The organism is Streptomyces sp. NPDC048248 (assembly GCF_043201875.1).
GTDB lineage: Bacteria > Actinomycetota > Actinomycetes > Streptomycetales > Streptomycetaceae > Streptomyces.
The window spans coordinates 248973-305711 of the sequence record NZ_JBICZL010000009.1 but is presented as its reverse complement, the minus strand read 5'-3'; the positions used below and the strand labels follow the sequence as shown (position 1 = coordinate 305711).

Annotated in this window: 48 protein-coding genes (2 of these 48 running past the window's edge); 23 read left to right on the top strand and 25 right to left on the bottom strand. The window is 72.9% G+C overall.

Annotated elements, in window-relative coordinates; genetic code table 11:
* A protein-coding gene (groL, locus tag ACGFZW_RS21535) for a chaperonin GroEL (RefSeq protein WP_393894770.1) crosses the window boundary here: on the top strand, nt 1–965 show its 3' portion. The gene continues 661 nt to the left of window position 1, outside the view; the window shows 965 of its 1626 coding nt (coding positions 662–1626); the start codon falls outside the window, past its left edge; its stop codon occupies nt 963–965.
* Nucleotides 966–1442: 477 nt separating this feature from the next.
* On the opposite strand, the gene ACGFZW_RS21530 is transcribed toward groL, so the two are convergent.
* The 3 genes from ACGFZW_RS21530 to ACGFZW_RS21520 all read right to left on the bottom strand — a co-directional run bounded on the left by ACGFZW_RS21530 (nt 1443) and on the right by ACGFZW_RS21520 (nt 5129).
* Nucleotides 1443–3077 (bottom strand): PTS transporter subunit EIIC, encoded by a 1635-nt coding sequence (locus ACGFZW_RS21530; RefSeq protein ID WP_393894769.1) that lies wholly within the window; start codon nt 3075–3077, stop codon nt 1443–1445.
* A 37-nt stretch (nt 3078–3114) separates the two neighbouring features.
* A complete protein-coding gene (gene murQ / locus ACGFZW_RS21525) occupies nt 3115–4053 on the bottom strand; it encodes an N-acetylmuramic acid 6-phosphate etherase (RefSeq protein ID WP_393894768.1) in 939 nt (312 codons plus the stop codon).
* Nucleotides 4054–4184: 131 nt separating this feature from the next.
* Nucleotides 4185–5129, bottom strand: a complete 945-nt coding sequence (locus ACGFZW_RS21520; RefSeq protein WP_393894767.1) for a MurR/RpiR family transcriptional regulator — start codon at nt 5127–5129, stop codon at nt 4185–4187.
* Nucleotides 5130–5258: 129 nt separating this feature from the next.
* On the opposite strand from ACGFZW_RS21520, the gene ACGFZW_RS21515 reads away from it, so the two are divergent.
* Genes ACGFZW_RS21515 through ACGFZW_RS21505 form a run of 3 tightly spaced genes read left to right on the top strand, consistent with a single transcriptional unit; the run spans nt 5259 to nt 6566 of the window.
* A complete protein-coding gene (locus tag ACGFZW_RS21515) occupies nt 5259–5621 on the top strand; it encodes a hypothetical protein (RefSeq protein WP_393894766.1) in 363 nt (120 codons plus the stop codon).
* A gap of 26 nt (nt 5622–5647) precedes the next feature.
* Entirely contained in the window at nt 5648–5986 is a 339-nt protein-coding gene (locus tag ACGFZW_RS21510; protein WP_393894765.1) for a DUF4031 domain-containing protein, read from the top strand.
* A gap of 49 nt (nt 5987–6035) precedes the next feature.
* Nucleotides 6036–6566, top strand: coding sequence for a pyridoxamine 5'-phosphate oxidase family protein (locus ACGFZW_RS21505; RefSeq protein WP_393894764.1), 531 nt, complete (start codon nt 6036–6038; stop codon nt 6564–6566).
* 365 nt (nt 6567–6931) lie between these two features.
* On the opposite strand, the gene ACGFZW_RS21500 is transcribed toward ACGFZW_RS21505, so the two are convergent.
* Together ACGFZW_RS21500 and ACGFZW_RS21495 are read right to left on the bottom strand one after the other, a co-directional pair.
* A complete protein-coding gene (locus ACGFZW_RS21500) occupies nt 6932–8179 on the bottom strand; it encodes a Cmx/CmrA family chloramphenicol efflux MFS transporter (RefSeq protein ID WP_393894763.1) in 1248 nt (415 codons plus the stop codon).
* A 202-nt stretch (nt 8180–8381) separates the two neighbouring features.
* Entirely contained in the window at nt 8382–9062 is a 681-nt protein-coding gene (locus ACGFZW_RS21495) for a hypothetical protein (RefSeq protein ID WP_393894762.1), read from the bottom strand.
* Between the two features lie 355 nt (nt 9063–9417).
* Between ACGFZW_RS21495 and ACGFZW_RS21490 the strand changes: the two genes are divergently transcribed.
* A complete protein-coding gene (locus ACGFZW_RS21490) occupies nt 9418–10164 on the top strand; it encodes a copper homeostasis protein CutC (RefSeq protein WP_393894761.1) in 747 nt (248 codons plus the stop codon).
* Between the two features lie 93 nt (nt 10165–10257).
* Here the strand turns inward: ACGFZW_RS21490 and ACGFZW_RS21485 are convergent, their stop codons facing one another.
* A complete protein-coding gene (locus tag ACGFZW_RS21485) occupies nt 10258–12450 on the bottom strand; it encodes a HelD family protein (RefSeq protein ID WP_393894760.1) in 2193 nt (730 codons plus the stop codon).
* A 374-nt stretch (nt 12451–12824) separates the two neighbouring features.
* Here ACGFZW_RS21485 and ACGFZW_RS21480 point away from each other — a divergent pair, with 374 nt between their 5' ends.
* Nucleotides 12825–13007 carry a hypothetical protein gene (locus tag ACGFZW_RS21480; RefSeq protein ID WP_393894759.1) on the top strand — a complete coding sequence of 61 codons (183 nt, stop codon included), beginning with the start codon at nt 12825–12827 and terminating at the stop codon, nt 13005–13007.
* A 359-nt stretch (nt 13008–13366) separates the two neighbouring features.
* Complete coding sequence (locus ACGFZW_RS21475; protein WP_393894758.1) at nt 13367–14653, top strand: glycosyltransferase 87 family protein; 1287 nt, start codon at nt 13367–13369, stop codon at nt 14651–14653.
* A gap of 159 nt (nt 14654–14812) precedes the next feature.
* On the opposite strand, the gene ACGFZW_RS21470 is transcribed toward ACGFZW_RS21475, so the two are convergent.
* Nucleotides 14813–16465 carry a DNA repair helicase XPB gene (locus ACGFZW_RS21470; protein ID WP_393894757.1) on the bottom strand — a complete coding sequence of 551 codons (1653 nt, stop codon included), beginning with the start codon at nt 16463–16465 and terminating at the stop codon, nt 14813–14815.
* Nucleotides 16466–16705: 240 nt separating this feature from the next.
* On the bottom strand, nt 16706–19219 hold the full coding sequence (locus tag ACGFZW_RS21465) for a helicase-associated domain-containing protein (protein WP_393894756.1): 2514 nt from the start codon (nt 19217–19219) through the stop codon (nt 16706–16708).
* A 188-nt stretch (nt 19220–19407) separates the two neighbouring features.
* On the opposite strand from ACGFZW_RS21465, the gene ACGFZW_RS21460 reads away from it, so the two are divergent.
* Nucleotides 19408–20646 (top strand): hypothetical protein, encoded by a 1239-nt coding sequence (locus ACGFZW_RS21460; protein ID WP_393894755.1) that lies wholly within the window; start codon nt 19408–19410, stop codon nt 20644–20646.
* A gap of 170 nt (nt 20647–20816) precedes the next feature.
* Nucleotides 20817–21473: an HAD family hydrolase gene (locus ACGFZW_RS21455; protein ID WP_393894754.1), complete on the top strand. Its 657-nt coding sequence runs from the start codon at nt 20817–20819 to the stop codon at nt 21471–21473.
* On the opposite strand, the gene ACGFZW_RS21450 is transcribed toward ACGFZW_RS21455, so the two are convergent.
* Nucleotides 21437–21634 (bottom strand): hypothetical protein, encoded by a 198-nt coding sequence (locus ACGFZW_RS21450; protein WP_393894910.1) that lies wholly within the window; start codon nt 21632–21634, stop codon nt 21437–21439. The two genes, ACGFZW_RS21455 and ACGFZW_RS21450, sit on opposite strands and share 37 nt — an antisense overlap.
* 249 nt (nt 21635–21883) lie before the next feature.
* Between ACGFZW_RS21450 and ACGFZW_RS21445 the strand changes: the two genes are divergently transcribed.
* Entirely contained in the window at nt 21884–22267 is a 384-nt protein-coding gene (locus ACGFZW_RS21445; RefSeq protein ID WP_136740898.1) for a cold-shock protein, read from the top strand.
* Between the two features lie 76 nt (nt 22268–22343).
* On the opposite strand, the gene ACGFZW_RS21440 is transcribed toward ACGFZW_RS21445, so the two are convergent.
* Genes ACGFZW_RS21440 through ACGFZW_RS21425 form a run of 4 tightly spaced genes read right to left on the bottom strand, consistent with a single transcriptional unit; the run spans nt 22344 to nt 25956 of the window.
* Nucleotides 22344–23195, bottom strand: coding sequence for a 1,4-dihydroxy-6-naphthoate synthase (locus ACGFZW_RS21440; RefSeq protein ID WP_393894753.1), 852 nt, complete (start codon nt 23193–23195; stop codon nt 22344–22346).
* Nucleotides 23192–23965, bottom strand: coding sequence for a futalosine hydrolase (locus tag ACGFZW_RS21435; RefSeq protein WP_393894752.1), 774 nt, complete (start codon nt 23963–23965; stop codon nt 23192–23194). Before ACGFZW_RS21435 ends, ACGFZW_RS21440 begins: the two co-directional genes overlap by 4 nt.
* Before the next feature lie 43 nt (nt 23966–24008).
* On the bottom strand, nt 24009–24512 hold the full coding sequence (locus tag ACGFZW_RS21430) for a hypothetical protein (RefSeq protein WP_393894751.1): 504 nt from the start codon (nt 24510–24512) through the stop codon (nt 24009–24011).
* A 58-nt stretch (nt 24513–24570) separates the two neighbouring features.
* Nucleotides 24571–25956, bottom strand: coding sequence for an MFS transporter (locus ACGFZW_RS21425; RefSeq protein ID WP_393894750.1), 1386 nt, complete (start codon nt 25954–25956; stop codon nt 24571–24573).
* Between the two features lie 409 nt (nt 25957–26365).
* On the opposite strand from ACGFZW_RS21425, the gene ACGFZW_RS21420 reads away from it, so the two are divergent.
* Nucleotides 26366–27283, top strand: a complete 918-nt coding sequence (locus ACGFZW_RS21420) for a DUF3027 domain-containing protein (RefSeq protein WP_393894749.1) — start codon at nt 26366–26368, stop codon at nt 27281–27283.
* Nucleotides 27284–27688: 405 nt separating this feature from the next.
* Entirely contained in the window at nt 27689–30955 is a 3267-nt protein-coding gene (locus tag ACGFZW_RS21415; protein WP_393894909.1) for a sacsin N-terminal ATP-binding-like domain-containing protein, read from the top strand.
* A 113-nt stretch (nt 30956–31068) separates the two neighbouring features.
* On the opposite strand, the gene ACGFZW_RS21410 is transcribed toward ACGFZW_RS21415, so the two are convergent.
* The 3 genes from ACGFZW_RS21410 to ACGFZW_RS21400 form a co-directional block, all read right to left on the bottom strand.
* The gene (locus tag ACGFZW_RS21410; protein ID WP_393894748.1) at nt 31069–31254 is read right to left on the bottom strand and encodes a hypothetical protein; all 186 of its coding nucleotides are present in this window, start codon (nt 31252–31254) and stop codon (nt 31069–31071) included.
* A gap of 75 nt (nt 31255–31329) precedes the next feature.
* Nucleotides 31330–33783: an HAD-IC family P-type ATPase gene (locus ACGFZW_RS21405; protein WP_393894747.1), complete on the bottom strand. Its 2454-nt coding sequence runs from the start codon at nt 33781–33783 to the stop codon at nt 31330–31332.
* A gap of 95 nt (nt 33784–33878) precedes the next feature.
* Entirely contained in the window at nt 33879–34139 is a 261-nt protein-coding gene (locus ACGFZW_RS21400; RefSeq protein ID WP_393894746.1) for a DUF2530 domain-containing protein, read from the bottom strand.
* A 251-nt stretch (nt 34140–34390) separates the two neighbouring features.
* Between ACGFZW_RS21400 and ACGFZW_RS21395 the strand changes: the two genes are divergently transcribed.
* Nucleotides 34391–35860 (top strand): NCS2 family permease, encoded by a 1470-nt coding sequence (locus ACGFZW_RS21395; RefSeq protein WP_393894745.1) that lies wholly within the window; start codon nt 34391–34393, stop codon nt 35858–35860.
* Here ACGFZW_RS21395 and ACGFZW_RS21390 read toward each other — a convergent pair.
* Complete coding sequence (locus tag ACGFZW_RS21390) at nt 35853–36089, bottom strand: hypothetical protein (RefSeq protein WP_393894744.1); 237 nt, start codon at nt 36087–36089, stop codon at nt 35853–35855. The genes ACGFZW_RS21395 and ACGFZW_RS21390 overlap by 8 nt on opposite strands.
* 130 nt (nt 36090–36219) lie before the next feature.
* On the opposite strand from ACGFZW_RS21390, the gene ACGFZW_RS21385 reads away from it, so the two are divergent.
* The 4 genes from ACGFZW_RS21385 (at nt 36220) to thpR (ending at nt 39536) form a co-directional block, all read left to right on the top strand.
* A complete protein-coding gene (locus ACGFZW_RS21385) occupies nt 36220–36657 on the top strand; it encodes a MarR family winged helix-turn-helix transcriptional regulator (RefSeq protein WP_393894743.1) in 438 nt (145 codons plus the stop codon).
* A gap of 29 nt (nt 36658–36686) precedes the next feature.
* Nucleotides 36687–38111 carry an MFS transporter gene (locus tag ACGFZW_RS21380; protein ID WP_393894742.1) on the top strand — a complete coding sequence of 475 codons (1425 nt, stop codon included), beginning with the start codon at nt 36687–36689 and terminating at the stop codon, nt 38109–38111.
* A gap of 189 nt (nt 38112–38300) precedes the next feature.
* Nucleotides 38301–38867, top strand: coding sequence for a GNAT family N-acetyltransferase (locus ACGFZW_RS21375; protein WP_393894741.1), 567 nt, complete (start codon nt 38301–38303; stop codon nt 38865–38867).
* Between the two features lie 102 nt (nt 38868–38969).
* Nucleotides 38970–39536, top strand: coding sequence for an RNA 2',3'-cyclic phosphodiesterase (thpR, locus tag ACGFZW_RS21370; RefSeq protein WP_393894740.1), 567 nt, complete (start codon nt 38970–38972; stop codon nt 39534–39536).
* A 180-nt stretch (nt 39537–39716) separates the two neighbouring features.
* Here the strand turns inward: thpR and ACGFZW_RS21365 are convergent, their stop codons facing one another.
* Both ACGFZW_RS21365 and ACGFZW_RS21360 read right to left on the bottom strand, forming a co-directional pair.
* A complete protein-coding gene (locus ACGFZW_RS21365; protein WP_393894739.1) occupies nt 39717–40715 on the bottom strand; it encodes an aldo/keto reductase in 999 nt (332 codons plus the stop codon).
* A gap of 92 nt (nt 40716–40807) precedes the next feature.
* On the bottom strand, nt 40808–41533 hold the full coding sequence (locus ACGFZW_RS21360; RefSeq protein WP_393894738.1) for a GDSL-type esterase/lipase family protein: 726 nt from the start codon (nt 41531–41533) through the stop codon (nt 40808–40810).
* Between the two features lie 91 nt (nt 41534–41624).
* Here ACGFZW_RS21360 and ACGFZW_RS21355 point away from each other — a divergent pair, with 91 nt between their 5' ends.
* Complete coding sequence (locus ACGFZW_RS21355) at nt 41625–42623, top strand: hypothetical protein (protein ID WP_393894737.1); 999 nt, start codon at nt 41625–41627, stop codon at nt 42621–42623.
* Nucleotides 42624–42651: 28 nt separating this feature from the next.
* On the opposite strand, the gene ACGFZW_RS21350 is transcribed toward ACGFZW_RS21355, so the two are convergent.
* The 3 genes from ACGFZW_RS21350 to ACGFZW_RS21340 all read right to left on the bottom strand — a co-directional run bounded on the left by ACGFZW_RS21350 (nt 42652) and on the right by ACGFZW_RS21340 (nt 45509).
* Nucleotides 42652–43107, bottom strand: a complete 456-nt coding sequence (locus ACGFZW_RS21350; protein WP_393894736.1) for a PPOX class F420-dependent oxidoreductase — start codon at nt 43105–43107, stop codon at nt 42652–42654.
* Nucleotides 43108–43254: 147 nt separating this feature from the next.
* Nucleotides 43255–44373 (bottom strand): phosphoserine transaminase, encoded by a 1119-nt coding sequence (serC, locus tag ACGFZW_RS21345; protein ID WP_393894735.1) that lies wholly within the window; start codon nt 44371–44373, stop codon nt 43255–43257.
* Between the two features lie 86 nt (nt 44374–44459).
* Nucleotides 44460–45509 (bottom strand): helix-turn-helix transcriptional regulator, encoded by a 1050-nt coding sequence (locus ACGFZW_RS21340; protein ID WP_393894734.1) that lies wholly within the window; start codon nt 45507–45509, stop codon nt 44460–44462.
* A 268-nt stretch (nt 45510–45777) separates the two neighbouring features.
* On the opposite strand from ACGFZW_RS21340, the gene ACGFZW_RS21335 reads away from it, so the two are divergent.
* Nucleotides 45778–48699 carry an FAD-binding and (Fe-S)-binding domain-containing protein gene (locus tag ACGFZW_RS21335; protein ID WP_393894733.1) on the top strand — a complete coding sequence of 974 codons (2922 nt, stop codon included), beginning with the start codon at nt 45778–45780 and terminating at the stop codon, nt 48697–48699.
* A 35-nt stretch (nt 48700–48734) separates the two neighbouring features.
* On the opposite strand, the gene ACGFZW_RS21330 is transcribed toward ACGFZW_RS21335, so the two are convergent.
* Entirely contained in the window at nt 48735–49598 is an 864-nt protein-coding gene (locus ACGFZW_RS21330; protein WP_393894732.1) for a LysR substrate-binding domain-containing protein, read from the bottom strand.
* A gap of 273 nt (nt 49599–49871) precedes the next feature.
* On the opposite strand from ACGFZW_RS21330, the gene ACGFZW_RS21325 reads away from it, so the two are divergent.
* On the top strand, nt 49872–50762 hold the full coding sequence (locus tag ACGFZW_RS21325; RefSeq protein ID WP_393894908.1) for a DMT family transporter: 891 nt from the start codon (nt 49872–49874) through the stop codon (nt 50760–50762).
* Between the two features lie 50 nt (nt 50763–50812).
* On the opposite strand, the gene ACGFZW_RS21320 is transcribed toward ACGFZW_RS21325, so the two are convergent.
* Together ACGFZW_RS21320 and ACGFZW_RS21315 are read right to left on the bottom strand one after the other, a co-directional pair.
* Nucleotides 50813–52186: a cytochrome P450 gene (locus tag ACGFZW_RS21320; protein ID WP_393894731.1), complete on the bottom strand. Its 1374-nt coding sequence runs from the start codon at nt 52184–52186 to the stop codon at nt 50813–50815.
* Between the two features lie 206 nt (nt 52187–52392).
* On the bottom strand, nt 52393–52887 hold the full coding sequence (locus ACGFZW_RS21315; protein WP_393894730.1) for a hypothetical protein: 495 nt from the start codon (nt 52885–52887) through the stop codon (nt 52393–52395).
* Nucleotides 52888–53249: 362 nt separating this feature from the next.
* Between ACGFZW_RS21315 and ACGFZW_RS21310 the strand changes: the two genes are divergently transcribed.
* The 3 genes in view from ACGFZW_RS21310 to ACGFZW_RS21300 are tightly spaced (each overlapping or abutting the next) and all read left to right on the top strand, a layout consistent with a single transcriptional unit that may run on beyond the window.
* Nucleotides 53250–54071 carry a TIGR03084 family metal-binding protein gene (locus ACGFZW_RS21310; protein ID WP_393894729.1) on the top strand — a complete coding sequence of 274 codons (822 nt, stop codon included), beginning with the start codon at nt 53250–53252 and terminating at the stop codon, nt 54069–54071.
* The gene (locus tag ACGFZW_RS21305) at nt 54068–55834 is read left to right on the top strand and encodes an acyclic terpene utilization AtuA family protein (protein ID WP_393894728.1); all 1767 of its coding nucleotides are present in this window, start codon (nt 54068–54070) and stop codon (nt 55832–55834) included. Before ACGFZW_RS21310 ends, ACGFZW_RS21305 begins: the two co-directional genes overlap by 4 nt.
* Nucleotides 55831–56739 carry the 5' portion of an acyl-CoA carboxylase subunit beta gene (locus tag ACGFZW_RS21300; protein WP_393894727.1) on the top strand. The gene runs 696 nt beyond the window's last position, so only the first 909 of its 1605 coding nucleotides appear in the window; it begins with the start codon at nt 55831–55833; its stop codon lies beyond the right edge, outside the window. Before ACGFZW_RS21305 ends, ACGFZW_RS21300 begins: the two co-directional genes overlap by 4 nt.

Sequence of the window (56739 nt, the reverse complement as noted above, 5' to 3'; positions counted from 1 at the left end):
TCAACTCCAAGATCGGCAACGTCAAGGACCTGCTGCCGCTCCTGGAGAAGGTCATGCAGTCCGGCAAGCCGCTGCTGATCATCGCCGAGGACGTCGAGGGCGAGGCCCTGTCGACCCTGGTCGTCAACAAGATCCGTGGCACCTTCAAGTCCGTTGCCGTCAAGGCTCCGGGCTTCGGTGACCGCCGCAAGGCCATGCTCGGCGACATCGCCATCCTCACCGGTGGCACCGTCATCTCCGAGGAGGTCGGCCTCAAGCTGGAGAACGCCGGCGTCGACCTGCTGGGCCGCGCCCGCAAGGTCGTCATCACCAAGGACGAGACCACCATCGTCGACGGTGCCGGTGACAGCGAGCAGGTTCAGGGTCGTGTGAACCAGATCCGCGCCGAGATCGAGAACTCGGACTCGGACTACGACCGCGAGAAGCTCCAGGAGCGCCTGGCGAAGCTGGCCGGCGGCGTGGCCGTCATCAAGGCCGGTGCCGCCACCGAGGTCGAGCTCAAGGAGCGCAAGCACCGCATCGAGGACGCCGTTCGCAACGCGAAGGCGGCCGTCGAGGAGGGCATCGTCGCCGGCGGTGGCGTGGCCCTGCTCCAGGCCTCCGCGGTCTTCGAGAAGCTCGAGCTCGAGGGCGACGAGGCCACCGGTGCCAACGCGGTGAAGCTGGCCCTGGGGGCCCCGCTGAAGCAGATCTCCGTCAACGGCGGCCTCGAGGGTGGCGTCGTTGTGGAGAAGGTGCGCAACCTGGCCGTCGGCCACGGCCTGAACGCCGCGACCGGCGAGTACGTCGACATGATCGCCGAAGGCATCATCGACCCCGCCAAGGTCACGCGCTCCGCGCTGCAGAACGCCGCCTCCATCGCGGCGCTGTTCCTCACCACCGAGGCCGTCATCGCCGACAAGCCGGAGAAGGCGGGCGCTGCCCCGGCCGGCGGCGGCATGCCGGGCGGTGACATGGACTTCTGATCCTCCCGGATCAACTGTCCTCACGTTCGCAGGGGCGGCACCTTCCTTCCAGGAGGGTGCCGCCCCTGCGGCGTTTCCATGGGCCGCGGTGCTGTGGCTACAGCCGTCGCCGTCGGTCAGCGGGCGTGGTCCTTGAGCTTTTCCGTCTTCAGGGTGATACCGATGGGCCGGGGATTTCGATGAGGCTTCCGTAGGGGTGCGAGACCCGGATCGGATGCTTGCCGTTCCTCGGTTCGCTGTACACCGTGACGGTGCACGTGTCGCGGTCGATGAGGAGCTATACGGGGATGCCGGCGACAGCATGACCGTCGAGCTTCTCGTGACGGGGACGGCGGGCACGGCGGGCATGGCGGTCGGTTTCGGCGTGAGCCCCGAGGGCGCCGGACGTGTCCGTATGCCATGTCGGCTGTCCAGCGGGCATGGCATACGGACACGTCAAGCGCGGGCCCGTTTCGGGGGCACGGTGTGGCGCAGGGGTCAGACGTTCGCCGGTTGGGCGTCCGGGTCCTGGTGGTCGGGTGTCGGGGCGGGAGCGCGGCCGCTGTCCGGGACGGCGGTCGGGGTGGTGGGGGCGGCGCCGGTGTCGGCATCGGTGCGGGTGTCGGCGTTCAGGTCTGTGAGCATCTGCTTGCTGAAGCCGAAGAAGTAGGTGGCGAGGAAGCCGACGACGTAGCCGACGGCCAGGCCCATGGCGTAGACGGCGATCGTGGTGCCGACGCCTTGGTTGCCCTTGACCAGGGGGAAGAGGGCCCAGCCGGACGGGCCGATGGCGGTGGAGCCGACGGCGTCGCCGAGTTGGTTGAACAGACCGACGAAGCCGCCACCGAAGGCTCCACCGACGCAGGCGGTGATGAAGGGGCGGCCGAGCGGGAGTGACACGCCGTAGATCAGGGGCTCGCCGACGCCCAGGAAGCCTGCCGGGAGGGCGGACTTGATGGTCGTACGCAGGGAGCCGTTGCGCGGGAGGCGGAGGTAGACGGCGAGGGCGGCGCCGACCTGGCCCGCGCCCGCCATGGCGAGGATGGGCAGCAGAACGGTGTAGCCCTGCTGCTCGATGAGGGTGGTGTGGATGGGGATCAGGGCCTGGTGGAGGCCCAGCATGACCAGGGGGAGGAAGAGCCCGCCGAGGACGAAGCCGGCGAAGGCACCGCCGTGTGCGAGCAGCCAGTTGGCGAAGCTGCCGATGGCGGTGGAGACCTCCCCGGCGGCGTACATCAGGCCGAAGATGGTGACCAGGCCGGTGAGGAGGACCGTGAGGGTGGGGGTGACGAGGACGTCGAGCGCCTCGGGCACCCACTTGCGGCACCACTTCTCCACCTGGACGGCGAGCAGGGCAGCGGCCAGCGCGCCGAGGACGCCGCCCTGGCCGGGGGAGAGCTTCTGCCCGAAGGCGGTGATGTTCGCGACGCCCGGGAAGACGATGATCGCGGCTACCGCGCCGCCCAGGATGGGGGTGCCGCCGAACTCCTTGGCGGTGTTGTAGCCGACGAACACGGCGATCAGCGACATGAATCCGGAGGCCATGGCGGCCAGTGCCGGGACGGCCGAGGGCAGCCAGCCGAGGTTGGTCAGCAGGCCGTTGATGCCCGCGACGATGCCGCAGCCGATCAGGGCCGGAATCAGCGGGACGAAGATGTTGGCGATCCGGCGCAGGAAGAGCTTGACCGGGGTGGCGTTCTTCGCCTTCTGGCGGGCCTTGAGGGCTGCGCCCTGGGCGGCCAGTTCATCCGCGGTGGTGGAGTGCGACGCAGCGGGGTCGGACTCCGGTGCCGGGGCGGCGGTGGCGGGCTCGGGGGCTGAGGGTGTGGCGGTGGCCGGTTCGGGGGCGGTGGCCGGTTCGTGAGTGGTGGCGCGCGCCTCCTCGACCAGTCGCTCGAACTCGGGAGTGACCCGGGCGACCGTGCCGGGGCCCAGCACGATCTGGTAGGTGTCGTCCTCGACCACCCCCATCACGGCGGGCAGTGCCTGCAGTGCGTCGTCCTGGACCAGCGAGCGGTCCACGATGCCGAGGCGGAGCCTGGTCATGCAGTGGGCGATGGAGGAGAGGTTCCCGGCGCCGCCGACGAGGGGGAGGATCGCGGCGGCGGTGGCGCGGTTCTTGTCTTCGCTCATGTGCGGTGCCTTGCTGTGCGAGCAATCAGGGGTCGGGTCAGGTGTTCCGCGTGGCCTGCAGGGCTGCGCGGAGATGGCCTCGGGAGTCGTGGAGAAGGCGGGCGGCCGTCGGACCGTCGACCTCGCCGAGGAGGGTGAGGATGGCGTTCTTCACCTCGCCGTCCGTCGCGGCGAGCGCTGCCTCGATCTCCTGATCACCGGCGCCGGTGGCCAGCGCGACGATGCGCCGGGAGCGGGCCCGCAGCTTTTCGTTGGAGGCGCGGACGTCGACCATCAGGTTTCCGTAGGTCTTGCCCAGCCGGATCATGGTGATCGTCGAGAGCATGTTGAGCACCAGCTTCTGGGCCGTGCCCGCCTTCAGCCGGGTGGAGCCGGTCAGCAGTTCGGGGCCGACGACGACCTCGATGCCGTGCTCGGCGGACGCGGCCAGCTCCGAGCCGGCGTTGCAGGACAGGCCGATGGTCAGGGCGCCCAGCGAACGGGCGTGCTCGACGGCCCCGATGGCGTACGGCGTGCGGCCGGAGGCGGAGATGCCGACGACGGTGTCCAGGTCCGTCAGACCGATCGTGGACAGATCCTCGGCGGCGAACTTCTTGCTGTCCTCGGCGCCCTCGACGGCGGTGACCATCGCGGACGGGCCGCCCGCGATCAGACCGAGCACCTCGGAGGGATCGGTGTTGAACGTCGGCGGGCACTCGCTGGCGTCCAGCACCCCGAGCCGGCCGGCCGTGCCGGCCCCGGCGTAGATCAGCCGGCCGCCCTGGGCCATCCGCGCGGCGGTGGCGTCGATGGCGGCGGCGATCTGCGGGAGCTGCCCGGCGACGGCGGCGGGGACCTGAGCGTCCTCACCGTTCATCGTGCGGGCGATCTCCAGGGTGGAGCACCTGTCGATCTCGGCGAGCTCGGGCCGGAACGCCTCTGTGGTGAGGGTGTCCAGCTGGGCCCGCAGCTGTGCGTGTTCGGCGGGGGAAGTCATGGGTGTCGGCTCTTTCCGGGCTCGTACGGCTCAGTACGACGTGATGGGTGCGGGGCTCGGCGGCAGTGGGCAGGGGAGCGCAGCGCTGAGGGGCGGCGCTGACAACCGGCGCTGATGACCGTCGCTGAAGCTCAGCGAGGGGAGCGCGGGGAGTGGCGGTGCGCGAGAGCTTCGTAGGACGCGGAAAGGGCGGGCGCCGCGGTCTCGTAGGTGCGCTGCGCCACTCCTATGAACAGGCAGTCGACGACGAGGAGTTGGCTCGTCCTGGAGGACATCGCGGCCGGTCGCAGCTCGCTCTCGCGGGCGGTGGAGGTGGTCAGGATGTAGTCGGCGTACGAGGCGATCTCACTGTCCGGGCGGCCGGTGATCGCGATGGTTGTCGCGCCGTGGTCGAAGGCGACCCGCAGTGGCTCTATGACGTCGGTGGTGCGCCCGGAGTGGGTGATGGCGATGGCGACATCGCCGGTCCGCAGCTGCACGGCGTTCGTCACGGCGAGGTGCGGGTCGGAGTGCGCATGCGCGATCAGGCCGATGCGCAGCAGCTTCTGGGCGAGGTCCTGGCCGACGAGGTTGGACGCGCCGATGCCGTAGACGTCGATGCGGCGGGCCGCGGAGAGCACGCCGACGGCGGCTTCGAGCTGGGTGACGTCCAGACCGGCCGCGGTGTCGGCGAGGCACTGCTGCTCTTCCTGGGCGAGCTTGGCGACGACGTCGGTCAGGGAGTCGTCGACCGCTATGTCGGCCGTCACGGCCGGTGCGCCGCCGGCCGCCTGCTGCGCGGCGAGTGCGGCGAGCGCCAGACGCAGATCGCGGTAGCCGGGGTAGCCGAGCAGCCGCGAGGTCCGCACGACGGTGGCCTCGCTCGTGCCGGTGCGTTCCGCGAGGCCGGTGACGGTGAGGGCGGCACAGCCGGCCGGGTCACCCGCGACCGCTTCGGCGACTCGCTGCATGGAGCGGGTCATCGTCGGGACGAGGGTACGGACCTTGGCGGCCAGTGCCGCGGGGGCGGGTGGGGCCGGGGCCGGCCGGGTATCGGTGGCCACGTCCTTGAAAGTTTCCTTCAGGCTGCTGCTCACAGCTGAAAAGTAATTTCATAGACGTCGTGCGTCAATACCCTCCGTGAGACCTGTGGACAAGCGGCGTGGCGCGCATCGACCTGTGGATGACGGTGGGGTGCGGCGCGGGTCCGCGAGACAATGGACGGCATGGAGCTGGAACAGGCATTGCATGCCGCGCGAGCGCTGGTCCTCGCCGACCTGATGGCGGACGACGTCGCGGACGCCGACATCGTCTCGCTCGTCGAGGACGCGGTCGTCCACCGCCGATGGTGGGTCGAGCAGTGGCCTGAAGGTGTCGGATTCGTCGCGGGACTGATAGCGCAGGACGTCCAGGACGCGTTGCTGGAGAGGTACGGCCGCTGGCCGCTGTGCCCCGTATGCACCCAGTCCGGGGACCCTCACGCGCTGGATGTCGAGCCGGAGTTGGGGCCCGATCCGCACTGGGTCTGCCCCAAGACGGCGGTCGCGGTGGCCCGCGTCGGCAGGCTGCGCACCCCCACCGAGGGCTGACGCGATGACCGGGCCGGAGAGCTGACGTGGCGATCTATATCGATCCGCCGACGTGGCCGGGCCACGGACGGATGTGGTCGCACCTGGTCAGTGACACCTCCTTCGAGGAGCTGCACAGCTTCGCGGCCGCCATCGGCGCGCCCAGGCGGGCGTTCGAGCGCGATCACTACGACCTGCCCGAGGAGCGGTACACCGACGCGGTGCGCGCCGGGGCGGTGGAGATCGGCAGCAAGGAGCTCGTCCGCCTGCTGACGGCCGCGGGGCTGCGCAGGCCCAAACACCGCCCTGGGCCGGCGGCCACGGGGCGGGAGGGCGTGCCCGACGAGCCCACTGGCGGCGCGTCGCACCGCCGGGGCGGCGGGTAGCCCGCGCACGATGGGGCCAGTTTCGTGCGCCGCACCGAAAGGGACAGCCATGTCAGCCAGGGAACCGGCCACCACGCTCACCACCAGGTTCAGCAGCGAGGACGCCACCCCCACCGCGTGGTCCACGGCGGTGGGCGGCCTGACGGAGGCGGAGATCTTCTGGCTCAGCACCGTCCGGCCCGACGGCCGCCCGCACGTCACCCCGCTGCTCGCCGTCTGGGCGGACGACGCCCTCCACTTCTGCACGGGCCCGGACGAGCGCAAGGCCAAGAACCTCACGGCCAACGCCCGGTGCGTGCTGACCACCTCCACGGCCGGCGGCAACGACCTGCATGCCGGACTCGACGTGATCATCGAAGGGGAGGCGGTACAGGTCCAGGACGAGACCACGCTGCGCGGGCTGGCTGACCTGTACGCCGCCAAGTACGGCAGCGACTGGCACTTCGACGTGCGCGACGGCGCGTTCTACGGCGCCGGCGACCGTGCCGACGTCTTCCGGGTCGAGCCCGTGCGGGCCTTCGGCTTCGGCCGCGGGGAGACCTACAGCCAGACCCGCTGGAGCTTCGACGGGCAGAGGTGAGGGGGCGGGGCAGAGGAGCGCCGGGCCGGCAAGGGCTGGCGGAGCGGCCCCCTCGACGCAGGCGCAGAGGCAGCCGGCCGGCGTCACACGGGCAGGCGCTGCGCCGAAAGACACTGGCGCACGCAGCAGGCCCCAGAGACTGCCGACACAGCGACCAGGGGTGCGCGGGTGCGGCGCCGACCCGGTCCGTGCCCGCCCCAGCAGGGGAGGTCCTCCGGGTCACCGGGTAGCGCCGATCCTCGCGCGGTCGGTGCCTGGTGGACATCACCCCATGCGGTCGGTGTCAGGAGAAACTGACCGCACGGGTCGACCGGTGCCCGCCCGTGCCGGCCCTGCCGGTCAGTGCCGCCTTCCGCCCGCTTCGGTCAGTGCCGGTCGGCGTTCTCGGGCTTGGTGATGACGACCCCCGAGGAGGCGACGAGGCGCGAGGGGTGGGGCGAGCGGTGCAGCCGGTAGGCGATGGCGGTGGTGCCGACGGCGACCGCCGCCAGGGCCGCACCGGTCCAGGCGACGGACGGGTATCCCCAGCCCGCGCCGATGGTCAGGCCGCCGAGCCAGGGGCCGAGCGTATTGCCGATGTTGAACGCGGCGGTGGTGGTCGCGCCGGCCAGCGTGGGCGCGGCATTCGCGACGTTGAACATCCGGGCGTTGAGTGCCGGGGCCGTGGCGAACGCGGTGACACCGAGCAGCAGGGCGAGCAGGACCGCGGCGACCGGGCTGTGCGCGGTCAGCCCCAGGACGGCCAGGACGACCGTGGAGGCGGAGATGCCGGCGAACAGCGTCCCGAAGAGATGCGCGTCGGCGATCCGGCCCCCGGTGAACGTACCGATCAGCGCCCCGACGCCGAACAGCGCGAGCACCGTCGGGACCCAGCTCTCGGCGAGCCCCGCGGTGTCGGTGAGCAGCGGCGAGAGGTAGGAGAAGAGCGCGAAGACGGCAGCGCCGTTCATGGCCGTGGCGGTCAGGGCGAGCCAGACCTGCTTGTCCTTGTAGATGGTCAGTTCACGGCGCAGCTGCGGCCGGTCGTCGCCCGTGGGCACGGCCGTACGCGGCACCAGCGCGATCACGCCGATCAGGGCGATCGCTGCGAGTCCCGCGACCGCCCAGAACGCCGCCCGCCAGCCCGCGTGCTGCCCGAGGAGCGCGCCGGCCGGGACTCCGGCGATGTTCGCGATGCTCAGGCCGCCGACCATCACGGCCATCGCGCGGGCCCGCGCGGTCACCGGCACCAGCGAGACGGCGACCGCCGCGCCCACGGCCCAGAAACCGGCGCAGGCCAGTGCGCTCACCACCCGCGAGGCGAACAGCACGCCGTACGAGGGGGCGAGCGCACCCGCCACCTGACCGAGGCCGAACAACGCCAGCAGGGCGATCAGCGTCGTCCGGCGCGGCAGCCGCAGGGTGGCGGCGGCCAGCACGGGGGCGCCGACCACCATGCCGATCGCGAACGCCGAGACCAGCAGTCCGGCCTGCGGGATGGAGACCCCGAGGTCACGGGCGAGCGGCTGGAGGATCCCGGAGAGCATGAATTCGCTCGTGCCGAGCGCGAAGACGGACAGGCCGAGGATGTAGACGGCTATGGGCATGCGGGCGCGTTCGGAAGGAGCAGGCATGACAGCAACCAACAGCGGTGAAGCCGCTGACATTCCCCCTCGGAGCTGCCGGAGCGGGTGACCTTGCCCATGTCGCGCCCGTACTCATGGCCGCGCGGTGACGGCCGTCATGAGAGCGCCATGCGCAGGGACGTCACGGCCCGCGCCGGCGCCACTCCAGGAGACCCATGAAGATCGGCGCCGCACGCTCCCGCTCAGCTGCTCAGCCGCTCAGCAGGTCGAGTTCGGTGGCCAGGTTGCGGCGGGCGATGTGCTCCCACCAGTCGTACGCCAGCGGCGTCCTGAACAGGCGCGGCAGGGAGAGCAGTTGACGCAGCACCGCGGACCGGCCGACAACGAAGTCGGGATCCGGCACGAACGCGTACTCCTCGCGGACGGCGGCGGCATAGGCCGCGTACCCCTCGGGTGAACCGGCGAGCACGGCGAGATCGGCGTCGCACAGCACCGCGCCGTCGAGGTCTTCGGGCGCCGGATCGTGGGTGCTGGTCAGGCGCACCAGGCGGGCCACCTCGGCCGTCCGCGCCGCGTCGACGCCCAGCTCGGGCAGGGCGCGTTCGGCGAGGGCCGCGCTGCGCTCCTCGTTCTCGGAACGGTCCGGCCGGTAGACCGCGTCGTGGAACCAGGCCGCCAACTGGACGGTGGCCAAATCCAGGGCGCAGTCGGACAGTTCGTCGATGTGATGCAGGACGTCGGCCAGGTGATGGCTGGTGTGGTAGCGCCGCTGCGGCTCGTCCCACCGGGCCAGGAGGTTCTCCGCGTACGGGTCGGGGTCGGGGTCCTCGGCCCCCTTGGTGCCACGGGCCTCTGCCACGGTCATGGCCCAGCGCCTGCGCAGCTCCGGCGCGAGGTCGGTGGTGCGCGCCGTTCGGGACACGGGAGTCATGCCCGCAATTGTGCCTCGGGGGCGGGTGAGGGGCGCGAACTGTCCGGTCCATGGCACGCCGCCTCGCGCCGGTGCGCGTCGCCGACGGTGTCCCGGACGTCCGCCCCCGAGCTCGGGCAGTCCCGCCGAACCGGCCCGCGCGGGCCCGGAGGGACAGGCCCGTGCTTGGTACACACCGGTGGTTTCCGCCGCGTCCCCGGCCGATGTGGCACCGGCGGTCCGGGCCACCCCTTACGCTGGATATTGGACTAGACCTGTCGCCCACTCGGCCTCGTGGCGCCTCGCGTCCCGTCCGGTGTCTGTTCGTCTCGTTACGTCATGGCTTGTCACGTCGTCGTCGGAGGATTGGGGTCACATGAGCAAGCGCGCACTCCTGGAGGTGATCGCGCTCGGCCCGGAGGACGCGGTCGCCGCCCAGGCCGGTGGAGCCGACCGCCTCGAACTGGTCACCGATATGGCGGCCGACGGGCTGACGCCGCCCCGGAGCACCTTCGCGGCCATCCGGGCGGCCGTCGACATTCCGCTGCGGGTGATGCTGCGGTCCTCCGACGGCTTCGCCGCCGGTGACGTGGCGGCGCTGTGCGAGGAGGCCGCGGCGCTGCGCGCGGAGGGCGCCGAGGAGTTCGTGCTCGGCTTCCTGACCCCGGACGGGCGGCCGGATCTCGTCGCGGTACGGGCGCTGGCCGAGGTGATCGAGGGCTGCCGCTGGACCTTCCACCGGGCCATCGACCGGGCCGCGGACCGCGACGCGCTGCGCAAGGAGCTGGCGGCGCACTGCGCGGTGTCCGGCTCCTCCGGTACGGCGACGGGACTCGACACGTTCCTCACGGCCGGTGCTGCCCAAGGGGTCGACGCGGGGCTGCCGACGCTCCTGGCCGAGCAGAGCCGTACGGCAGCGGGCGAATCCGGGTACGCGCCGCGCATCCTGGTCGGCGGCGGCCTCGGGCTCGGCCACCTGCCGGAACTGCGCGCGGCCGGCATCGACGCGTTCCACATCGGCGGCGCGGCCCGCCCCGCCGGCTGGTCGGCCCCGGTCGATGTGGCTGCCGTCCGGCAGTGGCGCGACGCGCTGGACGGAGTGCTGGACGGAGCACCGGCGTAACGGCCACGGAGGCTGCGGAGGCCGCGGAAAAACGGCCCCGGCGCCGGAGCGCCGGCGCCAGGGGCCGGGTGGGGTCAACCCCCACCTCTCCTCCTACCGCTGCTGTGGCAGCGTGCCGCCCAACTGCGTGGGCAGTGGCGCGGCGTGCACCACGGTCAGGCCGGACACCGGGCGGGTCAGGCAGACGTACAGCCGGCGCAGGCCGGTGCGCTCGTCCGGCTCGCCGTCGACGATCGCCGCCGGTTCGTCCAGCACCACGTAGTCGTACTCCAGGCCCTTGGCGAGCGTGGCGGGCACCAGCGTCAGCCGGGACTCGGCAGAGGTCTCCTCGCCCGGCGCCAGGCAGGCCACGCCGGCCTTCTCCAGGTCGGCGCGCAGTGCGGGGATCCGGGCCTCGGCGGCGATCAGGCCGATGGATCCCTCCTTCGCCAGGGACTCGTGGCAGGCGGCGAGTACGGCGGAGTCCTGGTCCTCGGGCGCTACGGTGCGTACCTCGAAGTCGCCCGCGGACTCACGGATCGAGGTCGCCTCCGTCAGGTCGGGGGCGATGGCCGGCAGCAGCCTGGACGCGTACGCGATGACCTCGCGCGGCACCCGGAAGCCCTGGGTCAGCTCCTCGACCGTCGACCCCGGCTTGCCCAGGTGGGCCAGTGCGTCCTCCCAGGTGTTCGTCGCCCACGGGGTCGTGCCCTGGGCGATGTCGCCGAGGACCGTCGCCGAACCCGTCGTGCAGCGTCGTCCCACCGCGCGGTACTGCATGGGCGAGAGGTCCTGCGCCTCGTCGAGGACCACATGGCCCAGGGACGGCGTGCGCGCCACCACGTCCATGGTTTCGTCGATCAACACCGCATCCGCTGCGGACCACTTGGCGCTCTTCACGCTCCGGGCCGGCTTGGCCCACAGGATCGCCTTCTGCTCCTCCGGTGTCAGGATGCCCTCGGCCTGCTCGGCCAGGAACTCCGCGTCCCCCAGCAGCCGTAGCACCAGCTTCGCCGGATCGACCGGCGGCCAGACCGCCTTGACCGCGGCCTTCACGGCGGCGTTGCGGGCCACCGCGTCCTGCACGCGGTCGTCCGGCGCCTCGCCGGCCTGCTCCATGCGGACCAGTACGGCATGCGCGATCCGCTGCGGCAGCGCGTCACGGGCAGCGCCGTAGCGAATGTCGCGTGCCATCAACTCCCGCACGATCTCTTCGAGTTCATAGGCGGGTACGCGCCAGCGGCGGGAGCCGCGGACGACCATGCAGGGTTCCTGCGGCATCGTGATGTGGGAGCGGACGGCACGCCGGAGCACCTCGGCCATACGGGCGTCGCCCTTGATCGTCGCCGCGGTCGCGTCGTCCGAGCCGCGCACCTCCACATGCCCGACCAGGTCGTCGACGGTGGCCTGCTTGACCTCCAGCTCGCCCAGGGCCGGCAGCACCTGCTCGATGTAGTGCAGGAAGGAGCGGTTCGGGCCGATGACGAGGGTGCCGGAGCGGGCCAGCCGCTCGCGGTGCGCGTACAGCAGATAGGCGACACGGTGCAGGCCGACCGCGGTCTTGCCGGTGCCCGGTGCCCCCTGGACGCAGACGGTGCCGCCGAGCCCGGCACGCACGATCTCGTCCTGCTCCGGCTGGATGGTCGCGACGATGTCGCGCATCGGGCCCACGCGCGGCCGCTCGATCTCGGTCTGCAGCAGCTTGCTGCTCTGCTCGGCCTCCGCCGGGTCGGTGAGGTGCTCGTCCTCGTACGCGGTCAACTCGCCGCCGGTGTAACCGAAACGGCGGCGCAGTTCGAGGTCCATCGGGTTCTTCTTCGAGGCCCGGTAGAACGGCTGGGAGACGGGCGCGCGCCAGTCGATGACCATCGGGTCGCCGTCGGCGTCGTGCACATGGCGGCGTCCGATGTAGAAGTCTTCGCCCGCCGCCCCCTCGGCGAGGTCGATGCCCGGGGCGTGCAGATAGTCGAGCCGACCGAAGAAGAGCGGGGTGTGCGAGAGATCGGCCAGCGCCTTGATCCGGGCGTCGATCTCGCCCTGGAGCACCTCGGCGTTGACCCAGTTGGCGGTGACGTCGGCGATGTTCAGCGCCTCGGCGTCCTCGCGCATGGCCCGGAGCGCGGCGCGGGAGGAGGCGAGATGGGCGCGCTCGCGTTGCAGGGGGTCGGCGTGGGGGCCGGACTCTTCGGCCCGGGGGGCTTCCGGCCCGAGCGGATGCGCTCCGCCGTCGGCGGCAGCGGTCTCGGGCGGTGCCGGGGTGGCCGCGGTCGGGTCGGTGGCGGGTGACGGGTGGGCGTGCGAGGGCACGGCGTTGCCTCCGGTGAGATGTACTGCGGCGGGCGCGCGCCACGGAAGCGGGCACGGTCGGCCGGGGCGGTGCGTCGGGCGGGTCATCAGCGTGCAGCGAAGGACCGGCCGGTTTCCGTCCGGTCGGCGGCACTCCTCGACGGGAGGCAGGGCAGACGCGCGATTGTAGTCAGCGGGCATTCCGGGCGCCAACGGATATTCGGCGTCCGGCACCGCGCGGGAGACCCCGAGGCCACCTCGTAGTCCCGTAGGGGTGGGAATAGGCCGGGAGTCTGACGTCCGGCCCTCTCGGGATGGACCCATGGACCGATGTGCGGCAATCGCGTGAAATCCATCATGGAGACATGAGCAGTGCAGCCTTTCACCCAGTCCCTGTGAGCCCGACCTCCCCGCGTGGCGCCGCCGGCGCGACGGCCCTGGGAGGCGCACCCACACATGGCGGACACCACCGCCATGTGCTGGGCAACGCGCTCCGCGCGGTCAAGGTCTTCGTCGCGGCCGCCTTCAGCGTCGCCGTCCTGGGCGAGTACGGCCATGACGATCATGCCGACGATTGACGCCTGACGATGGACGGGGCGCTTCTCCGCGGCCGCCTTGCCCCGCCGACCCGCCGACCCGCCGACTCGCCGCACCACGCGGGTACCTCTCGCCGCCCGCCCGCCCTTCTGCCGTAAACCCCTCACGTAACGCCCCGCAACGCCCCGCCCGCGCAAAAACCCCGGCGCCCCGTGTCCGGAGCGCACACGCACCTCTCCGCGCGCCCCACGGACAAGGCCGCGCACACCGCGCACAATCACGCGCAAGAGCCGGCCCCGAGCAGACACCCGGATGACCGGAAACCGTTACGGACGGTCGGCTCCGATCCACTAGCGTCGCCGCAGAGAGCGCGCTCAGGGCGACGAGAAGGGGACAACGGGTGTCTGCCGCCGACGGGGGACGAACGTGGACGTGGAGACGCACCTGGGCGCTGAGCGTCGCGAGACCCGGCAGGCTGCTCCTGGCGACAGCCCTGCTGGTGGCCTCCTTCGCCGGATTGTGGCTGCTCTATACGGTCCAGCCGCTGCCGATGTCCGACATAGTCGTCTACCGCGCGGAGGGGGAAGCCGCCGCGGCCGGCGGTGACCTCTACGGCTTCACGGTCACGAAGTGGGCACTACCGGCCACGTACCCGCCCTTCGCCGCCCTCCTGTTCATCCCCACGACGTGGATCTCGCTCGGCACCCTCAAAGTGGCCTGTGTCCTCGTCAACGCCGGGCTTCTCGCACTGCTGATCCACCTGTCCTGCAAGGCGGCCGGCCTGCGCAAGGCCGCCCACACCGCGCCCACCCTGCTCGCCGCGACCGCCCTGGGCCTCTGGCTCGAACCGGTCTTCCAGACGTTCGTCTTCGGGCAGATCAACCTCGCCCTCGCCTGCCTGGTCCTGTGGGACCTCTCCCGGCCGGACGGTGCCCGTTTCAAGGGCTTCGCCGTCGGCGTCGCGGCCGGGATCAAGCTCACGCCCGCGATCTTCGCGGTATACCTCCTCGTCACCGGCCGGGTGCGGGCGGCGTGCTCCGCCCTCGCCGGATTCCTCGGCTCGGTCCTGGTCGGCGTGCTGGTCCTGCCGGGCCCGAGCATCGAGTTCTGGACGCGGCGGATGTTCGAGACCGGCCGGGTCGGCAAGGCGTGGATCGTCGACAACCAGTCCCTCCAGGGGCTGATCGCCCGCGCGCTGCACGACCCCGAACCCGGAATCCTGTGGGCCGTCCCGGCGCTGCTCACGGCAGGCGCCGGGCTCTTCATCGCCCGCCGGGCCCACCGGAGGCGGGGGCTCGACAACTGGGGCGTGCTGATCACGGCCGTCACGGCGCTGCTGGTCTCGCCGATCAGCTGGTCCCACCACTGGGTCTGGTGCGTACCGCTGCTCGCCGCGCTCGCGGCACACACCCGCGGCATGCCACGGCGCCGCGCCCTCCTGGCCGTCGTCACCCTCGCCTTCACCGCCCGCACGCTGTGGGTGGTGCCGCACGCCGGCGACCTCGACCTGTATTTCTCCTGGTGGCAGCAGCTGCTCGCAGCGCCCTACCCCTTGTTCGGCCTGGCGTTCCTGGTGGCGATGGCCTGGTGGACGCGCGGTGGGTCGCCGCCCCTCGGCGGCCCCGGCCACATCCCGCTGCCCCGCACCGATCACGAACCCCTGAGCACGCGGTCCCGGGCGGGCTGAACACCCGGCAGCGGCCCCGGATCCGGCTGCGCGCCGGACGGGCTGCACCCGCATGCTGCTCGGCTTCTGGCGCAGGTCGCGCCGTTCGCCCCGCCGGGGGCAGCCCGACCGCTTGCTGATCAAGCGGGCGGCAGGCCACCCGCGCGGTCCCGGGCGACCTCAGACGTCCTCGTCCGCCGACAGCAGGTCATGGGAGTCGACGATCCGGTACGCGTACCCCTGCTCGGCCAGGAAGCGCTGGCGGTGGGCCGCGAAGTCCTGGTCGATGGTGTCGCGGGCGACGACCGAGTAGAACCGCGCCTCGTGCCCGTCCGCCTTCGGACGCAGCACCCGGCCCAGCCGCTGGGCCTCCTCCTGGCGCGAGCCGAAGGTGCCGGAGACCTGGATCGCGACCGTCGCCTCGGGCAGGTCGATGGAGAAGTTCGCGACCTTCGAGACCACCAGGACGGAGATCTCGCCCTCCCGGAAGGCCCCGAACAGCTTCTCGCGCTGCGCGTTGCTCGTCTCGCCCTTGATCACCGGGGCGTCCAGATGCTCACCCAGCTCGTCCAGCTGGTCGATGTACTGCCCGATGACCAGCGTCTGCTCGCCCTGGTGCTTGCGGACCAGCGCCTCGGTCACCCGCTGCTTGCTTGCGGTGGTCGCGCAGAAGCGGTACTTCTCCTCGGTCTCGGCCGTCGCGTACGCGAGGCGCTCGGAGTCGGTCAGATTGACCCGCACCTCGACACAGTCCGCGGGCGCGATGTACCCCTGCGCCTCGATCTCCTTCCACGGAGCGTCGAAGCGCTTGGGGCCGATCAGCGAGAAGACGTCCGACTCCCGGCCGTCCTCACGCACCAGCGTCGCGGTCAGCCCCAGCCGCCGCCGGGCCTGGAGGTCGGCGGTGAACTTGAAGACGGGCGCGGGCAGGAGGTGCACCTCGTCATAGATGATCAGCCCCCAGTCCCGCGAATCGAACAGCTCCAGGTGCGGGTAGACGCCCTTCCGCTTGGTCGTCAGCACCTGGTAGGTGGCGATGGTGACCGGCCGGATCTCCTTCTTCGTGCCGCTGTACTCGCCGATCTCGTCCTCGGTCAGCGACGTCCGCTTCACCAGCTCGTGCTTCCACTGCCGGGCCGAGACGGTGTTCGTCACCAGGATCAGCGTGGTCGCCTTGGCCTGCGCCATCGCGCCCGCACCGACCAGCGTCTTGCCCGCGCCGCAGGGCAGCACCACGACGCCCGAGCCGCCGTGCCAGAACCCCTCCACGGCCTGCTGCTGGTAAGGCCGCAGTGCCCAGCCGTCCTCGGCGAGCGCGATGTCGTGGGCCTCGCCGTCGACGTATCCCGCCAGGTCCTCGGCCGGCCAGCCCAGCTTGAGCAGCGTCTGCTTGATCTGGCCGCGCTCGGAGGGGTGCACCACGACGGAATCCGGGTCCAGCCGGGCCCCGACCAGTGGCTGTACCTTCTTCGACCGGAGGATCTCCTCCAGTACCGGGCGGTCGGTGGTGGTCAGCACCAGACCGTGTGCGGGGTGCTTGGTGAGGGTGAGGCGCCCGTAGCGGGACATCGTCTCCGCGATGTCCACCAGCAGAGCGTGCGGTACGGGGTATCGCGAGTACTGCACCAGCGCGTCGACGACCTGCTCGGCGTCGTGCCCGGCCGCCCGCGCGTTCCACAACCCGAGGGGTGTGACGCGGTAGGTGTGGATGTGCTCCGGGGCGCGTTCGAGCTCGGCAAAGGGCGCGATGGCCCGCCGGCACGCGTCCGCCAGCTCGTGGTCCACCTCCAGAAGCAGCGTCTTGTCGCTCTGGACGATGAGAGGTCCGTTCACGCGCCTCGCCTTTCGCTTCCCGGGCATCGGCCGCAGATACGGCCAAACGTCCAGTGTGCCGCATCGCCGCAACCCACCCGGCCGGGACCGCCCGTACGACGGGCCGGCGGGGCACCTCCCCGCCGCCACTGTCTTCAGCGTTCCGCCGCGGTACGGGGATTCCCGCGGGCGCCCGGAAAACCGACGGAAAGCCGCGCATGCGCCGGGGGAATCCATGCCTTCTCGCGGCCCCGCCCGCTCTCAGACCGAGTCGTCCGCCAGCTCAGCCACGCCCGTGATGCGGTGCAGCGGGTAGGTGCGGACCTCGTCGGAGGTGTGGTCGTAGGCCGTGACGAAGCCGCCTTCCACCCGCACCGGCGCGATCACGCGTTGGCTGGCGGCGCCGTCGGCGTTGACGTAGCCGATCCACACGGCGGAGCTGGTGAGGACCGCGGCCTGCATCGTGGCGAGGGTCTCGGCCGAGGTGGTGCGGGGGAGCGCGCCGGACGCGGGGGCGGGCGCGTGCACCGGCTTGCGCTCCGCGGTCGCGGCGAGGTCGCCGGCGCGGATCGCGCGTACGGCCGCGTCGAGCAGGGTGGGATCGGGGGACGGCGGGCCGTCGGGGACCGGGGCGGGCGCCGTGCGCGGCGCGGTCCGGTAGGAGTCGGCGCGGGCGATCAGGACGTCGCCCTCGGCGGACTCGGCGGCCGGGGCGTAGCCCATCGACCGCAGGCCGTCGAGGAGTTGGTCGGGCGAGGTCTGGGCGGCCAGCACCGTCGGGGCCAGGCGGCGCAGCCGCAGGGCGATGGCGCGGCGGTCGGCGAGGATCTCGGAGAGCAGCGCGTCGTCGTCACAGCGGACGTACGCGGCGGCCGCGCCGATCCGCAGCCGACCGTGCTTACGGGCCACGTCCTCGATCAGGTAGGCCAGCGGCTGGGGTACGGGCGTCCTGGAGTGGGTGGTGAGGAACTCCTGGAGTTCGGCGGCGGAGCGGCCGGCGTCCAGGGCGCGCCGCACGGAACCCGGCGTGAAGCGGTAGACCGTCGCGCCGCCCTTGGACTCGATGTCGGCGAGCACGCCGAGCGCCTCGGCGAGCGGGCGGCGCAGCGGGCCGGGGGCGACCGCGGTCAGATCCGCCTGGAGCAGGACGTGGTCGAGCGGTTCCGGGAGGAGGGGCGCGAGGAGCGAGGCGGCGCGGTTCGCGGCGGCGCGGGTCTCCGCGGTGGTCGGGTGCGCCGACGCGGTCGCCGCGTCGATCAGGGCGCGGCCGTGCGCGGAGAGCGCGCCGCGACCGGTCACCCCGAGCAACTCGGCGTCCGCCAGTGCCCATTGGGCGAGGCGGGAGCGCAGGTCGTCGGCGGGGGAGGACGCGGCGCCCGGTCCTTCGCCCGTCGTGGCGGCCGTCGGGCCGGCGGACTGTGCCGTGCCCGCGCCCCGCAGGGGGCGCTCCCAGCGCAGCCGGGACAGGACGGCGGTGGGCGGGACGGACGTGCCGGGCGGGAGGGAGCCGAGCAGGGCGAGGGCGCGGCGGCGGACCTCGGGGGCCGGGGAGCGGTCGAGGTGGGGGCCCAGCGCGGCGAGCGCCCGGCCCTTCGCGTCGGCGGTGCCGACGACACCCGGTGTTCGGGTGGCGGAGAGCCAGCCGGCCGCGAGCACGGCCCAGCGCTCGTGATCGGGCAGTTCGAGCCACTCCTCGGCGGCGGGCGTGGTGGCGTACCGCTCGTCGGCCTCACCGTCGGAGGCCACCAGCCCGGCCGCGTAAGCCAGTTCCAGCCAGAAGGCGGCGAGCTGCTCGGAGGTGTCCAGGGCGACCGCGGTCCGCTTGAGGTCGCGCACGCTCAGGCCGCCGGCGCGCAGCACGGACGGCCCGCCGAGGTCCCATTCCTTCAGCAGTTCCTCGACGGTCGCCAGCGCGGTGAACGCCTGGCTCGCGGCGGCGTTGTCCACAAGCTGTGGATCACGTTCCGTCGCCGGGGCGAGCGGGGGCGGCATCGGTTCCGGAGAGCGGTGGGCGCGCCCGCCCCGCAGATGCAGCGCCGCCTCCCGGGGCAGCACGACATTGCGCGCCCCCGCGGGAAGCAGCAGACCGCGGTCGAGCAGCCACGTCAGATGCGGCGCAGGCCGCTCGGTGACCGCGCCGTAGGGCGGCCCCCACAGCAGCCTGTCGAGCACCGCGACCGACTCCGCGGGGGCGGTGTCCAGCAGCTCCGCCATCCGCGTGCGGTCGGTGAACAGGGCGGTCAGGGCGGCGACCGCGCTCACCGGGTCATGGGTCGCGGGCAGCCCGACCGCGGCGATGATCTCCTGCAGCCGCGTGGGGGACATCCCGGCGGTGGCCTCGGCGACCGTCGGGCCCAGGCCCGTCGGTGAGGGATGGGTGGCGCTCGGGGAGAGCAGCTCACGGGCCGTACGCACCAGCCGCAGCCGGTCGTCCGGGCCCCACACCAGCGCCTGAGCCCGCAGCTCGGCCACCGCGCGCGGCAGCTCAGCGGCGACCGCGTCGTCCCCCGCGTCCCCGCCCATCAGGGCGTCGAGGGTGGCGTACGGGCACGGGTCGGGGGCCACCGCCAGCGCCTCGGCGGCCTGCAGCACGAACCGGTCGAGCCGCTCCACGGCGCGCACGACCGACGCCCGGGTGCCGGCCCGGGTGGCCAGCTGGGTGACATCGCCCGGTACCGGATTGAGCAGATCGGGCCGGGCCCGCAGCAGGCCGACGAGCCCGCTGTCGGTGCGGGTCCTGAGCTCCTCGGCGAGGGTGCGGGGTGTACCGGTCATTCGTCCTACGTTAGCGGTGCGGGGGAGGCGGGGGCACCGTCCGGCGCCGCGCGGCCCGTCGTACGCCGCTGCCGAGCCGCGCGCCCGGCCCGGGCCGCTGCCCGCGCCGTCACCGGGAACCTGCGGCCCGCACGCCGATCGACGGGGTACCGTCGAAACAGCAACCAGCGCATGCCGCAGGGGATTTCGTGGGGATCGAGAGCGATCAGCTCGTCTTTGACTATCTGAGCCGGGTGGGCGACCTGGCCCAGCAGCGGGGTCTGCCGTCGGCCGCACGCATGCGGCTGGTGGCCACGCTGCGGGCCGAGATAGACGCACAGAAGGCCGACTCGGTCCCGGGTGTGCGGCGGATTCTGTCGCGGCTGGGGACACCGGAGGCGGTGGTGGCGGCCGCGGGATCGGGCGAGGGCCCGGCCGTGGGGAGCCCCCGCGCTCCTGAGGACGACGCGTCGGCGGGCCCCGCGGTGCCGCTCCTCCCGGATGCACCCGATTCCTCCGGGGCGCCGGAGTCCTCGCCGGGCACCCGGCCGTCGCGGCCCGCAGGCCGGCCCTTGTCCACCCCGCGGCAGAAGCTCAGCGGCCTGGCCTGGCGCAGCGGGCTGTCCGGCCTGACCGGCAAAGTGCCCGCGCCGCGTGAGGGGTCCGGGTCCGGATTCGCCCCGTCCTCCGGATTCGGCTTCCTGAAGAAGCCCGGCCGCCCCGAGCGGCCGCCGCTGCCCGACCTGGGCCAGACCGCCTCACCGCCGCATCTGGCGAGCGCCGCCGAACTGGGCGACACGACCGGCGGGCCCGACTGGTGGCGGGTGGAGGCGTCGCCGTTCGGGCCGGGGGAGACCGTGCCCGGATTCGTCGGGGGCATCGAGATCCCGGAGATCTGGGAACGGCCCCCGGGCGAGGACCCGCTCTCCCTCAAGAAGGCCGGAACGGATGACGGTGCCGCGCCGGACGCCGAGGCGACGGCCGGTGGGGCGGGCGCCCTTCCCGGGATGCTGCGCAAAGCGCTCGGCCGACGGCGCGGCGCGGCAGCGGCCGACCAGCCCGAGGCGGAGACCGCGGACGAGACGGCCGCCCCGGAGGTGGTCGCTCGGGCGCCGCTGAGCCCGGTGCTGTCGCTGGCGGTCCTGCTGCTGGCCGCAGGTGCCCTGCTGGGGTCCTGGCTCGCGCTGGCCGGAGGCTGGGGGCTGGCGTATGTCTCTCGGCGGCTGAGCCGGACGGAGGCGAAGTTCGCGGCGCTCGGTGTGCCGGGGGTCGTCGCGGGCGGCCTGATGGTGTGGCTGTGGGGGCGGTTCGACGGGCGCTGGGGCGATCCGATCGCGCAGGGCCGGCTCGGGCAGGAACTCGCCGACGGACTTCCGGCGGTGGCCCGGGTCGCGGCTGTCGCCTCCGCCCTGTTCCTGGTGTGGCGGATGAGGCGGACCCCGAGGTGACGGACGCGCGGTGAGCCGGACCGGCCGCAGGTCTCCTCGGTCGTACGCCCCTCCGGCCGCGCCCGGCGCCGGCCCGTCGTCGCCGGTGTGCGCGCGATGCACACCGCGGCGCAACGAACGCCTCACCACGCGTTTCCGGGGCGCTGGCCATGGCAGGCACAATGGCGGGCATGGCTGCGCACCCACTGACGGTCGGATTCGACCTCGACATGACGCTGATCGACTCCCGCCCGGGCATCAAGGCGGCATTCCAGGCGCTGTCCGCCCGGACCGGCACCTTCGTCGACGCCGACCTGGCCGTCACCCGGCTGGGACCGCCGCTGGAGCAGGAGATCCGCCACTGGTTCCCCGAGGAGCGGGTGGCCGAGATCAGCGAGGTCTACCGCGCGCTGTACCCCGAGCACGCCATCACGGGATCGCCGGCCATGTCGGGGGCCCCGGAGGCCATCGCCGCGGTGCGCGCGGCGGGCGGCCGGGCCGTGGTCGTCACGGCGAAATTCGAACCGAACGCGAAGCTGCATCTGCAGCACCTCGGCATCGAGCCGGACGCCGTCGTCGGCTCGCTGTGGGCGGAGGCCAAGGCGGACGCCCTGCGTGAGCACGGCGCGCAGATCTACGTCGGTGACCACACCGGTGACGTCCGCGGGGCACGCGCCGCTGACGCGCTGTCCGTGGCCGTGGCCACCGGCCCCTGCGCGGCTGCCGAGCTCCGCGCGGCCGGCGCCGACGTCGTGCTCGACGACCTGATCGCCTTCCCGGCCTGGCTGGAGCGGTACATCGCAAACGGCGGTTACGTGACCGAGGGCGCCGACGCCGCCTCCGCCTGACGGCGCTGGGCCACGGCGGACCGGATCACGCCCGCCGCGGCGACGAGGAACCCGGCGCCCATCAGCATGCAGACCCAGTAGAAGGCGGACGGCAGCGGCTCGGTCCCGATGAACAGCGGCGTCACCGTGGCGAGAGTGGCCAGCGCGCCAACAAGGAACATGATCGCGCCGATTCGGACCAGCAGATCCCCGGCCTGGGGAGTTTCGTCAGACACCTGACCAGGGTAAGTCCGGGCCAGAAGCACAGAGGAACCACCCTGCGACGTCTTGTCACCGGGCACCGGACCATTAGCCTTGTGTCGTGGCGGGCCCTGCGGCCCGCTGCAGTGCTATCCAGACCCGTTTTCCCACACATTTCCGCAAGTGATCCGGCCAGCTTTTTTCCCACGAGTACGAGGACGAGGACAGACGTGCCTACCGGCAAGGTCAAGTGGTTCAACAGCGAGAAGGGCTTCGGCTTTCTCTCCCGCGATGACGGCGGCGACGTCTTCGTGCACTCGTCGGTGCTGCCCGACGGCGTGGACGCACTCAAGCCGGGCCAGCGCGTCGAATTCGGCGTCGTAGCAGGCCAGCGCGGTGACCAGGCGCTGACCGTCACCCTCCTCGACCCCGCCCCCTCGGTGGCGGCGGCGCAGCGCCGCAAGCCCGACGAGCTCGCCTCGATCGTGCAGGACCTCACCACGCTGCTGGAGAACGTCACCCAGCAACTGGAGCGCGGCCGCTACCCGGACAAGGCCCACGGCTCCAAGATCGCCGGCATGCTGCGCGCGGTCGCCGACCAGTTGGACGTCTGACCCGGCAGCCCGAAACGCACCTCGCCCCGGCCGTTCACCGCGGCCGGGGCGAAGTCGTGCAGGATCCGTGAAGGCGTCAGACGAAGTTCAGCGCATCGCGGCCGAGGGGCGGTACGAGCCCTTCGGCCGCTGCGCGGGTGAGCAGCCCGCGGACCGCGGCGTAGCCGTCCTCGCCGAGGTCGGCGGTGAACTCGTTGACGTACAGCCCGATGTGCTGGTCGGCGACGGCCGGATCCATCTCCTGTGCGTGCGCCAGCACGTACGGCCGGGAGACCTCCGGTTCGTCCCAGGCCATCCGGACGGAGGTGCGGATGGCCGCGGCGAGCTCACGCAGCGCGTCCGCGCCCAGCGACCGCTTGGCGATGATCGCGCCGAGCGGGATCGGCAGCCCGGTGGTGACCTCCCAGTGCTCGCCCATGTCGGCCAGGCAGGACAACCCGTAGTCCTGGTACGTGAAGCGCGCCTCGTGGATGACCAGGCCCGCGTCGACCTTGCCGTCGCGGACGGCCGGCATGATCTCGTGGAACGGCAGCACGACGATCTCGCCGACGCCGCCCGGCACCTCGGCCGCGGCCCACAGCCGGAACAGCAGATACGCGGTCGACCGCTCGCTGGGCACCGCGACGGTCCGGCCCGCCAGGTCGGCGGCCCGGCCCGCCTCGCGGGTCAGCACCAGCGGCCCGCAGCCACGCCCCAGGGCGCCGCCGCAGGGCAGCAGGGCGTACTCCTCCAGCACCCACGGCAGCACCGCGTAGGACACCTTCAGCACGTCGAACTCACCGCGCTCCGCCATGCCGTTGGTGAGGTCGATGTCGGCGAAGGTGACCGCGAGTTCCGGTGCGCCGGGGACCCGGCCGTGTGCCAGGGCGTCGAAGACGAAGGTGTCGTTCGGGCACGGCGAGTACGCGATGTCCAGCGGCCGGGTCACGGGGTCCTCCTCGGGGATGTCGGCTGTTCCGGAGCCGGTCCGGAGCCGGTGGGCGGCGCGGCCGGCAGCGCGTCGAGCAGCGTCCGGAACACCTCGGTCAGGGCGGCGAGCGCCTCGCCGATCCGCCAGGAGGCGCGGTCACGGGGGCCGACGCCGTTGGAGACCGCACGGATCTCCAGCACCGCCACGCCGTGCGCGGCGGCGGCCTCGGCGACGCCGAACCCCTCCATCGCCTCGGCGAGCGCACCGGGGTGACGGGCAGCCAGCTCGGCGGCGCGCGTGGCGCTGCCGGTGACCGTCGAGACGGTCAGTACGGCGCCGGTCGCGGCGCCGGACGCCGACGCGACGGCCTTCACCAGGGCGGGGTCGGGGCGGTGGGCCACGGTGCCGAAGCCCAGTTCGGTGACCGGTACGAACCCTTCGGGTGTCTCCGCGCCCAGGTCGGCGGCGACGATCGCGTCCGCGACGACGACGCTGCCCAACGGCGCGCCCGGTGCGAAGCCACCGCCGATACCGGCCGAGACGACCAGGTCGTACGGCTCACCGGCGAGCGCGGCGGCGGTGAGCGCGGTGGCCGTACCGGCGGCCGCGGCGGCCGGGCCGACGCCGACGGCCAGTGCGTCCAGCGTCGCGGCGGGATGCGGGCCGGCCGGCCGGGCCGCGCGCCGCAGGTCGTATCCGCCGGGCAGCGGCGAGGTGTCGTGGGGCCCCGCCGCGGCGCACACGGCGTCGCGCTCCGCGGCCACCGCGGTGACGGCCAGTACCCGCATCAGACGGCCCTCGGGGCGCCCGGCCGGTGCTCCCTCAGAGGACTCAGTCCTTCTGCTTCAGCGTGAAGTGCCACATGGTCTTGGGGCCCTGGCCGGCGCCGAGCTCGGCCACCTGGAGCGTGACGGATTTGGTGTACGAGGTCTGGCCGGTCTGCGGGTTCTGCTGCGCGAAGAGCTCGTCCGAGTCGAAGCTGCGGTACGTCTCCTTGCTGGGCTCACGCATGACGGGTCCGCCACCGATGACGATCCAGCCGGACTTGGCGACGTCCGGCTCGACACCGACGCGCACCTTCTCACCCGGGCGCACGGTGATCGTCTTGCCGCCCTTCTTGGTGATGCAGGACTCGATCGTCTTCTTGTCGAGAACCTTGCCGTCACCGTCGCAGCCGGCGGTGGCCTCGGACGTCACCGTCGTGGATCCGACGGTCACCGTCGCCAAGGCGGTCGGCTTCTCGCAGGCGGAGAGGGTGATGAGACCCAGGGACACGGCACCGATGGCGGCAGCGGCACGGCGGCCCTTGCCCCAGGAGATCAACGCAGCGGTCATGCGGGCAGGCTATCGGGCGCCCCAGCTCTGGCCACGCGCGGGTGCGGCGTGCCGCGACTCAGGCCACGCGTGCGCCGGCGCCGCCGCCCCGCCGGGCGGCCCCCAGCAGTCCGCTGCCCGCCGCGATCAGTCCCGTCGCCACCAGCGCCGAGGCCACCGACATGCCCACGACGCCGATCAGCGGCAGCGAGATCCCGATGGCGCCGCCGACCACCCACGACATCTGCAGCGCCGTCTCGGAGCGGGCGAACGCGGACGTACGCACCCCCTCGGGCACGTCACGCTGGATCATCGCGTCCAGTGACAGCTTCGACAGGGCCTGGCACAGACCCGCGGTGGCCGCTGCCGCGGTGACCACGACGATCGCCACCACGTTGTAGAAGACCGCGGCGAGGATCGTCACGGACAGGGCGAGCGCCAGCATCGAGGCGATGAGCCGCTCCGGGCCGCGCGCCTTCAGCCACGCGCCGATCGCGGTGCCCAGGGCATTGCCGGTGCCTGCGGCGACCGCGACCAGGCCGAGCGAGGTCGCGGGCCCCAGCCCGCCCAGTGGGTGCTCGCGCAGCAGGAAGGCCAGGAAGAACGTCAAAAACCCGGAGAGCGAGCGCAGGCAGGCGTTGGCCTGCAGGCCGTGCAGCACCGAGGGGCCGACCGTCCGCAGTCCGGGCCGCCGCTTGGAGAGCACCGAACCCGCCGTCTCGTCGCGGGACGCCATCCGGGCTCGGACCTCGCCCTTGGCCGAGTCGACCTTGTGCGGCAGCGAGAACGACAGGAAGGTGCCGGTCACGAACACCACGAAGGCGCCGTACAGCGGCCAGCTCGGCCCGATCAGATGCAGCCCGCCGCCGATCGGCGCCGCCAGCCCGGTGGCCAGCAGCCCGGCGAGGGTCACCCGGGAGTTGGCCTTGACCAGCGCGATCCGCGGCGGCAGCAGCCGTGGCACGACCGCGCTCCTGACCACGCCGTACGCCTTGGACGACACCAGCACGCCCAGCGCCGCCGGATACAGCTCCAGGCCGCCGCCGGCCACCGCCCCCGCCATCGTCAGCGCCAGCAGGGCGCGGGCCAGCATCGAGCCGGCCATCGCCGCCCGGCGGCCGTGCGGCACCCGGTCGAGGAGCGGGCCGATGACCGGGGCGAGCAGCGCGAACGGCGCCATGGTGACCGCGAGATACAGCGCCACCCGGCCCCGCGCCTGGTCCGTCGGCACCGAGAAGAACACCGTCGAGGCCAGCGCGACGGTGATCATCATGTCGCCCGCGGCGTTCACCGCGTGCAGCTCGATCAGTTTGCCCAGACCCGACTCGCCCGCGCCGTGCGCGTGGGTGGCACGCCGTATGCCGCGGGCGGCGCCCGTGAACGGTCGGTGCAGGGCACGGCCGACGACCCGGCCCGCCCGGCGAGCCCGGTTGCCTTCTCCGCCCCTGGTCGATGCGCGCGACACCCGTGATGACTTCGACACCTTCGACGCCCTTGCGGCAGCCACCACGCCATACTGCCCCAACTCGCCCAGGAGATGGCACTTTCTCCGGTCTGCCGCGCGGGGCGCGAAGGCCCCCGGCGGCCGTCGGGGACAATTGGCGCTCCCGCCGAGGGGTCGTCCACGATTGAAGGGGTAGCGTGTGTAGCGCGCCACCGGCGGTCGTTTTTGGCCGCGCGCCTTACCGCGATCCCGCAGAATGGTTCGTAATAGGTGCGCTCGACCGAAACGATCGGGCGCGGACGTCGACGCGGTCCCCAGGTCCGCTCCGCCCGCCCCGGCCCCGCCGGTCGTCCGGACAGGACAGGACAGCTCCGGCTGGCGCACTCGTGAGACGGCGTGGAAGAGAGAATCGATTCTTGTGAGTGCTGCGATGCGAAGCCGTACCCCTGACCGCCTGTGCGCCGAGGCGGTCGATCTTGCGCGGGCGGCGGCGGAGGAAGCCGCGCTGCCGGGCATGGTCGGCGAGCACATCGACGCCGTCGCCGACGGAGACCGGGTCGTCACCCATCTCTTCGCCTGCAAGGAGCCCGGCTACCGGGGCTGGCGCTGGGCGGTGACGGTCGCCAGGGCCTCCCGCGCCAAGGTCGTCACGCTCGACGAGTCCGTGCTGCTGCCCGGCCCCGACGCGCTGCTGGCACCCGAGTGGGTGCCGTGGAGCGAGCGGCTGCGTCCGGGCGACATGGGTCCGGGCGATCTGCTGCCCACCGAGGCCGAGGACCTGCGCCTGGAGCCCGGCTACTCCGGCGAGGACGCCCCGCCGCCGAACTCCGTGGTCGCCGACAAGGCACCCGCCGGTCTCGTCGAGGATCTCGCCGAGGCCGAGGACGCCGATGTCACCACCGGCTCCCCGGCGGTCCAGCCGGCCCCCGCGCGGGGCAGCGCCGCGGCCGTCGCCCAGGAGCTGGGCATGGGCCGAGCCCGGGTGCTCTCCCGCTACGGCCTGCATGTCGCGGCCGACCGCTGGGAGGAGGCGTACGGCGCGAAGACGCCCATGGCGCAGGCCGCCCCCGCCTCCTGCGTGTCCTGCGGCTTCCTCACCCCGCTCACCGGCTCCCTGCGGCAGGCGTTCGGCGTCTGCGCCAACGAGTTCTCCCCGGCGGACGGCCGGGTCGTCTCGCTCGCCTACGGCTGCGGCGGGCACTCCGAGGCCGCCGTCATGCCGAAGCCGCCCCGGCCCGCCGAGCCGGTGATCGACGAGACCATCGTCGACGCGCTGTCGCTGCGCCCGGAGCGGGACGGCGGCTCGGTCGAGGACGGCGGGCCCGCCGAGGAGCTGGGCCACAGCTGACCCCCGGGGCGCGGCCCCGGAGCGACGGAACGCCCCGCACCGCCCCGCGGTCACCGCCTTCAGCGGGACGTGGGTGCCGCGGCGCATGTCCCGATGCTGATCCCCTCGCCCGGTGCGGCGACGGGCACGCGCGCGACGGCATCGCCGGCCGCCCCCGGAACACTTGCCGTTCCTCACGACCGCGGCCGAGGGTGGTCGTAGGCCGTGGCGCGGTCGCGGGCGCTTGCCGAAGGCCGGTCACCGACCGTGTCCGAACCGGCGGCGGCAGCCCCACGCAAACCCCCGCCTCCGGCAACGGCGGACAAATGCACAGCAGGCGCGGCACGGCGCGGCACACGGCAACGTGGGGCGATACCGTCGGGCCACCGACCAAGTCGAGGGAGACGGACAGTGACCGGTACGGCGATGGTGCGCGGCGCGGCCGAGGGGGCGGACCCGTTCGGGACCGCGCGACTGCGGCGCGGCGTGCTGGACGCCTGGGCCGCTTCGCCGGCCCGGTTCCGCGAGGACGCCAACGCGGAGGAGGACCTCGCGCTCGGCGGCTACCGCGACCGTCTCGTGGTGGAGCTCGCCCAGAACGCGGCGGACGCGGCGGCCCGGGCCGGTGTACCGGGCAGGCTGCGGCTGACCCTGCACCCGTCCGACGGCATCGAGCCCGCCGTGCTCGTCGCGTCCAACACCGGCGCTCCGCTGGACGCCACCGGCGTCGAGTCGCTGTCGACCCTGCGCGCCTCGGCGAAGCGTGAGCCGAGCGCCGCGGCCGGTGCGGTCGGCCGGTTCGGCGTCGGGTTCGCCGCGGTCCTGTCCGTCAGCGACGAGCCGGCGCTGGTGGGCCGCACCGGCGGTGTCCGCTGGTCCCTGGCCGAGGCCCGCGAGCTGGCGCAGGAGGTGGCCGCGCACAGCCCCGGCCTCGGGGGCGAGCTGCGCCGCCGGGACGGCCATGTGCCGCTGCTGCGGCTGCCGCTGCCCGCCGAGGGCGGCGCGCCCGAGGGCTACGACACCGCGGTGGTGCTGCCGCTGCGGGACGGTGCCGCGCGGGATCTCGCCGAGCGGCTGCTCGACGGCATCGACGCGGCGCTGCTGCTGACGCTGCCGGGGCTGTCCGACGTCGTGGTCGAGACCCCGGAAGGCGTCCGGGAGCTTCGCCGGCGCCAGGACGGCGACCTCGTCGTCATCGAGGACAGCGCGCGGGGCGCCACCCGCTGGCGGGTGGCGAGCGACGGCGGTCCGCTGGATCCCGCGCTGCTCGCCGACCGCCCGGTCGAGGAGCGGCTGCGGCCGGTGTGGTCGGTGACCTGGGCGGTCCCGGTGGACGCCGAAGGCGCCCCGGCACGGCCCGGTACCGCACCGGTGGTGCACGCCCCGACACCGACCGACGAGCCGCTCGGGCTGCCCGCGCTGCTGATCGCGTCCTTCCCGCTGGAGCCGACCCGGCGGCACGTCGCGCCGGGGCCGCTCGCCGACTTCCTCGTGGAGCGTGCCGCCGGGACGTACACGACGCTGCTGCGTGACTGGCAGCCGGTCTCGGTCGGCACCCTCGATCTGGTCCCGGGCCCGCTGGGCAAGGGCGGCCTGGACGGTGAGCTGCGCCGGCAGGTGCTCGAACTGCTGCCACGGGTGCGCTTCCTGCCGAGCGCGGGCGCGCCCGGTGACACGGCGCCGGAGAAGCACGAGCCGGAGGCGCCCGCCGAGGAGTGGGACGAGGAGAGCGCGGAGCGCTTCGTGCTGCGTCCGGTGGACGCGGAGCTGGTGGAGGGCGCGGGCGCGGCGACGGTCGGGGTGCTGGCCGAGCTGTTCCCGAGCCTGCTGCCGGCCGGCCTCGAACGCCGTCCCGAGCTGCGGGCGTTGGGCGTGGCCCGGGTGCCGCTCGGGGAGATGGTGGACCGGCTCGCGGGCGTCGAGCGGGCGCCGGGCTGGTGGTGGCGGCTCTACGACGCGCTGGCCGGCACCGACCCGGACCGGCTGAGCGGACTGCCGGTGCCGCTGGCGGGCCCGTCCGGGCAGCGGCCCGGCGGGGCGGGCGGCGTACGGACGACGATCGGGCCGCGCCAGGTGCTGCTGCCGATGGCCGGCGGGTCGGACGAGGAGGCCGCGGCGCGGCACCGGACGCTCGCCAGGCTCGGCCTGAAGGTCGCGCATCCGGACGCGGTGCACCCGCTGCTGGAGAAGCTGGGCGCCACTCCCGCCTCGCCGCGTGCCGTGCTGACGACCCCGCAGGTCCGGGCGGCCGTGGCGAACTCGCTGGACGCCGACGAGGACGCCTACGACGTCTTCGCGGACGACATGGAGGACGGCCCGGGCGCTCCGCTGGGCGCGGACGCGCTGGCCGAGACGGTGCTCGGCCTGGTCCGGGACGCCAACCTCTCGCCGGGCGACGAACCGTGGCTGGCGGCGCTCGCCCTCCCCGACGAGGAGGGGGAGCCGGCGCCCGCCGGGGAGCTGGTGTTCCCGGGGAGCGCCTTCGAGCAGGTCATTCGGGAAGGCGAACTCGCCGCCTGTGACGCGGAGTTGGCGGAGCGCTGGGGCGAGCAGCCGTTGACCGCGGTGGGCGTGCTTGCCGGCTTCGCGCTCGTACGGGCCACCGATGTGGTGCTCGACCCGGACGAACTGGAACCCAGGGACAGCGATTTCGCCGAGCCGGACGACGCCGGGCTGCTGGACGCGGTGGACGTCTGGTGCGAGGACATCCTCGACGGGCTGCCGGAGACGCCCGTGCCGCCGGTGGTGACCGAGCTGGTCGCCGTGCGCGATCTGGAGCTGGTCGACGACGACGCCTGGCCGCAGGCCCTCGCGATGCTCTCCCGCCCGCCGCTGCGCGACGCCCTCACCGCACCGGTGCGGGTGCTGCTGCCGGACGGCACCACGGAGTCCGTGCGCCCCTACACCGCGTGGTGGCTGCGAGGGCACCCGGTGCTGGACGGGCGGCGGCCCGCGGGGCTCCGGTCGGCCGGCGGCGATCCGCTGCTGGCCGGGCTGTACGAGTCTGCGGACGCCGGTGACGTCGATGCGCAGGTGCTCCGCGCGCTCGGGGTGCGCACCTCGGTGGCCGCGCTCCTGGAGGAGCCGGGCGGCGCGGCGGAGCTGCTCGGCCGGCTCGCCGACCCCGAGCTGCCGGTAGGCCCCACCCAACTGCACTCCCTCTACAGCGCGTTGGCGGACCTCGACCCCGAACAGGTGACGCTGCCGGACGAGCTGCGGGTGGTGGTGGACGGCGAGGTCCGCGTGGTGGACGCGGCGGACGCGCTGGTCGCCGACGCGCCGGACCTGATGCCGCTGGCGGCGGGCCACGCGCTGCTGCCGGTGCGGCCCGCGCGGGCCGCCGAGCTGACCGAGCTGCTCCAGGTGCGGCGGCTGAGCGAGGCGGTCGGCGCCGAGGTGCGCTCCGAGGGCACCCGGCACGAGGTCCCGGAGGCGGTGCGGGTGCTGCTCGGCGCCGGCACCCCGGAGGCGTACACCGAGCACGAGGAGCTGCTGGTCGACGACGGCGCCACGACGGTCGAGCTGGACTGGCGGTGGGCGCCGGACGGCACCCTGCACGCGGCGACGCTGGAGGGTGTCGCGGCCGGGCTGGCCTGGGCAGCGGGGCAGTGGCCGCGCCGGTTCGAGGTGGCGGCGCTGCTGGAGGACCCCGACCGGGGCGACGAGCTGGCGCGGGCGCGCTGGTTCGACTGAGCGACGGCGCTCGCGCCGTCACCGCTCACCGACGTGACGCCGGCCCCCGTCGTTCGGCGGGGCCGCTCACGTGTACCGGGCGGCGCTGCCGTCCCCGGCGCCGCCGTACGGGATCAGTCCGAGCTGAACTTCTTGGCGATGCCCCAGATGAGCACGATCGCGGAGAGGGCGAGCACCAGCCACACCCACCACTCGGTGCTGCCGCCCCCGGAGGAGCTGCCGCCCGAGGTGTAGTGGTGGTAGTGACGGTGCGAGCCCGCGAGCAGCTCGTGCATGAGGTCCCCCCTGTGGAATGCCATGGGCAGGGACCCTAGGGGGTGGTCGGTGCCCGACGCCATCACCGGGCCGGATCCGTGACCTCGCCGAAACCGGCCTCATTCCGGCGCCCGGTGCCCCACCCACCGCCAGGCGGCCTCCAGCAGCACCGCCGCCACGACCGCGATGCCCACCGCCGCCCACGGCATGGTCGCCCCCACCAGCTTCAGATCGAAGAAGTGCTGCAACCACGGTGTGATCAGGACGACCAGGAAGCACGCCCCCATTGTCAGGACCAGGCCGATGCGCCACCAGGTGTAGGGCCGGGCGATGATCACCAGCACCCACATCGCGGCGAGGAAGAGCGTCAGGGTCGCCGCACTGGTCTCGGCGGCGAGGGCGTCCGGCCCGCTGTAGAAGCTGCGGGCCAGCAGATACGTGACGAAGGCCGCGACACCGGTGATCAGGCCGGACGGGACGGCGTACCGCATCACCCGCCGTACGAAATGCGGCCGCGCCCGCTCCGTGTTGGGCGCGAGCGCGAGGAAGAAGGCGGGGACGCCGATGGTCAGGGTGGACAGCAGCGTCAGATGCCGCGGCAGATACGGGTACGGAATCTGCCAGCAGGCCACCAGGATCGCCAGCAGGACCGAGTAGACGGTCTTGGTGAGGAACAGGGTGGCGACGCGGGTGATGTTGCCGATCACCCGGCGGCCCTCGGCGACCACCGACGGCAGCGTCGCGAAGCTGTTGTTGAGCAGCACGATCTGCGCGACCGCGCGGGTGGCCTCGGAGCCGGACCCCATCGCCACACCGATGTCCGCGTCCTTCAGCGCCAGCACGTCGTTGACACCGTCGCCCGTCATCGCGACATGGTGGCCGCGCGCCTGCAGGGCACCGACCATGTCCCGCTTCTGCCGTGGGGTGACGCGGCCGAACACCGCACCCTCCTCCAGCGCCGAAGCCATCGCGTCCTTCTCGGCGGGCAGCTTCCGGGAATCCACCGGTTCCTGCGCACCGGGCAGCGCGAGCTTCGCGGCCACCGCGCCCACCGAGACCGCGTTGTCACCGGAGATGACCTTCGCCTGGACGTCCTGGTCCGCGAAGTAGCGCAGCGTGTCCGTGGCATCCGGGCGCAGCCGCTGCTCCAGGACGACCAGCGCCGTCGGCGCCACGTCCTGCGCGACGGCGGAGTCGTCCAGCTCACGCTCGCTGCGGGCCAGCAGCAGCACCCGCAGGCCCTGGGCGTTGAGGTCGTCGATCTCGCCGAGTGCGGGATCGACGGCGGGCAGCAGCACATCGGGCGCGCCCAGCAGCCACGTACTGCTCTCGCCGTCCGGGTCGTTGAAGGAGGCCCCGCTGTATTTGCGGGCGGAGGAGAAGGGCAGTGACTCCGTGCAGCGCCACCCCTGGGCCGCGGGGTAGGTGTTGATGATCGCCTGCAGGGAGGCGTTGGGTCGTGGATCGGACTCGCCGAGGGCGCCGAGCACCTGCCGGACGTAGGACTCGTCCGGCCCGTTCCGCGCGGCGTCCGCGCCGCGCGCCGCCCCCTCCCCGGTGGCCGGCGCCAGCAGGCGCAGCGCGCTGACGTCCATGCCGCCTTCGGTGAGCGTGCCGGTCTTGTCCAGGCAGACCACGTCCACCCGGGCCAGGCCCTCGATGGCGGGCAGCTCCTGGACCAGGCACTGCTTGCGGCCGAGCCGGATCACGCCGATGGCGAAGGCGACGGAGGTGAGCAGCACCAGACCCTCGGGGATCATCGGCACGATCCCGGCGACCATCCGCCGCACGGCCTCGTCGCCCGCCAGGTTGAGGGTGTAGAGGTGGCTGAGGATGAGGCCGATCGCGGTCGGGACCATCATCCAGGTGACGTACTTCAGGATCTGGCTGATGCCGGTGCGCAGCTCGGAGTGGACCAGCGTGAACCGGCTGGCCTCCTCCGCGAGCTGCGCGGCGTACGCCTGCCGGCCGACCTTCGTCGCGGTGAACGCGCCACCGCCCGCGACGACGAAGCTGCCGGACATCACCGGCTCGCCCGGCTTCTTCAACACGGGATCGGCCTCGCCGGTCAGCAGCGACTCGTCGATCTCCAGGCCGTCGCTCTCCAGCACCTCGCCGTCCACGATGATCTTGTCGCCCGGCCCCAGCTCGATCACGTCCCCGAGGACCACCTCGGAGGTGGGGATGTCGGCGGCCACCCCGTCGCGCCGCACCGTCGGTCTGGCCTCGCCGATCACGGCGAGGTGGTCCAGGGTCTTCTTGGCGCGCAGCTCCTGCACGATGCCGATGCCGGTGTTGGCGACGATCACGAAGCCGAACAGCCCGTCCTGGATCGGCCCGACGATCAGGATGATCACGAAGAGGACGCCGATGATGGCGTTGAACCGGGTGAAGACGTTGGAGCGGACGATCTCGGTGGCCGAGCGCGAGGAGCGTACGGGGACGTCGTTGACCTCGCCCCTGGCCACCCGTTCGGCGACCTCGGCCGCGGTCAGTCCGCGGTGCGCCGGAGCGGGAGCGGACCTGCCGCCCGGCTCCGGCTCCTCGACGTCGGTCCTCGCCCGCTGCGTCATGCCCTCGACGTTACGGGCGCAAGGGGCAAATCACCCGCCGGCTGGGCGTTCGGCGGTGGGGGAGGCCGCATCGGATCACGCGGCGTCCGGGTGGGTCAGGTGGCGTCCGGGGCTTCCGCCGCGCGCTTGATCGCGGCGTCGCGCCGGCGGACGTACCAGATGCCGAGCAGGCCAAGGGCGCCGCCGGCCAGGCATGTCCACACCCACCAGGTGAGGTCGCGGTCGGCGTACCAGCTGTAGAACGGGAGCTGGCCGAGGAAGAGCACGAACCAGATGACCGTGCCGCCGGTGATCGTGCCGACGACCGGCCCCTCAAGAGGCGCAGGTGCCTCGCGCAGTTCGGACTTCTTCCACATGCTGCCCAGCTTACGGGGCGGCCGGAGGGCCGTTCCGGGCGGCGGCCCGGAAAGCGGCAGGCCGCGAGGAGGCCATATGGCACAAGGGTCTACGCGCGGAGATAGCGATCACGGAATTGTTTATTCATACTGAACCTTTCTGGATCTGACTGGTTTGGCTCGTTGATTCATCCAATCTGATCCGGTTGTTCATGTTCTGGGCCCCCGGGCCCCCGTGCCGCCTCCAGGCCCTGTCCGACTGAGGTCCCCGCATGCCGCCCTCGGCCACCACGCCGGTCGACGCTCTTCACGACCCCGGCCCCAAGCCCCCCAAGAACGGCTTCGACCGCTTCTTCAAGATCTCCGAGCGGGGGTCGACGGTCTCCCGCGAGCTGCGTGGCGGGCTCGCGACGTTCTTCGCGATGGCTTACATCATCGTGCTGAACCCGATCATTCTCGGCGCCGGCCACGACAAGTTCGGCCACCAGCTGGACAACGCCCAGCTGGTCACCGCGACCGCGCTGATGGCCGGTCTGAGCACGGTCCTGATGGGTGTCCTCGGCAACGTCCCGATCGCCATCGCCGCCGGCCTGGGCATCAACGCCGTCGTCTCGCTGCAGCTCGCCCCCAAGATGAGCTGGCCGGACGCGATGGGCATGGTCGTGCTCGCCGGTCTGGTGCTGATGGTCCTGGTCGCCTCGGGTCTGCGGCAGCGGGTGATGGACGCGATCCCGAACGGGCTCCGCCGGGCCATCGCGATCGGCATCGGCCTGTTCATCTCGCTGATCGGTCTGGTCGACGCGGGCTTCGTCACCCGTAACCCGGACGCCGCGCAGACGACCGTGCCGATGGGTCTCGGCCAGGGGGGTCAGCTCACGGGCTGGCCGGTGCTGGTCTTCGTCGTCGGCCTGGTGCTGATGTTCATGCTGGTCGTGCGGAAGACCAAGGGCGCGATCCTCATCGGCATGGTCACCATGGCCGTCGTGGCGATCGTCATCAATTCCATCGCCACCATTCCGGACGCGGAGTGGGGCCTGGCGGTCCCGAACGTCCCGGACAGCATCGTCGGCGCACCGGACTTCGGTCTGATCGGCGAGATCAGCCTCTTCGGCGGCTTCAAGGACGTCGGGCTCCTCACCGGCTGCCTGTTCGTCTTCACCGTTCTGCTCTCCGGCTTCTTCGACGCGATGGGCACGATCATCGGCGTCGGCGAGGAGGCCGGACTGACCGACGAGAACGGCAACCTGCCGGGCATGGGCCGGATCCTGATGGTCGACGGCATCGCGGTCGCGGCCGGCGGCGCCTGCTCGGCCTCCGCCAACACCTGCTTCGTGGAGTCCACGGCGGGCGTCGGCGAGGGTGCCCGCACGGGCCTGGCGAACGTGATGACCGGCGGTCTCTTCCTGCTGGCGCTGGTCTTCACGCCACTGGCGACCGTCGTGCCCTCGCAGGCCGCGACGCCCGCACTGATCGTCGTCGGTTTCCTGATCATGGCCTCGAACGTCAAGGAGATCGACTGGGGTGACTTCACCGTCGGCATCCCGGCGTTCCTGACGATGGTCTCGATGCCGTTCACCTACAGCATCACCAACGGCATCGGCATGGGCGTCCTCGCCTTCATCCTGCTGCGGACGGCGACCGGGCGCTTCAAGGAGATCCCGTGGCTGCTGAACGCCGTCGGGCTGTGCTTCCTCGTCTACTTCCTGCTGAACCCGATCGAGCAGCTGCTCGGGGTCAGGTGACCCGCGTCCCGAGCGGCGGCGCCGTGTGCGGTGCAGGGCCGGGGGCGGCCCCCCAGCCGCCCAGCCGCTCCGTCTCGTCGACCGACGTCTGAAAGCGTTCGTCGAAGTCATCGCGAATGAGCGTCCGGACCACATAGTCCTGGACGCTCATTCCGCGTTTTGCGGCGTGCTGCTTGATGCGCTCCAGCAGCTCCCCGTCGACGCGCAGGCTGAGCACTCTCGATCCCATATGAATACCGTCCCCGCGCGATCCGGTCGGGCGTGTCGCTTTCGGCTGCACCCTCACCCGAATGGGTGATCCAGGGGAGGTCTCGTCCCGCGACTTTCCTTAGAAAGGGTAATGAGTTATGCTAACGAACATGCCGGAACTGTCCAGCGGCGACGACGCTGCCGCCGTGAACGCGCTGCGGTCCGCCGTGATGCGCCTGTCCCGCCGACTCAAGCACCAGCGGGTCGACGAGTCGCTGAGCCCCACCGAGATGTCGGTGCTCGGCACCCTCGCCCGGTGCGGCCACGCCACGCCCGGCGAGCTGGCCCGCAAGGAGCATGTGCAGCCGCCGTCGATGACGCGCATCGTGGCCATGCTGGAGGCCAAGGGACTGGTCCGGCTGGAGCCCCACCCCGACGACCGCCGGCAGAAGGTCGTCACGCAGACCGAACAGGCCGAGGCGATGCTCGAGGAGAGCCGCCGCAAGCGCAACGCCTGGCTCGCCGAGCTGGCCTCCGGGCTGGGCGATGACGAGTGGGCGAAGATCCGGGCCGCCGCGCCCGTGCTGGAGAAACTCGCACAGTTGTAAGGACCCCACGCCGAGGAGGCGAACCCACTTTGAGTACGGGATCCGGAGCAGACTCCGCCCCCGCACCGAACTCCCACCACGACACGGTTTCCGGCGACGCGACCGCGACCACTCCGGGCACCGCCCCGGGTGCCGCCGCCGGCCCCGCCGCCCCGCCGCGCAGGGGCATGTTCAGTTCACTTCGCATCCGGAACTACCGGCTTTTCGCCACCGGCCAGGTGGTGTCCAACACCGGTACGTGGATGCAGCGCATCGCCCAGGACTGGCTGGTGCTCAGCCTGACCGGCTCCTCCGCCGCCGTCGGCATCACCACCGCGCTCCAGTTCCTGCCGATGCTGCTCTTCGGGCTCTACGGCGGCGTCATCGCGGACCGCTTCTCCAAGCGGACGCTGCTGCTGATCACCCAGTCCGCCATGGGTCTCACCGGCCTCGCCCTCGCCGTGCTCACCCTCAGCGGCCATGTGCAGGTCTGGCACGTCTACCTGGTGGCCTTCGTCCTCGGCCTGGTCACGGTCCTCGACAACCCCTCCCGGCAGGCGTTCGTCGTCGAGATGGTCGGGCCGGACGACCTGCGCAACGCCGTCAGCCTCAACTCCGCCAACTTCCAGTCCGCCCGGCTCATCGGGCCCGCCGTCGCCGGTGTGCTGATCACGGCCTTCGGCAGCGGCTGGGCCTTCCTTTTCAACGGCCTGTCGTTCATCGCGCCGCTCGCCGGGCTGCTGATGATGCGTACCGCGGAACTCCACAAGGTCGAGCGGGTCCCGCGCAGCAAGGGGCAGTTGCGCGAGGGCCTGCGCTATGTGTCGGGGCGTCCCGAGCTGATATGGCCGATCGTGCTGGTCGGCTTCATCGGCACCTTCGGCTTCAACTTCCCGATCTGGCTGACGGCCTTCACGTACAAGGTCTTCCATGAGGGCGCCGGCACCTACGCGCTGTTCAACGGCCTCATGGCGGCCGGATCCCTGATCGGCGCGCTGCTCGCGGCCCGCCGTGCGTCCTCCCGGCTGCGGCTGCTGGTCGGCGCGGCGCTGGTATTCGGTGCCCTGGAGATGACGGCCGCGCTCGCGCCGTCGTTCTGGATGTTCGCGGCGCTGCTCGCCCCGATCGGCATGGTCGGCCTGACGATCAACGTCACCGCGAATTCCAGTGTGCAGATGGCCACCGACCCGCTGATGCGGGGCCGGGTGATGAGCCTGTTCATGATGGTCTTCATGGGCGGCACACCGCTCGGCGCGCCCCTGGTCGGCTGGATCACGGACGCCTGGGGCGCCAGGATCGGCTTCCTGGCGGGCGGCGTGATCTCGGCGCTGGCCGCGGCGCTGATCGGCCTGATCCTCGCCCGGCTGGGCGGGCTGCGGCTGAAGATAGACCTGCGCCGCGGGCACCAGCACGTGGCGTTCGTGCCCCGGACGGCCTCGTCGTCCTCGGAGCAGCACCTCACGGCGGCGGCCTGAGTTCCCCGCGGCCGCGACCGCCGAATTGCGCCCCGTCGGCCGTGCCGGCGGGGCGCAGAGCTGTCCTGGGGCGGTTCTGGGAGGCGGCGCGTGGAGGGGGAGGACGCGCTGGAGGACTTCTGGAAATGGAAGTCATTGTCAATAACCGCTAGTGTGGCGGTCCCAGTCGCCACACCATCAGGGACCGCTGTGCACGACCGACGACGCGAGCCGCAAAGCGCCGGCCCGTACACCATCCGGGCCGCTCTGCCGCAGGACTGCGACGGGGCGCGCCGGGTCATGCTGGACACCTTCTACCGCGAGTTCTCCTACGGATACGTGCCTGCCTGGCACTCCGATGTCATCGACGTCCAAGGGGTCTATCTCGACCACCCGCGCCACCGCCTGATCGTCGCCGTCGCGGGCGACGAGGTGGTGGGGACCGCCGGGCTGCTGTCGCGCGGCCCCGCGCATCCGCCGCACCCACGGTGGATCGCCGAGCGCTACCCCTCCGGGAGCACCGCTCAACTCGTACGTGTCTATGTCGCCCCCGGGCACCGGCGGCATGGCCTCGCCCGCGCCATGGTCGAGCGGGCCTGTGAGTTCGCCGCCGCCGAGGGCGGGTACCGCACGGTCTATCTGCACACCAACGTCGACATCCCCGGCGCGCGCGCCTTCTGGGACAGTCTCGCCAAGGAGGTCTGCGACGCGCGGGAAACCGGCGAGCACGGGGCGGGATTCGGGACCGTGCACTACGAGATCCCGCTGCCGGGGTGAGACGTGCGGGTGCGGGCGACGGGCGCGGGTGGGGTCGCCGCGCTCCCCCCGGCGCCCGGAAATCCGGGCGCGACGGCCGCCCGACGAGTGAGACTGTGCCGCATGAGACTCTTCGCCGCCGTCCTGCCGCCCGCCTCCGCCGCCGACGAACTGGCCGACGAGGTACAGAAGTTGAAGTCCCTCCCGGGGGCGGGCCGACTGCGCTGGACCGGACGGGAAGGGTGGCACTTCACCCTCGCCTTCTACGGCGAGGTGGCGGAGGAGCTGCTCCCCGAGCTGCACGAGCGGCTGGCGCGGGCCGCGCGGCGCAACGCACCGTACGAGCTGCGGATCTCCGGCGGGGGACGCTTCTCCGACCGGGTGCTGTGGGCGGGGGCCGAGGGTGACCGGGCGGTCATGCAGAAGCTGGCGGACTCGGCGGCGGCCGGGGCGCGGCGCGCGGGGGTGCCGATGGCCGAGCACCGCGCCTACCACCCCCACCTCACGCTCGCCAGGAACCGCACCGACGACCTGGACATCACCCCGTTCGTGGGCGCCCTGGACGGCTTCGTGGGCACGCCGTGGACCGTCGGGGAGCTGGCCCTGGTGCGCAGCCATCCGCCCGTCGACGGCGTCGCGGGCAAGCAGCCCCGGTACGAGACGGTGGCCTCCTGGCCCCTGGGTCGCTGAAGCGTTCGGATCCCGCCCCGTTACGCTCAAGGGGTGGACCCCAAAACCCGTAACCGGATCATGTCCGGTCTTTTCGCCGTGCTGCTCGTCGTCGTGATCGTGGCGGCCGCCTTCCGCTGACCGCCGAGCCCGGCCGGCACCCGGCGGCCGGGCATCACCGGGCCGCCGGGCGCGCGTCACTCACCAGGCGAAGGACTCAGGCGAGGGGCCGGGGCCGGGGAAGATCTCGTCGAGGGACGCGAGGAGATCGTCCGGCAGGGTCAGCTCGACGGCGCGCAGCGCGGAGGCGAGCTGGTCGGTGGTGCGCGGGCCCACGATCGGCCCCGTCACCCCGGGGCGGGTGAGCAGCCAGGCCAGCGCGACCTCTCCCGGCTCCAGCCCGTGCTTGTCGAGCAGGTCCTCGTAGGACTGGATCTGCGCCCGGATCGCGGAATTGGCCAGCGCGTCCGCGGAGCGCCCGGACGCCGACCGTGCCGAGCCGCCCTCCCGCTCCTTGCGGATGGCTCCGCCGAGCAGTCCGCCGTGCAGTGGCGACCACGGGATGACGCCCATGCCGTAGCCCTCGGCGGCCGGGATGACCTCCATCTCGGCGCGCCGTTCGGCGAGGTTGTAGAGGCACTGCTCGCTGACCAGGCCGAGCGAACCGCGGCGCGCGGCCGTCTCGTTGGCGCGGGCGATGTGCCAGCCGGCGTGGTTGGACGAGCCGACGTAGAGGATCTTGCCCTGCTGGACCAGGACGTCCATGGCCTGCCAGATCTCGTCCCAGGGCGTGTCCCGGTCGACGTGGTGGAACTGGTAGAGGTCGATGTGGTTGGTGCCCAGGCGCTTGAGGCTGGCGTCGACCGCGCGCCGGATGTTGAGGGCGGAGAGCTTGTCGTGGTTGGGCCAGACCGGCTCGCCGTCGGTCGCCATGTTGCCGTAGACCTTGGTGGCCAGCACGGTCTTGTCGCGCCTGCCGCCGCCCTTGGCGAACCACGAGCCGACGATCTCCTCCGTACGGCCCTTGTTCGCGCCCCATCCGTAGACGTTGGCGGTGTCGAAGAAGTTGACGCCGGCGCCGAGTGCGGCGTCCATGATGGTGTGGCTTGCGGCCTCGTCGGTCTGAGGCCCGAAGTTCATCGTCCCGAGGACGAGTCGACTGACCTTGAGTCCGGTGCGTCCGAGCTGCGTGTACTCCATAGCTGCTCAGCCAACGCCTTCGAGTGCGCTCGAATCAAGGGCCGCAGGGCGCGTCGTGGGCGGAAAGCGGTGTCGGGCCCCGGTCGCCCCGCTCAGCCGGCGGGTACCTCGTGTACCTCGCGTGCCCTGTGGACCCCTTGAGCCTCGTACGGTGCTCCCACTCCCCACGCCTGGTGCATCGCATCGGCGAACGCGCCCGCCAGGAGGTGCTCGCCCTCGGGCGAGGGGTGCGTCCCGTCGTACGTGGCGCGCGGGATCTCCCAACCGGCCGGCTCGGAGGCCAGCAGCAGCGGGGAGGCGGGTGTCGAGAGGTCGGCAACGGCCTTGCCCAGCAGCTCGTTGAAGCGCACGCACTCCGCGCCGAACGGGCCGTCGGTCACCGCCCGCACATTCGGTATCACGGGCATCAGTACCGCCCGGATGTGCGGGGCGGCCTCGCGGGCCTCCGCCACGAACCGCCGCACATTCTCGGCGGTCTGCTCGGCGTTCGTGTAGAAGCCGAGGTCTATCAGGCCGAGCGAGACCAGCAGCGTGTCGGCGCCGTGGTGGCGGACGGCGTCACCGATCAGCGGCGCCATGTGCAGCCAGCCCTCGCCCCAGCCGGCGAGATGACGGCGGGCGGGTTCGGGGAAGCCGGGATCGCCGTAGTCGTGCGAGGTGGGAGCGTCGCGGAGGGTGTCATGGAGCGCGCAGCGCGGTCCGACGATGCGGTAGGGGCCGCCGAAACTCGCGTTCAGGTGCTGCCACATGCGGTAGCGCCAGGTGAAATCGCCGGTGTGCCCGACCGTCATCGAGTCACCGACGAACATGATCCTCATCCGGCCATGATGGCCGACAATCCCTACTGCCTGGTACGTGACGCTGGACACGCCGTACGCGCCGTGTCGCCGCGGATGGCAGTCTGTGCCCATGCGTTCGCTTCTGTGCGCGGCCGGTGCCGCGGGGATCGTGCTGTGTGCGGCGGTAGCGCCGGCCGCGGCCGACGAGTCCGACGGCTTCACCCTCACCGATCCCAGGATCACCGAGTCCAGCGGGCTGGCCGCCAGCCGCGTGCACCCGGGCGTCTACTGGACCCACAACGACAGTGACGACGGGCCGTTCGTCTACGCCGTCGACGGCGCGTCCGGCAAGACGCTCGCCACCATCACGTTGCGCGGGGTCGGCGACCCGCGGGACGTGGAGGCCATCTCGGTCGGCGCGGACGGCAACGTCTACGTCGGGGACGTCGGGGACAACCTCGGCGGCTCCTGGAACCACGTCTGGATCTACCGCTTCCCCGAGCCGAAGCAGCTGCGCAGCGCCACGGTCACCGCGGCGCAGTTCACCGTGAAATACGCCGACGGGCCCCGGGACGCCGAGGCGCTGATGGTGCATCCGAAGACCGGCCGCGTCTACCTCGCCAGCAAGAAGGAGGGCGGCGGGGGCGCGCTCTACGAGGGCCCTGCGCATCTCACCACGTCCGGCACCAACACCTTCCGCAAGGTGGCGCCGATCGATCTGTGGGTGACCGACGGGGCCTTCTCGCCCGACGGCACCCGGCTGGTGATGCGCAGTTACTTCGGGGCCCGGATCTACCGCTGGCAGGACGGCCGCCCCAAGGACATCGGCAGTGTGGGTGTGCCGATCCAGCAGCAGGGCGAGTCGGTCACCTTCACCGCGGACGGCCGGACGCTGATGTACGGCTCCGAGGGCGGCGGCAGCGAGGTCCGGCCGGTCGGCCTGAGCGGCGATCAGCTGCCGGAGTCGGCGAGCAAGGAGACGGCCGGGGCCGCCGGATCGGGCGCCGACGGCGGGCAGGACGAGAACGGTTCGCAGCTGAACCCGAGCTTCGGCAAGGGCGCCCTGGTCTTCGTGGCGGCGACGGTGCTGGTCGTCGCGCTCCGCAGGCTGCTTCGGCGACGCCGATAGGCCACCGGCCGCCAAGGGGCGGCAGCCGTCAGGAGGCGACGTCCGTGCTGTCACCCCGGCTCGCCGCCGGGCCGCCGGCCGCCTCGCTCTCGATCAGCCGCAGCTCGTAGTGCAGCGTCCGCTCCTTCTTCAGGCGGTGGGTCAGCGGCACCACGAGGCCGTGCAGAAGCGGGTACTTGCGGGTCAGCGCACGCTCGGCGCGGCGGTACTCCCGGGAGGCGGGGTCGAGCAGGCGCAGGCGGGCGGGTTGGGTGGGGCCGATGGGACGACCGCGCCAGGTGGCGGCGCAGAACTCCGCCTCCGGGAAGTTGCGCAGCCGCTTGGCTTTGCCCGAGCTGCTGTAGGTGCGGACATAGGCGTGGTCACCGTCCACGGCGATGCTGACGGCGGTGCCGACGCCCGTCCCGTCCCGCTTGTACGTGGTGAGCCGCACGACCGCCTGGCGTACGAAGGGCGAGAGGCCGGGCTCCGCAGGAGTCGTCATGCCCTCCATACAGGCACAGACGGGCCGGTTCGTCATGCGCTGGTACGGCCGTTGGGGTGGATGCCCGTGGTGAGGCGGGCCGCGAAAACGCCGTGCCCCCGGCGCGGGAACGCCGGGGGCACGGGGACGCGCTGGTCGAGCTGAGCGCTAGAGCTTCTCGATGACGTAGTCGATGCAGGCCGTCAGGGCCTGGACGTCCGCCGGGTCGATCGCCGGGAACATCGCGACGCGCAGCTGGTTGCGGCCGAGCTTGCGGTAGGGCTCGGTGTCGACGATGCCGTTGGCCCGCAGGGCCTTGGCGACCGCCGCCGCGTCGATCTCGTCGGTGAAGTCGATCGTGCCGATGACCTGCGAGCGCTTGGCGGCGTCGGTGACGAACGGGGTGGCGTGCTTGGAGTCCTCGGCCCACCCGTAGAGGTTCTGCGCGGAGGCGGCGGTGCGGCGGACCGCCCAGTCCAGGCCGCCCTGGCCGTTGATCCACTCCAGCTGCTCGTTGAGCAGGAAGAGGGTGGACAGCGCCGGGGTGTTGTACGTCTGGTTCTTCAGCGAGTTGTCGATCGCCGTGGGGAGCGAGAAGAACTCCGGGACGTGGCGGCCGGACGCGTGGATGCTGCGGGCACGCTCCAGGGCGGCCGGGGAGAACGCCGCCAGCCACAGGCCGCCGTCGGAGGCGAAGGACTTCTGCGGGGCGAAGTAGTAGACGTCGGTCTCGGTGATGTCCACCGGGAGACCGCCGGCGCCGGAGGTCGCGTCGACCAGGACCAGGGAGCCCTCGTCCGCGCCCTCGACGCGCTTGATCGGGGCCGCGACACCGGTGGAGGTCTCGTTGTGGGTGTAGGCGTAGACGTCCACGCCCTGCTCCGCGGCCGGCGAGGGGTGCGAGCCCGGGTCGGCGGAGATGACGGTGGGCTCCTCCAGCCAGGGCGCGAGCTTGGCGGCCTTGGCGAACTTGGAGGAGAACTCACCGAAGGAGAGGTGCTGGGACTTGCGCTCGATCAGACCGTGGGTCGCGATGTCCCAGAACGCGGTCGAGCCGCCGTTGCCGAGCACGACCTCGTAGCCCTCGGGGAGCTGGAAGAGGTCGCGTACACCGTCGCGCACCTTGCCCACGAGGTTCTTGACCGGGGCCTGGCGGTGGGACGTACCGAGAAGGGAGGTTCCGGTGGCGGCGAGGGCGCCGAGCGCCTCCGTACGCACCTTGGAGGGGCCCGCGCCGAAGCGTCCGTCGGCGGGCTTGATGTCAGCGGGGATCTGGATATCAGCCACAGAGGAAGCCTAATCCGTCGTGCCCGGGGCCTTGGCGGCGCGTCCACCGGATGAGATGGCGACTGGTCTCCTGGTGAGACGGCGGCTCAGTCCTCCGGCGCCACGCCGGGCACCGGGCTCGCGTCGTGCGCGGCGTACAGAGCGGTGACCTCGGCCGCGGCGTGGGCCAGGACCTGCCGGGCCTCGGGCGGGTCGAGCACCTCCAGCGAGTCGCCGAACTGCAGCAGCTGGCGGACGGCGCGCAGCACCGGGTACGCCAGCTCGACGGTGACCCAGGTGTCGTCGGCTGCTTCTCCGGCGGTCCCGGTGCCGCCCGTCGCCCCCTCCGCGGTGTCACCCGTTCGTGGCGGTCCGGTCAGTGCCGTGCCGAGGATGCGGACGGCGAGGTCCAGCCGCTCGCGCCGGATCCGGGCGGTCACCCGCACCGGCACCGAGCGCTCCTCCACCTGCCGCCGCAGCAGCCCCCACACATCCGCGAGTTCCACGCCGGGCCGGCGGCGGACCGGGGCATCGGTGACGGTGGCGGCGAGGATCCGGTCGGTGCGCAGGAGACGTGGTCTGCCACGCCGGTCGGCGACGAGGTACCAGATGCCGGCCTTGGCCACCAGGCCGTACGGGTCGACGGTGTACGTCCGCGGCGTCGTCGCGCCGCTGTGGCGGTAGCGCAGACGCAGCCGGCGGTCGGTGAAGACCGCGGTGTTCAGCTCGTCGACGTCCACGGTGGGGTGGGTGGGCCGGGCCATCCAGCGGTCGGGGTCGACGAGGATGCGCCGGCTGGTGAGCTCCGCGGCCGGGCGGTGCGGGGCCGGCAGCGCCGCCATCACCTTGCGCAGCGCAGAGCCGAGGGCGTCGTCGAGGCCGAGGGCGGTGTGCGCGCCCTGGGCGGCCAGTACGAACAGCGCGCGGGACTCGTCGGCGGTCAGGCCCGTCACGTCGGTGCGGAATCCCGGCAGCAGAGCGATTCCGCCGTGCCGGCCGCGCTCGGCGTAGACCGGGACACCGGCTGCCGAGAGGGACTCGACGTCGCGGTAGACGGTGCGGGTGGAGACCTCCAGCCGCTCGGCGAGCTCCGAGGCGGGGACCGTGCCGCGGGTCTGGAGGAGCAGCAGGAGCGACAGGAGGCGGTCGGACTTCACGCCCGCTTTTATATATGACGGCAGCTGTCAGGTTAGCGCGGCCAACGGCCCGACGCGGCGGAGGTCGCCCGCAGCGCGCGGCGACGACCTGCACCGCAGGCCGGCCGCGCTCAAGGCCGCCCACGACCCGGCCGGCCTCTTCCGCTTTCACCCGCTCGCCGCCGCCGGGCCCGCCGAGGACGCCGCTGCCGCCCCCTCGCCCACATCCGTCGCCGGAGGCGGGCATGCCGAGGCGCCATGAACCGGGCCGAGTGGGCAGGCTGGAGGCATGGCTGATCGTACGGAGAACGAGAAGCGGGAACTGGAGAAGGAGTTGGCGGCCGCGGTACGAGGGGAGGTCTCCTTCACCACGGCCGACCGGGCGCTGATGACGATGGACGCTTCCAACTACCGGCGGGTGCCCCGCGGGGTCGTCGCGCCACGGGACGCCGAGGACGTCGCGGCGGCGCTGCGGGTGTGCCGCGACCACGGCGTGCCCGTGGTCGCGCGCGGCGCGGGGACGAGCATCGCGGGCCAGGCCACCGGAGTCGGAGTCGTCCTGGACTTCACGCGGCACATGCGGCGGATCGTGTCCCTGGACGCGGACGCCCGGACGGCCGTCGTCCAGCCCGGCGTGATCCTGGACGACCTGCGGGCCGCGGCCGCACCGCACGGCCTGACGTTCGGCCCGGACCCGTCCACGCACAGTCGCTGCACCCTCGGCGGCATGATCGGCAACAACTCCTGCGGCTCGCACTCGGTGGCCTGGGGAACCACCGCCGACAGCGTGCACGAGCTGGAGCTGCTGACGTACGGCGGGGAGCGGGTGCGGGCCGGGCGCGGCACCGACGCGGACGGCGCGCCCACCGGTCTGCCGCCGCGGCTGCGGGACGGGGTGAAGTCCTTGGTGGACGGGGAGCTGGCGCTGCTGCGCACCGGCTACCCCGAGCTGCCGCGCCGGATCTCGGGCTATGCGCTTGACGCCCTGCTGCCGGAGGCGGACACCGACCTGGCACGCGCCCTCACCGGCAGCGAGGGCACCCTCGGCGTGCTCACCGAGGCCACCGTGCGGCTGGTACGGACCCCGGCGGCGCGGGCGCTCGCGGTGCTCGGCTACCCGGACGAGAGCGCGGCGGCGGAGGCCGCGCACACCCTGCTGCCGCACGGCCCGCTGACCGTCGAGGGGATGGCCGCCGACCTGGTCGGCAACGCCGACGGGCTGCCGAAGGGCGGCGCCTGGCTGTTCGTGGAGACGGGCGGCGCGAGCCGCGCCGAGGCGACGGCCGCGGCCGAGGCGCTGTGCCGGGCGGCGGCCGACGGCCTCACCGACCACGCAGTCGTCTCCGACCCGGCCGGGCAGCGGGCTCTGTGGCGGGTGCGCGAGGACGCGTCGGGGACCGCGACGCGGATGCCCGACGGGAGCGAGGCGTGGCCCGGCTGGGAGGACTGCGCCGTGCCGCCCGCCCGACTCGGCCCCTATCTGCGCGAATTCCGCGCTCTGCTGGCCCAGCACGGCCTGCGCGGCACGCCCTACGGCCACTTCGGGGACGGCTGCATCCACGTCCGGATCGACTTCGATCTGCTGACCGCGCCCGGCATCCGCACCTTCCGTGAATTCTCCTACGACCTGGGCGATCTGGTGGTGGCACACGGAGGTTCGCTGTCCGGCGAGCACGGCGACGGACAGGCTCGCGCCGAGTTGCTGCCCAAGATGTACGGGCCGGAGCTGGTCGGGCTGTTCAACCGCTTCAAGGACCTGTGGGACCCGGCTGCAGGACTCAACCCCGGCATGCTCGTACGCCCCGACCGCCTGGACGACAACCTCCGCTTCGAGGTGCTGCCGAAGCGGCCGGTGCCGGTGGAGTTCGGCTATCCGCACGACGACGGGGACTTCTCCGCGGCGGTGCGGCGCTGTGTGGGCGTCGCCAAGTGCCGCCAGCTCACCGCCAACGCGGGCTCGTCCGACGTGATGTGCCCGTCCTTCCGGGCCACCGGGGAAGAGGCGCACTCCACCCGCGGCCGGGCCCGGCTGCTGCACGAGATGCTCGCCGGCGAGGTGGTGACCGACGGCTGGCGGTCGGAGGAGGTGCGCGACGCCCTCGACCTGTGCCTGTCCTGCAAGGGGTGCCGCAGCGACTGCCCGGTCGGTGTGGACATGGCCACCTACAAGGCGGAGTTCCTGCACCACCACTACGAGGGCCGCCTGCGGCCCGCCGCGCATTACGCGATGGGGCGGCTGCCGCAGTGGCTGCGGGCGGCGGCGCCGGCCGCGCCGCTGCTCAACGTCCTCGCCCGCAGCCCGCTCGCCGCCGTGGGCAAACGGCTCGCGGGAATCGCCGCCGAGCGTCCGATCCCGCGGCTGGCGACCGAGCCGTTCACCCGGTGGTGGTGGCGCCGGAGGAAGGCAGCGGACGTCCCGGCCGCCGAGGCCGCCCGCACGGTCGTCCTGTGGGCCGATACCTTCACCAACTTCCTCTCTCCGGAGGTCGGCCGGGCCGCCGTGGAGGTCCTGGAGGCCGCCGGTCTGCGGCCCCTGCTGCCGCCCACCCTGCCCAACCATCCGGCCGGCCGCGCGCCCCGGCCGCGCCGACACCGCCCGCTGTGCTGCGGGCTGACCTACGTCTCGACCGGCCAGCTCGACCAGGCGCGAGCCGTCATGCGGCGGACCGTCGAGGCGCTGGACCCGCTGCTGCGGGACGGCCGTCCGCTGGTCGTCCTCGAACCGAGCTGCGCGGCGGCGCTGCGCACGGACCTGCCCGAGCTGCTGTCGGACGATCCGCGGGCCGCCGGGATCGCCGCGTCCGTGCGGACCTTCGCGCAGGCCCTGGAGGAGCTGGCCCCCGACTGGGAGCCGCCGCGACTCGACCGTCCCGTGGTCGGCCAGACGCACTGCCACCAGCACGCCGTCCTCGGCGATGCGGCGGAGCGACGACTGCGCGAACGCGCCGGTCTGACAGGGGAGTTGAGCGGCGGCTGCTGTGGTCTTGCCGGCAACTTCGGATTCGAGTCCGGGCACTACGACGTCTCCGTCGCCTGCGCGGAGGACCGACTGCTGCCCGCCGTACGGGAGTCCGCCGCCGACGCCGAGGTCCTCGCGGACGGCTTCTCCTGCCGCACCCAGCTCGACCAGCTCGCCGGACGCCCCGGTCGCCATCTGGCCGAGGTGCTCGCCCAGGCGCTGAGGGAGGAAAGCGGGACGGCGAGCGGGTGAGGCCGATCGCCGCCACCGGCCGTGACCGCGCCGGCTCAGGCGCCGCCCGTCTCGCCGATGACCTCGTGGGCCAGCGCGATCAGGTCCGGGATGAGCGGGTGGCCGGGGCTGTCGCGCCAGGCCAGCACCACGGGCACGGGCGGGGCGTCGGTCAGCGGGACGTACGCCATCGCGGGGTGGGGGTGCATCCCGGCGGTGGCGGAGGTGGTGACGCCGACCGCCCGGCCGCCGGTGATGGCCGCCAGCCAGTCATCGGTGTTGCCGATGGTGATGGTCGAGGCCGGACGGTTCCCCGCGGGCCACAGGTCCAGGGTGGTGGTGCCGGAGACGGTGTTCAGCGCGAGGGTGCGGTCGGCCAGATCGGTGAGCGCAAGGGTGGCGCGGCCGGCGAGCGGGTCGTCGGCCGGCAGCCCGGCCACCCTGGGCTCGGTGGTCAGCTGCTCGGTGACCAGACCGGGGGAGCTGACCTCACCGCGCAGCAGGGCCGCGTCGACGTCGCCGCGGGCGAGCCCGGCCGTGCGGTCGTCCACCCGCAGCAGTTCGAGCGGGGTGTCGGGGTGCCGTTCGCGCCAGCGCCGGAGCAGCACGGTGGTGTACCGGCCGGCCGCCGACCAGGCGTGGCCGAGCCGCAGCGGCCAGCCCCGGTGCGGGTGCCCCAGCGCCCGGTCGAAGGCGGTCACCGCGATGGCGGCCCGATCCCGGAAGCTGGTGCCCTCCGGTGTGAGCGCGAGGTGGTGGGTGGAGCGGTCGACGAGGCGGACGCCCAGTTCCACTTCCAGCTGCCGCAGGGTGCGGGAGACGGCCGGCTGGGTCAGGTGGAGCCGCTCGGCGGCGCGGGTGACGCTGAGGGTGTCGGCGATCGCGAGGAAGCAGCGGAAATGACGCAGCTCGATGGTCATGCGTGTGGAGCATAACAACAGGGGAAACGGCATTTCACGGACCGGAAGGGTGGCCTTTAGCGTGGGGGTGTGAATTCTTCCCCCGCCGGCTCCGATGGCCCCATAGCCGCCACTTCCGCCCCCTCCGAGCCCTCCGCCACGCCGTCTCGCGGCGCCTCGTCCGGCGCCACCGCCGCTCGGGCCGCGACCGCTTCCGGTTCGGCCGGCCCGGCCTCCGGTGACCCGGCCCACGACGGGTCGATACACCACCCGGTGCCCGCCTCGCCGGAGGTCATGACGGCGGAGGCGGCGGCCGGTGCGGCGGGCCCCGCGGGGGCGCGCGGGCGGCTGGTGTCGGTGGCGCTGGTCATCGGCGGCATCGTCTCGCTCCAGTTCGGGTCGTCCGTGGCGGTGCTGCTCTTCCCGCGCGCCGGAGCGCTGGGCGTCGTCACCCTCCGCCTCGTCGTCGCCTCGCTGGTGCTGCTGATCGTCTGCCGCCCCAAGCTGCGCGGGCACAGCCGCGGAGACTGGGCCACGGTGGTCGCCTTCGGCGTGGCCCTGGCCGGTATGAACTCGCTCTTCTACCAGGCGATCGACCGCATTCCGCTGGGTGCCGCGGTCACGCTGGAGTTCCTCGGTCCGCTGATCCTGTCGGTGGCCACCTCACGGCGGGCGCTGAGCATGCTGTGGGCGGCGCTGGCGCTCGGGGGTGTGGTGCTGCTGGGCCGCGAGGGCTTCGACGGCCTGAACCTCGCCGGCGCCGGCTTCGCCCTGGCGGCCGGTGGACTGTGGGCCGCGTACATCCTGCTCTCGGCCCGTACCGGCCAGCGCTTCCCCCAGGCGGACGGGCTCGCGCTGGCCATGACCGTGGCCGCGGTGCTCAGCCTCCCGCTCGGCGTCGCGAGCGCGGGCGCCGCGCTGCTCGACCCGGTCACCCTGGGCCTGGGCGCCGCCGTCGCCCTGATGTCGTCGGTGCTGCCCTACACGCTGGAACTGCTCGCCCTGCGCAAGCTGCCCGCCTCGGGCTTCGCGGTCATGATGAGCCTGGAGCCGGCCGCCGCGGCCACCGCCGGATTCCTGGTCCTGCACCAGGCGCTGGGCTGGGTCGAGGTGTTGGCGATCGGCCTGGTCGTCGTCGCGAGCGTGGGCGCGGTACGCAGCGCGGGGGCGTCCTCGCACAGCTGATCCCGCACGGCGCCGGGGCCGTGGCTCCGCCGCCGCCCGCGCCTCCCGCGTCAGCCGGTGCTGCGCAGGGTGGCGTGCAGCCGCGTGGCCGGCAGGAGCAGCAGGCCGACCTCGGGGCGCACCTCTCGTGGGGTGACGTCCAGATGAAAGCGCTGCGCCAGCGTCGCCAGCAGCAGTACCGCCTCGACCTGGGCGAAGCGCGCGCCGAGACAGGCGCGCGTACCGCCGCCGAACGGAAACCAGGCGTGGTCGGGTACGGCGTCCCGCGCGTCGGGCGCCCACCGCTCCGGCCGGAACTCCGTGGGATCGGGGAACCACCGGGGGTCGCGGTGGGTGGTCCACTGGCTGCACCACACGGTCGTCCCGGCCCGGATGCCCCGGCCCCCCAGCATGGCGCCCTCCCCGGCCACGGCGGGAATCAGCCAGGCCGGGGGGTACAGCCGCAGGGTTTCCTTGACGATCTGGCCGGTGTAGGACAGCCGCTCGTAGTCGTCGATACCGGGCAGCCGTCCGCCGAGCACCCGCGCCAGCTCGTCGTCCAGCCGTGCCCGGACCTCCGGGGCGCCGGACAGCAGATACCAGGCCCAGGTCAGCGCGGTGGAGGTGGTTTCGTGGCCGGCCGCCCAGAGCGTGACCGCCTCGTCCCTGACCTCCACGGGCGAAAGCGGCCTGCCCTCCTCGTCGCGCGCCGCGAGCAGCCTGCTCAGCAGATCGTCACGGTCGTCGAGGGTTCCTCCGGCCGCCCGGCGCGCGCCGATCAGCCGGTGCACCTCCGCGTCGATGGTGGCGACGGCGCCGAGCAGCCGCCGCCGGGAGGGGGTACGAACCCAGGCGGGCAGGAAGAGGTTGACGCCCCGGAGTTCGTCGCCGACCACCTGCTCGGCCAGGGCCATCGCGTCGCCGATCGCGCGGGTTCCCGCCGCGAGGTCGTTGCCGAACAGGGTGCGCAGCACGACCCGCTGGGTGATGAGCGCCATCGCCCGGCGCACATCGAGCCGGTCGCCGTCGCGCCATGTCTCGGCCGCGAGCCGGGCGCAGTCGACCATGGTCGTGGCGTACCCGCGGACCTGCCGGGGCCGGACGGTCGGCTGCACCAGGGAGCGTTTGCGACGCCAGTCGGCGCCCCGGCTGCGGATGACGCTGCGGCCCAGCAGCTGCTTGAACGCCCAGCCGATCTCCAGGATTTCGAAGGTCTGCTCCCGGGCGGCCAGCATCTCCGCGATGTGCTGCGGGTGGGCGAGGAACAGACTGCGCCGCGGGCCCAGCGACCAGGTCACGGTGTCCCCGAAGTCCTCCCGCAGACGGACCAGGAAAGCCAGCGGGTCGCTGCCGAACTCCGGGAGATTCCCGAGCCACGGCAGTCCCCGCGGCCCGGCGACGCGGTGCAGCGGCACGGACTGCGGCACGGACGGCGACACGGACATGGCCCCTCCAGGCAGGTGCGAAGCATTCCGCGGCGGCCGGAACCGGCCCCGGGCGGCTGCCAGGTGCCGCCTCCCCCCGTCTACCACGACGGGGCGGCGGGCCACCGGCAACGCACCGGGTGACGGGGCGGCACGGGAAGCGGCGGGAGCCCGGTGGCGCGCACGGTCGCACCCGGTCCCGCCCCCGGGTGTTCCGGCGCGCCGGATCAGGCTCCGGTGGAGCAGACCGCGTGGACCGCGCCGTTGACGGGGGCGCGCTGCGGCATGTTGTAGGCGATCCGCTGCGCCTCCTCCAACTCCTTCTGTGCCGCCTCGCGTTGGGCGTCGGTGGTGGCGTTGTCCACGGCGTCCTGCTTGGCCTGGATGACCTCCAGCTGCTTGAGCAGTTCCGGGTTGATCGAGTCGGCGCTGACCACCCAGCCATCGCCCGCGGCCGTTGGGTGCGACGCGGTGACGGTCTGCTCGATCTCGTAGCCGGAGATCTCGAAGCCGCCGCTGATCACGTAGGAGCCGTCCGGGCATCTCGCGGTCAGGCGGTTCAGCTCGCCCTGCACCGTGACGATCCGCGGCGGGTCGAGCAGCCGCAGGGCGCGGTGCGGGGCGGGTGCGGGGTGCGCCGTGGCGCCGGCGGCTGGGGGCGCGCCGCAGACGAGCAGGGCGGTGACGGTGGCTGTGGAGAGGGTCAGTGCGGTGGAGCGCATCGCGGCTCGGGCCGTCCTTCCGTGGAACACACAACCTAAGCGAGAGGGGAGCGAGGGGGCGCGAGATGAGGGGGTGAGGGGTGAGAAGGGGCGAACGAGGTCGAGGGGTGGGAGAGCGGTCCCTGATAGGTCTGACCGGCTGCGCCGCCGCTCACCGGTCGGCGCGCCTTATTCACCGACTTGGCGGTGGTGTCCGGGGAGAAAATCATGCAGGCGTGCTTGATTGTTTCTGTCGACGCTGCCACGCTCGGAGCGCACCGCACCACACCGCACCCGTACGGCCGCGGCACTCCGCCGCGGCCCGCGACGCATGCCAACGTGCCCCGCCGTCAAGGCAGTCGGGCCGAGGAGGGGAGTGCCGCGTGTCCGGTCCCGGCGCCGTACTGGCGGATCTCAAGGCCGAGAGCGAGGAGCTGGACGCCGTCGTCGGCGCGCTCCCCGCGGGGCGGTGGGCCGCCCCCACTCCCGCGGAGGGCTGGACCGTCGCCCACCAGATCGCCCATCTGGCCTGGACCGACCGGCAGGCCCTGCGCTCGGCCACCGACCCCGACGGTTTCCTCCGGGCCGCGCAGGAGGCGCTCGCCGCGCCGCTGACCTTCGTCGACGACGCCGCGGAGGCCGGGGCGCAGGCGTCGCCCGCGGAGCTGCTCGCGGACTGGCGGGCGGGCCGCGAGGCGCTGGCGACGGCACTCGCCGAGCGCCCGGCCGGCGAGAAACTGCCGTGGTACGGCCCGCCGATGAGCGTCGCGTCGATGGCCACGGGGCGGCTGATGGAGACCTGGGCGCACGGCCAGGACATCGCCGACGCGCTGGGTGTGCGGCGTGCTCCCACCACCCGGCTGCGGCATGTCGCCCGGATCGGCGTGCGGGCCCGCAACTTCTCCTACGCCGCCCACGGACTCACGCCGCCAGAGGAAGACTTCCGGGTCGAGCTGCGAGCGCCGGACGGCGCGGTCTGGGACTACGGCCCGCCGGACGCCGCCGAGCGGGTGACCGGGGACGCGCTGGAGTTCTGCCTGCTGGTGACGCAGCGGGCGCACCGCGACGACGTACCCGGCGTGCGTGCCCAAGGGGCCGAGGCGGAGCGCTGGTTGGGCATCGCCCAGGCGTTCGCCGGACCACCCGGGAAGGGCCGCGCGCCGTCCGGCCCCGCGGCCACGGGAGCCGGCGGGAGCGGCGCGTGAGCCCCGGGACGCCGCTCGGTGCCGACCCGGGCGTGCTGCGGATCGGCAATGCCTCCGGCTTCTACGGCGACCGGTTCGACGCCGTCCGCGAGATGCTCACCGGCGGCCCGCTGGACGTCCTGACCGGCGACTATCTCGCCGAACTGACCATGCTGATCCTCGGCCGGGAGCGGCTGAAGGATCCCGCGCGCGGCTACGCCAGGACCTTTCTGCGGCAGCTGGAGGAGACCCTGGCCCTGGCCGCCGAGCGCGGGGTGCGGATCGTCACCAACGCGGGCGGGCTGAATCCGGCCGGACTCGCCGACGCGGTGCGGGAGTTGGCGCTGAAGGTCGGCGTGCCCGTACGGGTCGCGCATGTCGAGGGCGACGACCTGCTGGCGCCGGCGGGGTCCCCCCTGGACCGGAGCCCGTCGGAAGCCCTTGGGGCGGACCGGGGCGACGGCGTGCTGACCGCCAACGCCTACCTCGGCGGGGGCGGGATCGCGGCCTGCCTGCGGGCCGGCGCCGAGGTGGTGGTGACCGGCAGGGTCACCGACGCCGCCCTGGTCAGTGGCGCCGCCGCGGCGCACTTCGGCTGGCACGCGCAGGACCTGGACCGGCTGGCCGGGGCCGTCGTCGCCGGGCACGTCCTGGAGTGCGGCACCCAGGCCACCGGCGGCAACTACTCCTTCTTCGGTGCCCACGACCTGCTGCGGCCCGGCTTCCCGCTCGCCGAGATCGCCGCCGACGGCAGCTCGGTGATCACCAAGCACCCGGGCACCGGGGGCGCCGTCACGGCCGGCACGGTCACCGCCCAACTGCTGTACGAGACCCAGGGAGCGCGCTACGCGGGGCCGGATGTCACGGCGCGGCTGGACACCCTGCGGCTCGTGGACGAGGGACAGGACCGGGTCCGTATCGAGGGAGTACGGGGCGAGGCGCCGCCGCCGACGCTGAAGGCCGGACTGACCCGCCTGGGCGGCTGGCGCAACGAGGTCACGTTCGTGCTGACCGGCCTGGACATCGAGGCCAAGGCCGAACTCGTCCGCGGCCAGATGGACGCCGCCCTCGACGCCGCGGTCCGGCGCCCGGCCGAGGTGCGCTGGACGCTGGCCCGCACCGACCGCGAGGACGCCGACGTGCAGGAGGAGGCGAGCGCGCTGTTGCGGATGGTGGTGCGCGACCCCGACCAGGCGGCGGTGGGCCGGGTCGTCAGCGGCGCCGCGGTCGAACTGGCGCTGGCCAGCTACCCCGGCTTCCATGTCACCGCCCCACCCGGCAAGGGAGAGCCGTACGGCGTCTTCGAGGCGGTGAGCGTGGACCCGGCCGACGTGCCGCACACCGCGGTGCTGCCGGACGGCACCCGGGTCGCCGTCCCGCCCGCGGAACGCACGAGGGAGTGCGAACGCCTGGCGGACCCGCCGCTTCCCGAACCGCTCGATGCGACGCTGCCGACCCGCCGGGCGCCGCTCGGCCTGGTGGTCGGCGCGCGCAGCGGGGACAAGGGCGGCGCGGCGAACGTCGGGGTGTGGGCCAGGACCGACGAGGCATGGCGCTGGCTTGCCCACGAGCTGACCGTCGACCGCTTCCGTCACCTTCTGCCGGAGACCGCCGGACTGCCCGTGGACCGGCACCTGCTGCCCTGTCTGCGGGCGCTGAACTTCGTCGTCGAGGGCCTGCTGGGTGAGGGCGTCGCTTCGCGGGCCCGCTTCGATCCCCAGGCCAAGGCCGTGGGGGAGTGGCTGCGCGCGCGGCACATGGAGATACCGGAGGTGTTGTTGTGACCGTGCTCCCGACCGGGGTCGACCCGGCTGGTGCCGAGTACGCGGAGCGTCGTACGGCGATGCTCGAGAAGCTGGCGGAGGTCGAGGCCGCGCACGGCAAGGCTCTGGCGGGCGGCGGCGAGAAGTACCTCGCCCGTCACCGGAGCCGCGGCAAGCTGCCGGCCCGTGAGCGGGTGGAGCTGCTGCTCGACCCCGACACCCCGTTCCTGGAGCTGTCGCCGCTCGCGGCCTGGGGCGCCTCGCCCGAGTACACCGTGGGCGCGTCGCTGGTCACCGGGATCGGCGTGATCGAAGGCGTGGAGTGCCTGATCACCGCCAACGATCCGACGGTGCGGGGCGGCGCCAGCAACCCCTGGACGCTGAAGAAGGCGCTGCGGGCCAACGAGATCGCGTACGCCAACCGCCTCCCGGTCGTCTCCCTCGTCGAGTCCGGTGGCGCCGACCTGCCCAGCCAGAAGGAGATCTTCATCCCGGGCGGGGCGCTGTTCAAGGACCTCACCCGGCTGTCGGCGGCCGGCATCCCGACCGTCGCGGTGGTCTTCGGCAACTCCACCGCGGGCGGCGCGTACGTTCCCGGGATGTCCGACCACGTCATCATGGTCAAGGAGCGCGCCAAGGTCTTCCTCGGCGGGCCGCCGCTGGTGAAGATGGCGACGGGCGAGGAGAGCGACGACGAGTCGCTGGGCGGCGCCGAGATGCACGCCCGCACCTCCGGCCTCGCGGACTACTTCGCGACCGACGAACCGGACGCGCTGCGGCAGGCCCGCCGCGTCGTCGCCCGCCTCAACTGGCGCAAGGCGCACGCCGATCCGGCCCCCGCGGCACCGCCGAAGTACGACGAGGAGGAGCTGCTCGGCATCGTGCCCGGTGACCTCAAGGCGCCGTTCGACCCGCGCGAGGTCATC

What these genes read in the sequence shown, in the direction of transcription:
- ACGFZW_RS21530 (WP_393894769.1), bottom strand. Translation starts at nt 3,077, where the DNA reads ATGAGCGAAGACAAGAACCGCGCCACCGCCGCCGCGATCCTCCCCCTC.
- murQ (WP_393894768.1), bottom strand. Translation starts at nt 4,053, where the DNA reads ATGACTTCCCCCGCCGAACACGCACAGCTGCGGGCCCAGCTGGACACC.
- ACGFZW_RS21515 (WP_393894766.1), top strand. Translation starts at nt 5,259, where the DNA reads ATGGAGCTGGAACAGGCATTGCATGCCGCGCGAGCGCTGGTCCTCGCC.
- ACGFZW_RS21505 (WP_393894764.1), top strand. Translation starts at nt 6,036, where the DNA reads ATGTCAGCCAGGGAACCGGCCACCACGCTCACCACCAGGTTCAGCAGC.
- ACGFZW_RS21500 (WP_393894763.1), bottom strand. Translation starts at nt 8,179, where the DNA reads ATGCCTGCTCCTTCCGAACGCGCCCGCATGCCCATAGCCGTCTACATC.
- ACGFZW_RS21495 (WP_393894762.1), bottom strand. Translation starts at nt 9,062, where the DNA reads ATGACTCCCGTGTCCCGAACGGCGCGCACCACCGACCTCGCGCCGGAG.
- ACGFZW_RS21490 (WP_393894761.1), top strand. Translation starts at nt 9,418, where the DNA reads ATGAGCAAGCGCGCACTCCTGGAGGTGATCGCGCTCGGCCCGGAGGAC.
- ACGFZW_RS21465 (WP_393894756.1), bottom strand. Translation starts at nt 19,219, where the DNA reads ATGACCGGTACACCCCGCACCCTCGCCGAGGAGCTCAGGACCCGCACC.
- ACGFZW_RS21455 (WP_393894754.1), top strand. Translation starts at nt 20,817, where the DNA reads ATGGCTGCGCACCCACTGACGGTCGGATTCGACCTCGACATGACGCTG.
- ACGFZW_RS21450 (WP_393894910.1), bottom strand. Translation starts at nt 21,634, where the DNA reads ATGTTCCTTGTTGGCGCGCTGGCCACTCTCGCCACGGTGACGCCGCTG.
- ACGFZW_RS21435 (WP_393894752.1), bottom strand. Translation starts at nt 23,965, where the DNA reads ATGCGGGTACTGGCCGTCACCGCGGTGGCCGCGGAGCGCGACGCCGTG.
- ACGFZW_RS21430 (WP_393894751.1), bottom strand. Translation starts at nt 24,512, where the DNA reads ATGACCGCTGCGTTGATCTCCTGGGGCAAGGGCCGCCGTGCCGCTGCC.
- ACGFZW_RS21420 (WP_393894749.1), top strand. Translation starts at nt 26,366, where the DNA reads ATGCGAAGCCGTACCCCTGACCGCCTGTGCGCCGAGGCGGTCGATCTT.
- ACGFZW_RS21415 (WP_393894909.1), top strand. Translation starts at nt 27,689, where the DNA reads ATGGTGCGCGGCGCGGCCGAGGGGGCGGACCCGTTCGGGACCGCGCGA.
- ACGFZW_RS21410 (WP_393894748.1), bottom strand. Translation starts at nt 31,254, where the DNA reads ATGGCATTCCACAGGGGGGACCTCATGCACGAGCTGCTCGCGGGCTCG.
- ACGFZW_RS21405 (WP_393894747.1), bottom strand. Translation starts at nt 33,783, where the DNA reads ATGACGCAGCGGGCGAGGACCGACGTCGAGGAGCCGGAGCCGGGCGGC.
- ACGFZW_RS21400 (WP_393894746.1), bottom strand. Translation starts at nt 34,139, where the DNA reads ATGTGGAAGAAGTCCGAACTGCGCGAGGCACCTGCGCCTCTTGAGGGG.
- ACGFZW_RS21395 (WP_393894745.1), top strand. Translation starts at nt 34,391, where the DNA reads ATGCCGCCCTCGGCCACCACGCCGGTCGACGCTCTTCACGACCCCGGC.
- ACGFZW_RS21390 (WP_393894744.1), bottom strand. Translation starts at nt 36,089, where the DNA reads ATGGGATCGAGAGTGCTCAGCCTGCGCGTCGACGGGGAGCTGCTGGAG.
- ACGFZW_RS21385 (WP_393894743.1), top strand. Translation starts at nt 36,220, where the DNA reads ATGCCGGAACTGTCCAGCGGCGACGACGCTGCCGCCGTGAACGCGCTG.
- thpR (WP_393894740.1), top strand. Translation starts at nt 38,970, where the DNA reads ATGAGACTCTTCGCCGCCGTCCTGCCGCCCGCCTCCGCCGCCGACGAA.
- ACGFZW_RS21365 (WP_393894739.1), bottom strand. Translation starts at nt 40,715, where the DNA reads ATGGAGTACACGCAGCTCGGACGCACCGGACTCAAGGTCAGTCGACTC.
- ACGFZW_RS21360 (WP_393894738.1), bottom strand. Translation starts at nt 41,533, where the DNA reads ATGAGGATCATGTTCGTCGGTGACTCGATGACGGTCGGGCACACCGGC.
- ACGFZW_RS21355 (WP_393894737.1), top strand. Translation starts at nt 41,625, where the DNA reads ATGCGTTCGCTTCTGTGCGCGGCCGGTGCCGCGGGGATCGTGCTGTGT.
- ACGFZW_RS21350 (WP_393894736.1), bottom strand. Translation starts at nt 43,107, where the DNA reads ATGACGACTCCTGCGGAGCCCGGCCTCTCGCCCTTCGTACGCCAGGCG.
- ACGFZW_RS21335 (WP_393894733.1), top strand. Translation starts at nt 45,778, where the DNA reads ATGGCTGATCGTACGGAGAACGAGAAGCGGGAACTGGAGAAGGAGTTG.
- ACGFZW_RS21330 (WP_393894732.1), bottom strand. Translation starts at nt 49,598, where the DNA reads ATGACCATCGAGCTGCGTCATTTCCGCTGCTTCCTCGCGATCGCCGAC.
- ACGFZW_RS21325 (WP_393894908.1), top strand. Translation starts at nt 49,872, where the DNA reads ATGACGGCGGAGGCGGCGGCCGGTGCGGCGGGCCCCGCGGGGGCGCGC.
- ACGFZW_RS21320 (WP_393894731.1), bottom strand. Translation starts at nt 52,186, where the DNA reads ATGTCCGTGTCGCCGTCCGTGCCGCAGTCCGTGCCGCTGCACCGCGTC.
- ACGFZW_RS21315 (WP_393894730.1), bottom strand. Translation starts at nt 52,887, where the DNA reads ATGCGCTCCACCGCACTGACCCTCTCCACAGCCACCGTCACCGCCCTG.